Source organism: Micromonospora xinjiangensis, assembly GCF_056150165.1.
This window is the reverse complement of sequence record NZ_JAXCFO010000003.1, coordinates 301,932-358,387: the sequence shown is the minus strand read 5'-3', so window position 1 is coordinate 358,387 and position 56,456 is coordinate 301,932. Positions and strand designations below refer to the sequence as shown.

At 73.8% G+C, this 56,456-nt stretch carries 52 protein-coding genes (1 of these 52 only partly in view); 23 read left to right on the top strand and 29 right to left on the bottom strand.

Annotated elements, in window-relative coordinates; translation table 11 throughout:
* Nucleotides 1-884: the 5' portion of a sensor histidine kinase gene (locus SM573_RS13535; RefSeq protein WP_474612516.1), read on the bottom strand. It extends 298 nt beyond the left edge of the window; 884 of the gene's 1,182 nt are visible here — the first part of the coding sequence; the start codon lies at nucleotides 882-884; its stop codon lies off the left edge, out of view.
* Between the two features lie 171 nt (nucleotides 885-1,055).
* Between SM573_RS13535 and SM573_RS13530 the strand changes: the two genes are divergently transcribed.
* Entirely contained in the window at nucleotides 1,056-1,691 is a 636-nt protein-coding gene (locus SM573_RS13530) for a DedA family protein (RefSeq protein ID WP_474616204.1), read from the top strand.
* 6 nt (nucleotides 1,692-1,697) lie between these two features.
* Here SM573_RS13530 and SM573_RS13525 read toward each other — a convergent pair whose 3' ends face one another.
* A complete protein-coding gene (locus SM573_RS13525) occupies nucleotides 1,698-2,336 on the bottom strand; it encodes a TetR/AcrR family transcriptional regulator (RefSeq protein WP_474612514.1) in 639 nt (212 codons plus the stop codon).
* A 76-nt stretch (nucleotides 2,337-2,412) separates the two neighbouring features.
* Between SM573_RS13525 and SM573_RS13520 the strand changes: the two genes are divergently transcribed.
* The 3 genes from SM573_RS13520 (at nucleotide 2,413) to SM573_RS13510 (ending at nucleotide 5,899) form a co-directional block, all read left to right on the top strand.
* Nucleotides 2,413-2,865 carry an SCP2 sterol-binding domain-containing protein gene (locus SM573_RS13520; protein WP_474612513.1) on the top strand — a complete coding sequence of 151 codons (453 nt, stop codon included), beginning with the start codon at nucleotides 2,413-2,415 and terminating at the stop codon, nucleotides 2,863-2,865.
* A 2-nt stretch (nucleotides 2,866-2,867) separates the two neighbouring features.
* Nucleotides 2,868-4,082 carry an acyl-CoA dehydrogenase family protein gene (locus SM573_RS13515; RefSeq protein ID WP_474616203.1) on the top strand — a complete coding sequence of 405 codons (1,215 nt, stop codon included), beginning with the start codon at nucleotides 2,868-2,870 and terminating at the stop codon, nucleotides 4,080-4,082.
* A gap of 254 nt (nucleotides 4,083-4,336) precedes the next feature.
* Nucleotides 4,337-5,899, top strand: a complete 1,563-nt coding sequence (locus SM573_RS13510; protein WP_474612511.1) for an AMP-binding protein — start codon at nucleotides 4,337-4,339, stop codon at nucleotides 5,897-5,899.
* Nucleotides 5,900-6,051: 152 nt separating this feature from the next.
* Here the strand turns inward: SM573_RS13510 and purD are convergent, their stop codons facing one another.
* The gene (purD, locus tag SM573_RS13505; RefSeq protein WP_474616202.1) at nucleotides 6,052-7,302 is read right to left on the bottom strand and encodes a phosphoribosylamine--glycine ligase; all 1,251 of its coding nucleotides are present in this window, start codon (nucleotides 7,300-7,302) and stop codon (nucleotides 6,052-6,054) included.
* Between the two features lie 154 nt (nucleotides 7,303-7,456).
* Nucleotides 7,457-8,746, bottom strand: a complete 1,290-nt coding sequence (locus SM573_RS13500) for an adenylosuccinate synthase (RefSeq protein ID WP_474616201.1) — start codon at nucleotides 8,744-8,746, stop codon at nucleotides 7,457-7,459.
* 125 nt (nucleotides 8,747-8,871) lie between these two features.
* Here SM573_RS13500 and SM573_RS13495 point away from each other — a divergent pair, with 125 nt between their 5' ends.
* Entirely contained in the window at nucleotides 8,872-9,864 is a 993-nt protein-coding gene (locus SM573_RS13495) for a diacylglycerol kinase family protein (protein WP_474616200.1), read from the top strand.
* Nucleotides 9,865-9,941: 77 nt separating this feature from the next.
* On the top strand, nucleotides 9,942-12,140 hold the full coding sequence (locus SM573_RS13490; protein WP_474616199.1) for a MinD/ParA family ATP-binding protein: 2,199 nt from the start codon (nucleotides 9,942-9,944) through the stop codon (nucleotides 12,138-12,140).
* A gap of 52 nt (nucleotides 12,141-12,192) precedes the next feature.
* On the opposite strand, the gene SM573_RS13485 is transcribed toward SM573_RS13490, so the two are convergent.
* Nucleotides 12,193-12,621 (bottom strand): DUF3151 domain-containing protein, encoded by a 429-nt coding sequence (locus SM573_RS13485; protein WP_474612506.1) that lies wholly within the window; start codon nucleotides 12,619-12,621, stop codon nucleotides 12,193-12,195.
* A gap of 282 nt (nucleotides 12,622-12,903) precedes the next feature.
* Between SM573_RS13485 and SM573_RS13480 the strand changes: the two genes are divergently transcribed.
* Entirely contained in the window at nucleotides 12,904-14,154 is a 1,251-nt protein-coding gene (locus tag SM573_RS13480) for an LOG family protein (protein WP_474616198.1), read from the top strand.
* 82 nt (nucleotides 14,155-14,236) lie between these two features.
* On the opposite strand, the gene fbaA is transcribed toward SM573_RS13480, so the two are convergent.
* Both fbaA and SM573_RS13470 read right to left on the bottom strand, forming a co-directional pair.
* The gene (fbaA, locus tag SM573_RS13475; protein WP_474612504.1) at nucleotides 14,237-15,262 is read right to left on the bottom strand and encodes a class II fructose-bisphosphate aldolase; all 1,026 of its coding nucleotides are present in this window, start codon (nucleotides 15,260-15,262) and stop codon (nucleotides 14,237-14,239) included.
* A gap of 161 nt (nucleotides 15,263-15,423) precedes the next feature.
* Nucleotides 15,424-15,807 (bottom strand): phage holin family protein, encoded by a 384-nt coding sequence (locus tag SM573_RS13470; RefSeq protein WP_474612503.1) that lies wholly within the window; start codon nucleotides 15,805-15,807, stop codon nucleotides 15,424-15,426.
* Nucleotides 15,808-15,944: 137 nt separating this feature from the next.
* Between SM573_RS13470 and SM573_RS13465 the strand changes: the two genes are divergently transcribed.
* The 3 genes from SM573_RS13465 (at nucleotide 15,945) to SM573_RS13455 (ending at nucleotide 18,964) form a co-directional block, all read left to right on the top strand.
* Complete coding sequence (locus SM573_RS13465; protein WP_474616197.1) at nucleotides 15,945-16,157, top strand: hypothetical protein; 213 nt, start codon at nucleotides 15,945-15,947, stop codon at nucleotides 16,155-16,157.
* 197 nt (nucleotides 16,158-16,354) lie between these two features.
* Nucleotides 16,355-17,944: an LPXTG cell wall anchor domain-containing protein gene (locus SM573_RS13460; RefSeq protein ID WP_474616196.1), complete on the top strand. Its 1,590-nt coding sequence runs from the start codon at nucleotides 16,355-16,357 to the stop codon at nucleotides 17,942-17,944.
* Between the two features lie 306 nt (nucleotides 17,945-18,250).
* Entirely contained in the window at nucleotides 18,251-18,964 is a 714-nt protein-coding gene (locus SM573_RS13455; protein ID WP_474612500.1) for a DedA family protein, read from the top strand.
* Between the two features lie 58 nt (nucleotides 18,965-19,022).
* On the opposite strand, the gene SM573_RS13450 is transcribed toward SM573_RS13455, so the two are convergent.
* The 14 genes from SM573_RS13450 to SM573_RS13385 all read right to left on the bottom strand — a co-directional run bounded on the left by SM573_RS13450 (nucleotide 19,023) and on the right by SM573_RS13385 (nucleotide 30,936).
* Nucleotides 19,023-19,400, bottom strand: coding sequence for an ArsR/SmtB family transcription factor (locus SM573_RS13450; RefSeq protein WP_076468717.1), 378 nt, complete (start codon nucleotides 19,398-19,400; stop codon nucleotides 19,023-19,025).
* 57 nt (nucleotides 19,401-19,457) lie between these two features.
* Nucleotides 19,458-19,997 (bottom strand): orotate phosphoribosyltransferase, encoded by a 540-nt coding sequence (pyrE, locus tag SM573_RS13445; protein ID WP_474616195.1) that lies wholly within the window; start codon nucleotides 19,995-19,997, stop codon nucleotides 19,458-19,460.
* Nucleotides 19,998-20,163: 166 nt separating this feature from the next.
* Nucleotides 20,164-20,985, bottom strand: a complete 822-nt coding sequence (locus SM573_RS13440; RefSeq protein WP_474616194.1) for an SDR family NAD(P)-dependent oxidoreductase — start codon at nucleotides 20,983-20,985, stop codon at nucleotides 20,164-20,166.
* Nucleotides 20,982-21,581: a hypothetical protein gene (locus tag SM573_RS13435; protein WP_474612886.1), complete on the bottom strand. Its 600-nt coding sequence runs from the start codon at nucleotides 21,579-21,581 to the stop codon at nucleotides 20,982-20,984. The genes SM573_RS13440 and SM573_RS13435 overlap by 4 nt, the downstream gene beginning before the upstream one ends.
* 143 nt (nucleotides 21,582-21,724) lie before the next feature.
* Complete coding sequence (locus tag SM573_RS13430) at nucleotides 21,725-22,561, bottom strand: hypothetical protein (protein WP_474616193.1); 837 nt, start codon at nucleotides 22,559-22,561, stop codon at nucleotides 21,725-21,727.
* Between the two features lie 98 nt (nucleotides 22,562-22,659).
* Nucleotides 22,660-24,219, bottom strand: coding sequence for a polyamine aminopropyltransferase (locus SM573_RS13425; protein WP_474612885.1), 1,560 nt, complete (start codon nucleotides 24,217-24,219; stop codon nucleotides 22,660-22,662).
* A 5-nt stretch (nucleotides 24,220-24,224) separates the two neighbouring features.
* Nucleotides 24,225-25,010 carry a hypothetical protein gene (locus tag SM573_RS13420; RefSeq protein WP_474612496.1) on the bottom strand — a complete coding sequence of 262 codons (786 nt, stop codon included), beginning with the start codon at nucleotides 25,008-25,010 and terminating at the stop codon, nucleotides 24,225-24,227.
* Entirely contained in the window at nucleotides 25,010-25,432 is a 423-nt protein-coding gene (locus tag SM573_RS13415; protein ID WP_474616192.1) for a DUF350 domain-containing protein, read from the bottom strand. Before SM573_RS13415 ends, SM573_RS13420 begins: the two co-directional genes overlap by 1 nt.
* 33 nt (nucleotides 25,433-25,465) lie before the next feature.
* Nucleotides 25,466-25,891: a DUF4247 domain-containing protein gene (locus tag SM573_RS13410; RefSeq protein ID WP_474616191.1), complete on the bottom strand. Its 426-nt coding sequence runs from the start codon at nucleotides 25,889-25,891 to the stop codon at nucleotides 25,466-25,468.
* Nucleotides 25,888-26,394 carry a DUF2617 family protein gene (locus SM573_RS13405; protein WP_474616190.1) on the bottom strand — a complete coding sequence of 169 codons (507 nt, stop codon included), beginning with the start codon at nucleotides 26,392-26,394 and terminating at the stop codon, nucleotides 25,888-25,890. Before SM573_RS13405 ends, SM573_RS13410 begins: the two co-directional genes overlap by 4 nt.
* Nucleotides 26,395-27,015: a DUF4178 domain-containing protein gene (locus SM573_RS13400; RefSeq protein WP_474616189.1), complete on the bottom strand. Its 621-nt coding sequence runs from the start codon at nucleotides 27,013-27,015 to the stop codon at nucleotides 26,395-26,397. It lies immediately after the preceding gene.
* Nucleotides 27,016-27,123: 108 nt separating this feature from the next.
* The gene (locus SM573_RS13395; protein ID WP_474616188.1) at nucleotides 27,124-27,507 is read right to left on the bottom strand and encodes a hypothetical protein; all 384 of its coding nucleotides are present in this window, start codon (nucleotides 27,505-27,507) and stop codon (nucleotides 27,124-27,126) included.
* Nucleotides 27,508-27,606: 99 nt separating this feature from the next.
* Nucleotides 27,607-30,198 (bottom strand): ATP-dependent chaperone ClpB, encoded by a 2,592-nt coding sequence (clpB, locus tag SM573_RS13390; protein ID WP_474613289.1) that lies wholly within the window; start codon nucleotides 30,196-30,198, stop codon nucleotides 27,607-27,609.
* 84 nt (nucleotides 30,199-30,282) lie between these two features.
* Nucleotides 30,283-30,936: a TetR/AcrR family transcriptional regulator gene (locus SM573_RS13385; RefSeq protein ID WP_474613290.1), complete on the bottom strand. Its 654-nt coding sequence runs from the start codon at nucleotides 30,934-30,936 to the stop codon at nucleotides 30,283-30,285.
* A gap of 83 nt (nucleotides 30,937-31,019) precedes the next feature.
* On the opposite strand from SM573_RS13385, the gene SM573_RS13380 reads away from it, so the two are divergent.
* The 4 genes from SM573_RS13380 (at nucleotide 31,020) to SM573_RS13365 (ending at nucleotide 34,636) form a co-directional block, all read left to right on the top strand.
* Nucleotides 31,020-32,156, top strand: a complete 1,137-nt coding sequence (locus SM573_RS13380; protein WP_474613291.1) for an epoxide hydrolase family protein — start codon at nucleotides 31,020-31,022, stop codon at nucleotides 32,154-32,156.
* A 154-nt stretch (nucleotides 32,157-32,310) separates the two neighbouring features.
* Nucleotides 32,311-32,811 carry a cation:proton antiporter regulatory subunit gene (locus SM573_RS13375; RefSeq protein ID WP_474613292.1) on the top strand — a complete coding sequence of 167 codons (501 nt, stop codon included), beginning with the start codon at nucleotides 32,311-32,313 and terminating at the stop codon, nucleotides 32,809-32,811.
* 7 nt (nucleotides 32,812-32,818) lie between these two features.
* Nucleotides 32,819-34,024, top strand: a complete 1,206-nt coding sequence (locus SM573_RS13370) for a cation:proton antiporter (protein WP_474613560.1) — start codon at nucleotides 32,819-32,821, stop codon at nucleotides 34,022-34,024.
* Nucleotides 34,025-34,204: 180 nt separating this feature from the next.
* On the top strand, nucleotides 34,205-34,636 hold the full coding sequence (locus SM573_RS13365; protein ID WP_474613293.1) for a hypothetical protein: 432 nt from the start codon (nucleotides 34,205-34,207) through the stop codon (nucleotides 34,634-34,636).
* A gap of 131 nt (nucleotides 34,637-34,767) precedes the next feature.
* Here SM573_RS13365 and SM573_RS13360 read toward each other — a convergent pair whose 3' ends face one another.
* The 5 genes from SM573_RS13360 to dnaK all read right to left on the bottom strand — a co-directional run bounded on the left by SM573_RS13360 (nucleotide 34,768) and on the right by dnaK (nucleotide 39,506).
* A complete protein-coding gene (locus tag SM573_RS13360) occupies nucleotides 34,768-34,971 on the bottom strand; it encodes a hypothetical protein (protein WP_474613294.1) in 204 nt (67 codons plus the stop codon).
* A 135-nt stretch (nucleotides 34,972-35,106) separates the two neighbouring features.
* A complete protein-coding gene (locus tag SM573_RS13355) occupies nucleotides 35,107-35,550 on the bottom strand; it encodes a heat shock protein transcriptional repressor HspR (protein ID WP_474613295.1) in 444 nt (147 codons plus the stop codon).
* Between the two features lie 29 nt (nucleotides 35,551-35,579).
* The gene (dnaJ, locus tag SM573_RS13350) at nucleotides 35,580-36,761 is read right to left on the bottom strand and encodes a molecular chaperone DnaJ (RefSeq protein WP_474616187.1); all 1,182 of its coding nucleotides are present in this window, start codon (nucleotides 36,759-36,761) and stop codon (nucleotides 35,580-35,582) included.
* A gap of 85 nt (nucleotides 36,762-36,846) precedes the next feature.
* Nucleotides 36,847-37,602 (bottom strand): nucleotide exchange factor GrpE, encoded by a 756-nt coding sequence (gene grpE / locus SM573_RS13345; protein WP_474613297.1) that lies wholly within the window; start codon nucleotides 37,600-37,602, stop codon nucleotides 36,847-36,849.
* A 47-nt stretch (nucleotides 37,603-37,649) separates the two neighbouring features.
* A complete protein-coding gene (gene dnaK / locus SM573_RS13340) occupies nucleotides 37,650-39,506 on the bottom strand; it encodes a molecular chaperone DnaK (protein WP_474613298.1) in 1,857 nt (618 codons plus the stop codon).
* Nucleotides 39,507-39,701: 195 nt separating this feature from the next.
* Here dnaK and SM573_RS13335 point away from each other — a divergent pair, with 195 nt between their 5' ends.
* From SM573_RS13335 to SM573_RS13325, 3 genes are all read left to right on the top strand, one after another.
* A complete protein-coding gene (locus SM573_RS13335; RefSeq protein ID WP_474616186.1) occupies nucleotides 39,702-41,516 on the top strand; it encodes an ABC transporter in 1,815 nt (604 codons plus the stop codon).
* A gap of 73 nt (nucleotides 41,517-41,589) precedes the next feature.
* Nucleotides 41,590-43,257: a GTPase gene (locus SM573_RS13330; protein ID WP_474616359.1), complete on the top strand. Its 1,668-nt coding sequence runs from the start codon at nucleotides 41,590-41,592 to the stop codon at nucleotides 43,255-43,257.
* 54 nt (nucleotides 43,258-43,311) lie between these two features.
* A complete protein-coding gene (locus SM573_RS13325) occupies nucleotides 43,312-44,526 on the top strand; it encodes a hypothetical protein (protein ID WP_474613300.1) in 1,215 nt (404 codons plus the stop codon).
* 55 nt (nucleotides 44,527-44,581) lie between these two features.
* On the opposite strand, the gene SM573_RS13320 is transcribed toward SM573_RS13325, so the two are convergent.
* Together SM573_RS13320 and SM573_RS13315 are read right to left on the bottom strand one after the other, a co-directional pair.
* A complete protein-coding gene (locus SM573_RS13320) occupies nucleotides 44,582-45,490 on the bottom strand; it encodes an NAD(+)/NADH kinase (protein WP_474616185.1) in 909 nt (302 codons plus the stop codon).
* Between the two features lie 73 nt (nucleotides 45,491-45,563).
* Entirely contained in the window at nucleotides 45,564-46,625 is a 1,062-nt protein-coding gene (locus SM573_RS13315; protein WP_474616184.1) for an SPFH domain-containing protein, read from the bottom strand.
* A 74-nt stretch (nucleotides 46,626-46,699) separates the two neighbouring features.
* Between SM573_RS13315 and SM573_RS13310 the strand changes: the two genes are divergently transcribed.
* Complete coding sequence (locus SM573_RS13310; protein ID WP_474616183.1) at nucleotides 46,700-47,380, top strand: NUDIX hydrolase; 681 nt, start codon at nucleotides 46,700-46,702, stop codon at nucleotides 47,378-47,380.
* Nucleotides 47,381-47,396: 16 nt separating this feature from the next.
* On the opposite strand, the gene SM573_RS13305 is transcribed toward SM573_RS13310, so the two are convergent.
* Nucleotides 47,397-48,020, bottom strand: coding sequence for a phosphatase PAP2 family protein (locus SM573_RS13305; RefSeq protein ID WP_474613304.1), 624 nt, complete (start codon nucleotides 48,018-48,020; stop codon nucleotides 47,397-47,399).
* Between the two features lie 1,505 nt (nucleotides 48,021-49,525).
* On the opposite strand from SM573_RS13305, the gene pdhA reads away from it, so the two are divergent.
* From pdhA to SM573_RS13280, 5 genes are all read left to right on the top strand, one after another.
* Nucleotides 49,526-50,701 (top strand): pyruvate dehydrogenase (acetyl-transferring) E1 component subunit alpha, encoded by a 1,176-nt coding sequence (pdhA, locus tag SM573_RS13300; RefSeq protein WP_474613305.1) that lies wholly within the window; start codon nucleotides 49,526-49,528, stop codon nucleotides 50,699-50,701.
* A complete protein-coding gene (locus tag SM573_RS13295) occupies nucleotides 50,701-51,690 on the top strand; it encodes an alpha-ketoacid dehydrogenase subunit beta (RefSeq protein ID WP_474613306.1) in 990 nt (329 codons plus the stop codon). Before pdhA ends, SM573_RS13295 begins: the two co-directional genes overlap by 1 nt.
* A 5-nt stretch (nucleotides 51,691-51,695) precedes the next feature.
* Nucleotides 51,696-53,138, top strand: coding sequence for a dihydrolipoamide acetyltransferase family protein (locus tag SM573_RS13290; RefSeq protein WP_474613562.1), 1,443 nt, complete (start codon nucleotides 51,696-51,698; stop codon nucleotides 53,136-53,138).
* 222 nt (nucleotides 53,139-53,360) lie between these two features.
* The gene (locus tag SM573_RS13285) at nucleotides 53,361-53,498 is read left to right on the top strand and encodes a hypothetical protein (protein ID WP_165947343.1); all 138 of its coding nucleotides are present in this window, start codon (nucleotides 53,361-53,363) and stop codon (nucleotides 53,496-53,498) included.
* A gap of 344 nt (nucleotides 53,499-53,842) precedes the next feature.
* Entirely contained in the window at nucleotides 53,843-56,377 is a 2,535-nt protein-coding gene (locus tag SM573_RS13280; RefSeq protein WP_474616182.1) for an LppU/SCO3897 family protein, read from the top strand.
* The last annotated feature ends 79 nt before the right edge of the window (nucleotides 56,378-56,456 follow it).

Below are 56,456 nucleotides of genomic sequence, written 5' to 3'. Positions count from 1 at the left end.
GTCGCCGGCAGCGGCCGGGCGTCCCCCTCGTCCCGCCGGCGGACGACCAGCCCGGCCGCCCGGGACTCGTGGATCAGCTCGTCCAGCCCGCCGAGCGGGTCCTCGCCCGGGCTCGGCACGGCGAGCCGGGCCGGAGTGGGCTGCCGGAGCACGCCCAGCACCTCCCGCAGGTCGGTGAGCGCCTGCCGGCCGGTGGACCGGATCAGCGCGGCCGCCGCGACGGTCGCCGGTTCGGTGGCCGTCACCTCCAGCGCGCCGGCGTGCACCACCATCAGCGACACCCGGTGCGCCACCACGTCGTGCATCTCCCGCGCGATGCGGGCCCGCTCCTCCGCCCGCACCCGCTCGGCGCGCTCCTCCTGCTCCCGTTCCAGCCGCTCGGCGCGGTCCCGAAGCGCGGCGAGCACGTCCCGCCGGGACCGCACCAGAAGCCCGGCGACCAGCGGGAACGCGACCAACCACGCGGCCATGGCGGCGGCGTTGGCCGGGGTGGCGGTGGTGACCCGCCGCAGACCGCCGACGGCCAGCCCGATCAGCACCCCGGCCGCCAGCACCGACGCGGCACCGGCGAGGTACCAGGCCAACCGCCGCCGCTCCGCCAACCGGAGGCCCGCCTGGTACGAGGCGACCACCCCGGCCGGCCAGGCCGCCAGCACCAGCCACCCGACGGCGGCGGCCAGGAACAGCGGCCAGCGCCGGACCCGGACGACCGCCACCGCCCAGCCGGACGCCACGGCGATCAGGACGACCACGACGCCGGGCAGCGGCGAGCGGACGCCGACGGCGCCGCTGCCGGAGGCCCACACGGCCGCGGCCACGAGCACGGCGAACAGCGGTGGCGCGTACCGGCCGACGACCCGCCCGAGCACGACACCGAAGGCCACGGGAAGGAGCCTACGGCCCGTCCGCCGGCGTGGGCAGGGGCGAGCGGAGGGACCGGGGACGGCTGGGGGAAGCCCCCGACCCGCCCTCCGGGGCGACCGCTACTTAAGTGATGTCTCCGGGCTCACTCCTGGCCGATGGCGGGGACGGCCGCCGGGACCAGCATCGGGACCATGGATCTCCTCGACCTGCTGCACCAGACCATGTCGTCGCCCTGGGTCTACCTCGCGATCTTCGCGATCGCGGTCCTCGACGGGTTCTTCCCGGTCGTGCCGAGCGAGACCGCGGTGATCACCGCGGGGGTATTCGCCGCGTCCGGCGCGCCGTACCTGCCGGGGATGATCGTCGTGGCCGCGGCGGGCGCGCTCGTCGGGGACCACGTCTCGTACGCCATCGGCCGCACCGGCGGCGCGCGGCTGCTCGACCGGCTGCCGGCCGGTGGGCGCCGGCGGGCCGGCGTCGAGTGGGCCCGGCGCGGCGTCGCCGTCCGGGGTGGGCTGATCCTCACGGTCGCCCGCTACATCCCCGGTGGACGGACCGCCGTCACGCTGACCATGGGAGCGGTCGGCTTCCCCCGCCGGCGGTTCTTCGCGTTCGACGCGCTCGCGGCCGCCTCCTGGGGGCTCTACTCGGCGCTGGTCGGCTACGTGGGCGGGCTCGCCTTCGAGCAGGATCCGCTGCGCGGGCTGCTGCTCGGGCTCGGTCTGGCGCTCACCGTGACGGTGATCGTGGAGGGCGTACGCGCGCTTCGCCGCACCCGCCCGCGGCCCGCCGCGACGAGCGCGCCGGCTCTGCCACGGAAGCGGTGAGGGGAGCTACCGCTCGGGCGGGCGCCAGGTCACGCCGTGCAGCAGCTGCCCGGCGCCGAGCCAGGCCACGTTCATCATCCGGGTCGCGGTCTTCTCCGGATCGGCTTCCGGGTGGTCGGCGAGCCAGTCGGCCAACGACTCGCTCGCGCCGACCAGGGCGTACGCGACCACCTCGAGATCGACCGCGGCGACCTCCCGCCCCTCGGCGCGCAGCGCGTGGTCGAGCATGCCCGCGACGACCTCGACCAGCCGGGCGCGCATCGTGGCCAGCTCACCGGCGAACGGCTGCTCCCCCCGGGCCTGCCGGTAGAGCACGGCCCACCCGTCGCGGTGCGCCCCCACGAACCCGAAGAACGCCCGCAGGCCCCGCCAGAGCCGCTCGTCGGCGGGGAGGTCGGGCGCGGCGGCCCCGGCGATCGCCTCCATCATCCGCGTCCCCTCCCGGTGCAGGCAGGCGACGAAGAGCTCCTCCTTGGTGCCCAGGTACGCGTAGACCATGGGCTTGGAGATGCCGGCTTCGTCGGCGATCTCGTCCATGCTCGCGGCGTGGAAGCCGCGCCGGGAGAAGACGCGCACGGCCGCGTCGAGCATCTGCTGCTCGCGAACGGCGCGGGGAAGGCGCTTGAAGGTGGGTGCGCTGGACACTCTTGCGAGCATACCTACTCGTGCGTAAGGTTACGCCAGAGTAACCAAGACGGCCCGCCCGGAAGGTGTTTCCCCCATGACTGACTTCGACCCGGCCAACTTCGCCAACGTGAGCCCGAAGGAGTTCGCCCAGCTGGTCAAGTCGACCCCGGACGACAAGATCGCCGAGGTGATGTCCGGCGACATGCGCGGCAAGATCCTCGGCGAGGTGTTCGGCCGGATGCCGTCGCTCTTCCGCGCCGACCGGGCCGGCTCCACCAACGCGGTCATCCACTGGACCATCACCGGGCGCCCCGACGGTGGCAGCGACACCTACGAGGTCGTCATCGAGAACGGCGCCTGCACCGTCTCGGACGCCCCGCAGCGCGACCCGAAGCTGACCCTCACCATGGGCCCGGTCGAGTTCCTCAAGATCGTCTCCGGTGGCGCGAACCCGGTCATGATGTTCATGACCGGCAAGCTGAAGGCCAAGGGCGACCTGGGCCTCGCCGCCAACATCGCGAACCTGTTCGACATCCCGAAGGCCTGACCATGGCAGAGTTCTCGCTCGACCTGTCCGAGGAACAGCGGGATCTCCGCGACTGGGTGCACGGCTTCGCCGCCGAGGTCGTGCGCCCGGCCGCGGCCGAGTGGGACGCGCGCGAGGAGACTCCCTGGCCGGTCATCCAGGAGGCCGCGAAGGTCGGCCTCTACGGATTCGAGTTCCTCGCGACCTGCTGGGCCGACCCCACCGGGCTCTCGCTCCCGATCGCCAACGAGGAACTCTTCTGGGGTGACGCGGGCATCGGCCTGAGCATCTTCGGCACCTCGCTCGCGGTGGCCGCCATCTACGGCACCGGCACGCCCGACCAGCTCGTCGAGTGGGTGCCGCAGTGCTTCGGCTCCGTCGACGAGCCGGCCGTGGCCGCGTTCTGCACCACCGAGCCGGAGGCCGGCTCCGACGTGGGCGCGATGCGCACGCGCGCCGTCTACGACGAGGCCGCTGACGAGTGGGTGCTGACCGGGCAGAAGGCGTACGCCACCAACGGCGGCATCGCCACCGTGCACGTCGTCACCGCCTCGGTCGACCCCGAGCTGGGCTCCCGCGGCCAGGCCGCGTTCGTCGTACCGCCCGGCACGGCGGGCCTCACCGCCACCCGGAAGCTGCGCAAGCTGGGGCTGCGCGCCTCGCACACCGCCGACGTCTTCCTCGACGACGTGCGGGTGCCGGGGAGCTGCCTGCTCGGCGGCAAGGACACCCTGGACGAGCGGTTGGCCCGCGCCCGCTCCGGGCAGCGCGCGTCCGGGCAGGCCGCCATGCGCACGTTCGAGCTGTCCCGCCCCACCGTCGGCGCGCAGGCGCTCGGCGTGGCCCGGGCCGCGTACGAGTACGCCCTGGACTACGCCAAGGAGCGGGTCCAGTTCGGACGCCCGATCATCGAGAACCAGGCGGTCGCGTTCGCGCTGGCCGACATGAAGATGGAGATCGACGCGGCGCGGCTGCTCGTCTGGCGGGCGTCGTGGATGGGGCGCAACAACCGGCCGTTCACCGCCGGGGAGGGCTCCATGTCCAAGCTGAAGGCCGGCGAGGTCGCCGTCTCCGTCACCGAGAAGGCGGTGCAGCTCCTCGGTGGGGCCGGCTTCCTGCGGGACCACCCGGTCGAGCGCTGGTACCGGGACGCGAAGATCTACACCATCTTCGAAGGCACCTCCGAGATCCAACGGCTGGTCATCTCGCGCTCCATCTCCGGGATGCAGATCCGCTGACCGGTCGACGGACGACGGTGCCGGCCCGGGGCGGCTCTCCGGGCCGGCACCGTCCCCGGCCGGCAGCTCGTCCGTCCACTCCGGTGTCATCACCACCCGCGGCGCCCCGCCTTGCTCGGACCTTCCGTGCCGTCTTCGTCACCCCGCGCCGCCGCCGGGTGGGCCGGACGCGCCCACCCGGGCATGATCAGGGCAGACACCCGGGCGGTTTCCCCTCGACACCGTCCGGCCACCACCCCTAGGAGGTCTGCGGCATGGACCTGCCCTTCGTCGTCGCCACGCTGACCCGTCGCGGGCTGCTCACCCCCGGCCGGCCGATCCGGGTCGCCTCGCAGCTCAGCGCCCTGCGTCGCTGGGGCTGGAGCCTGGCCGGTGAACTGCGCCAGGCCGCGGCCCGTGACCCGGGCCGTACGGCGATCATCGACGAGCACGGCGGCGAACTGACCTACCAGGAACTGCTCGACCGGGCCGAGCGGATGGCCCGGTCACTGCGCGCCGGGCACGGCGTCCAGGTCGGCGACCGGATCGGCGTGCTCTGCCGCAACCACCACGGACTGATCGAGACGATCGTGGCCGCCACCCTGCTCGGCGTCGACGCGGTGCTCGTCAACACCGGGCTCTCCGCGGCCCAACTGGCCACCGTGGCCGAGGAGCAGCGGCTACGGGTGCTGGTGCACGACGACGAGTTCGCCGAGCGGGTCCTGAACCTCCCGGCGGACCTGCCCCGCCTCGACGAACGCGCCCGCGAGGAGCTCGTCTCCGTGGCGCTGCCCGGCGAGCTGCACCCGCCGGAGCGGGACGGGCGGATCATCGTGCTCACCTCCGGCACCACCGGCACGCCGAAGGGCGCCCGCCGGCCCACCCCGAGTGGATTCGGCCCGCTGGTGTCCATCATCGACCGGATCCCGCTGCACACCCGTGACCGCGTGATGATCGCCGCACCGATCTTCCACACCTGGGGCTTCGCCGCCCTCCAGGTCTGCTTCGCGCTGCGCGCCACCATCGTGCTGCACCGCCGCTTCGACCCGGCCGCCACCCTCGCCGCGCTCGTGGAGCACCGGTGCGACGCGCTCTTCGCCGTGCCGGTGATGGTGCAGCGCCTCATGGAGGTGCCGCCGCCGGACCCGCGGCCGCCACTGAAGATCGTGGCGGTGAGTGGCTCCGCCCTGCCCGGTGGGCTCGCCCCACGATTCATGGACGTCTACGGCGACGTCCTCTACAACCTGTACGGCTCCACCGAGGTCTCCTGGGCGTCCATCGCCAGCCCCGCCGACCTGCGGGCCGCGCCCACCACCTCCGGCCGGCCGCCGCACGGCACCCGGCTGCGGATCCTCGACGCCGCCGGGCAGCCGGTGCCGGACGGGCAGGTGGGCCGCATCTTCGTGGGCAACGAGATGCTCTTCGAGGGCTACACCTCCGGCGCGGGCCGGGAGAGCCAGGACGGGCTCCTCGACACCGGCGACCTCGGACGGCTCACCGCCGACGGCCTGCTCTTCGTCGACGGCCGGGCCGACGACATGATCGTCTCCGGCGGCGAGAACGTCTTCCCGTCCGAGGTGGAGAACCTGCTCGCCCAGCTGCCCCAGGTGCGTGAGGCGGCCGTGATCGGCGTACCCGACGCGGAGTTCGGTCAACGCCTCGCCGCGTTCCTCGCCCTGCACCCGGGCGAGACGCTCGACCCGGAGGCCGTCCGCGAGTACGTCCGGCACTACCTCGCCCGCTTCTCCGTGCCGCGGGACGTGGTGTTCGTGAAGTACCTGCCCCGCAACGCCACCGGCAAGGTGCTGACCCGGGAGCTGCGCCGCTACTACGGCTGACGCCCGCGTTCGACCGGCCCGCCGGGGGCGAGCCGTGCCTCCGAAGGCCGGCCGGGGTCGGGCCGCGCCGGGCCGGTGCGGCCGGGAATCCGGCCGAACACGGACCGGGCGGAGCCGGCGTCAGCCGTACGCCCGGAACCGGGTGTCCGCCATCAGCCGGGGATGTGGATCCGGCCGTCGACGGCGGCGGCCGCGATGTCGGTGCGGTGCTGGGAGCCGGCCAGGCCGATTCCGCGTACCAGCTCGTAGGCGGCGTCCCGCGCGGCGGCCAGGTCCGGGCCGGTGGCCGTACCGCAGACGACCCGGCCGCCGGCGGAGAGCAGCGCGCCGTCGTCGGCCCGGCGGGCGGTGCCGGCGTGGATGACGCCCGGGCGGTCCGCGCCGGTGATCACGTCGCCGGTGCGGGAGGCGGCGGGGTAGCCCTCGGACGCCACCACGACGGTCACGGCGGCGCCGGCCCGCCAGCGCAGCGGCGGGTGTGCGGCGAGCGTGCCGGTGGCCGCGGCGTGCAGCAGCCCGGCGAGCGGCGTCTCCAGCAGCGCGAGCACCACCTGCGTCTCCGGGTCGCCGAAGCGCGCGTTGAACTCGATGACGCGGGGGCCGGTCGCGGTGATCGCCAGCCCGACGTAGAGCAGGCCGGAGAACGGGGTGCCCCGGCGGCGCAGCTCCGCCAGGGTCGGGTGGACCACGTCCCGCATGACCTCGTCGACGAGGCCGGGCGGGGCCCAGGGCAGCGGCGCGTACGCCCCCATGCCACCGGTGTTCGGGCCGCTGTCGCCGTCACCGAGGCGCTTGAAGTCCTGCGCCGGCAGCAGCGGCACCGCCGCCTCGCCGTCGGTGACCACGAAGAGCGAGACCTCGGGGCCGGCCAGGTACTCCTCGATCACCACCCGGCCGCAGTCGCGCGCGTGCTCCTCGGCGCGCGCCCGGTCATCGGTGACCACGACGCCCTTGCCGGCGGCGAGCCCGTCGTTCTTCACGACGTACGGCGCGCCGAACTCGTCGAGGGCGCGGCCGACGCTCTCCGGGTCGGTGCAGGTGTACGCCCGGGCGGTCGGCACGCCGGCCGCCGTCATCACGTCCTTCGCGAACGCCTTGGAGCCCTCCAGGCGGGCCGCCTCGGCGGACGGGCCGAACACGGCGATGCCCTTCGCCCGCACGGCGTCGGCCACCCCGGCGACCAGCGGCGCCTCCGGCCCGATCACCACGAGGTCGACGCCGGTCTCGACCGCCAGCGCGGCCACCGCGGCGGGATCGTTCGCGTCGACCGTCCGCAGCTCGGCGACCTCCGCGATCCCCGGATTGCCCGGGGCCGCGATCAGCCGCTCGACCGAAGGATCGGACGCCAGTCCGAGCGCGAGGGCGTGCTCACGCCCCCCACCACCCACCAGAAGTACCCGCACAGAACGGCATCCTACTGACCCCGCCCCCCACCCCTGCCTCCCCGCTCGCCCCGAGGCGCTGATCAAGAGCTTCGCGCCACGCCCGAGCCGAATCCCGACGCGGGGCGTGTGATCACCGGGGGGAGACGCCGACGCGGGGCCGGGGTGCGCGGGGCTACGGCAGGAGGGGGTGTTGGACCACGTTCTCGTCTCGGCCGGGGCCGACGCCGATGACGCTGACCTTCGTGTGGCAGAGCTCCTCGATCCGCGCGATGTAGCGGCGGGCGTTCTCCGGCAGCTCGTCGACGCTGCGCGCCTTGGTGATGTCCTCCCACCAGCCGTCCATCTCCTCGTAGACGGGGGTGGCGTGGTGGAAGTCGGTCTGGGTCATCGGCATGTCGTCGACCCGCTCGCCGTTGATCTCGTACCCGACGCAGATCGGCACCTTCGGCAGGCCGGTGAGCACGTCCAGCTTGGTGATCACCAGGTCGGTGACGCCGTTGAGACGGCAGGCGTACCGGGCCACGACCGCGTCGAACCAGCCGCACCGGCGCTCGCGGCCGGTCGTGGTGCCGTACTCGTGGCCGATCTTGCGCAGGTGCTGCCCGTTGTCGTCGAACAGCTCGGTGGGGAACGGCCCCGAGCCGACCCTCGTGGTGTACGCCTTGCTGACCGCGATCACCTTCGTGATGGCGGTCGGCGGGATGCCCGCGCCCACGCAGGCACCGCCGGCCGTCGGGTTGGACGAGGTCACGAAGGGGTACGTGCCGTGGTCCATGTCGAGCATCGTGGCCTGGGCGCCCTCGAGCAGGACCGTGTCGCCCCGGTCCAGCGCGTCCCAGAGCAGCCCCCGGGTCTCCGCGATGTACGGCTTCAGCCGCTCCGCGTACGCCAGGTACTCCTCGACGGTCGCGTCGACGTCGATCGCCTTGCGGTTGTAGACCTTGAACAGGATCTGGTTCTTCTCGCGCAGCGCGAGTTCCAGCTTCTTGCGCAGGATGCCCGGGTCGAGCAGGTCCTGCACCCGGATGCCCATGCGGGCGACCTTGTCGCCGTACGCGGGGCCGATGCCCCGGCCGGTGGTGCCGATCCGGGACGAGCCGAGGTAGCGCTCGACCACCCGGTCCAACGCCCGGTGGTGCGGCATGATCAGGTGCGCGTCGCCGGAGATCCGCAGCCGGGAGACGTCCACACCGCGCTCGGCCAGGCCGTCGATCTCGGCGAGCAGGACCTTGGGGTCGACCACCACACCGTTGCCGATGACGATCTTCGCGTTCGGGGAGAGCGCACCGGAGGGCATCAGGTGCAGCGCGTACTTCTGGCCGTCCGGGGTGATCACCGTGTGGCCGGCGTTGTTGCCGCCTGAGTAGCGCACCACGTAGTCGACCCGCTCACCCAGCAGGTCGGTAACCTTGCCCTTGCCCTCGTCGCCCCACTGAGCGCCGATGAGCACGATCGCTGGCATCTTCTCCGCCTCCAGAAGGCTCGGGTGCCAGGTGGCGACCGGTTGGCGAGCCCGGGGTGTCAGGCTAACAAGAGGTTACGGCGGGGCCGGCAGGGGTCGCGTCGAGAGTCAGGAGGCTCCTTCCGGTGTACGACGTGGTGCTGCTCACCCTCGGCTCGGAGCGGGATGCTGCCGGGGGCTGCGGCGGTGGCGGAGCCTGCTGCGGTGGCGCGGAAGAGGCCGCCGGAGCGAGGCAGGAGCGGTGCGAGACGCCGCGGGTGCCGGTGCTGGCCTGTGCGGACGAGCTGACCGCCCGGGGCGCCCGGGTGGAGACGGTCACGGCCCGCTCCGACGCGGAGATCGACGAGGTGCTGGCCCGCCTCGACGGCCCGCCCCGCCCGGACGGGCTCACCTGGCCCGACCCGGACTCGAAGACCCGGCTCGTCGTCGCCACGGCCACCGACGCGCAGTTGCGCGCCGTGCTGCGCCGGCTCGTCCGGCGGTACGCCCCACCGCCGAGCCGCCGTCCGGAGGACCTGCCCGGCAATCGCACGGTGCCCGACCTGCCGCCGATCGGCGTACTGCCGCTCGACCCGGCCCGCAGCAGCGGGCACCGTGACCTGGCCGCGCAGCTGGGACTGCCGCGCGACCCGGCGGCGGTGGCCGCCGCCGTGCTGGACGGCACCCCCCGCCGGCTCGACCTGCTCCGCACCGACGGCGGTTCGGTGACCCTGGACGGCGCGCTGCTCGGCGCCGCCGACGACGCCGGCCGGCCGCTGCACTGGCGGGGCCGGGTCGAGGTGGACGACGCCCTCCTCTCCGACGGCGACGACCCGCTGATGGCGTGCGCGATCGGCAACGGCGGCGGGTACGCGGCGCTCGACGACGTGACCCTGCTGGGCCGGCCGGACCCGACGGACGGACTGGTCGAGGTCGCCGTGGCGGTGCCGGTGGTGACGCGTTCCGCGTTCGGCCGCAAGCGGGTACGCCTCGAGGTGCGCCGGGCCCGCGGCCGGGCCGTGTCGGTGCTGCCCCGGGACGAGAAGGTGCCGTTCCTCGATGACGGTGTCGAGGGCGAGCTGAGCCGCAAGCGGTCCTGGTGGACGGAGCCGGGCGCCTGGGCGGTCTGGGCCGCCTGACCCCGGCACCCCCGGCTCGCCGACCAGCCGCCGTCTGCCCGGGGGCCTATCCTCGGCAGGAGGAACGGGGAGGAACCGTGATGGACGAGAACGCCGACCGGGTACGCGTACCCGGCCAGCAGCCGGAGCCGGAGCGGGACATCGAGCCACTCTGGCCCCCGGACTCCGCTGACGCCGGCACGGCGGCCCCGCCGTGGGCCTCCGTGGCCGCCCCACCCGCCGTCCCCGCGACGCCCGACCCGGGCGCGCCCGCCGCGCCACCGCCCGGGCCACGCGTGCCGGGGCAGCCCACCGCCGCCGCGCCCGTCTCACCGTCGGCCGGCACCGCCGCGAGCGACTATCCCTCGCTCACCGGGGCGCTGCCGCCGCCGGGCGGCTGGGCACCTCCACCACCGGGCGCCGCCGCCTGGGCGCCACCGCCGTCCCAGGCCGGCCGGGCCCCGACGCCTGGGCATCCCGGCGTCGGCCGGGTCGACCTGAACCTGCCGTTCTCCCTCGACCAGCCACCCGGGACGCACGACGGCCGGGCCACCATCGACCAGCCGCACAGCCCGCTTCCGGTTGGGTCCGGGCCAGGCCAGCCGGCCGCGCCCGCGCAGGCGGCGGTCCCCGCCGCGCCGCCCGACACGACCGGGCCAACCGCGCCCGCACCGAACACCCCACCGACTGCCACCACCGCCCCGACCCCGCCGTCCGCTCCCGCACCGACCACGCCACCGGCCGCCCCGGACGGCGCCCCGCCGGCTTCCGCAGACACGCCACCGCCGGCCCCCTCGGCCAGCGGTTCGCCCGGGCCCGCGCGGACGGGTGAGTCTCCGTGGGCCTACCCGCCCCAGCGGGTGACCGCCGAGACGCCGCCGGCCGAGGGCCGGACCGGGCCGGAGGACAGCGGAGCGAGCGCCGACACCGGCGAGCCGGCGGCGACCCCGCCCGGCGCACCCGAGCAAGGGACGACCCACGGGCCGCCGCCCGGCGCGCACGAGCAAGGGGCGAGCGACGGGCCGCCGCCCGCCACGACCGGTGGTGGCGTACCGCCACCTCCGGCCACGCCACCCTGGCCCGGCGCGGCACCACCGCCACCGGCGACCCCGCTCACGGGTCCGCCCGTCGCGGCACCGATGCCGTCGCCGGCCGCCCCGGTCGCGCCGCCGCCCGGCCCGGTCCCCCCGCCCCCGGCGGGCGACCCGGCGCCGCCGGCCCCGCCGCCCGGTCCGTTCCCGCCCGGCTGGAACCCTCCACCCTGGCAGCAGGCCGATGCCGCAGCCCCGGCGCAGCCGTACCAGCCGCAGGTCTCCGGCGGGACACCCACCGGTTACCCGCCCGTGCCGGCCGCCGGCGTGGCAGAGCCCGGCCCCGCGCCGACGGCCGAGGACTTCGCCCGCCGCCGGCAGGTACGCCCGGCCGAACCCGTGGCCACGATGGGCGTACGGGCGGTGGTCAACAAGATCGGCCTCCGCCTGCCGCCCGGGCGGCACGAGCAGGAGCTGAAATGGGACATCGAGACGGTCCGCCGCAACTTCGGCGGGCTGCGCCAGGTGACCGTGGTCAACCCGAAGGGCGGCGCCGGCAAGACGGTGGCCATCCTGCTGCTCGCCATGACGTTCGGGCAGAAGCGCGGCGGCTACGTGCTGGCCTGGGACAACAACGAGACCCAGGGCACCCTCGGCATGCGTGCGCAGCAGGACTTCCACTCCCGCACGGTGCGGGATCTGCTGCGCGACCTCGGCCAGTTCCAGGGCGCGCACGGGCGGGTCGGCGACCTGTCGCAGTACGTCCGCTCACAGGGCGAGGGGATGTTCGACGTGCTCGCCTCGGACGAGTCGGCGACCGGTGGCGAGATGCTCACCGCGGCCGCGTTCGCCGAGCTCCGCGAGGTGGTCAGCCGCTTCTACAAGCTGATCTTCGTGGACACGGGCAACAACGTGCGGGCGCAGAACTGGCAGGCGGCGATGGACGCCACCGACCAGCTCGTGGTGACCATGTCGGCCCGGAACGACTCGGCCGAGACGGCCGCCCGGATGCTCGACCATCTGGAGCAGAGCGGCCGGCAGCGGCTCGTGCGGCAGGCGGTCACCGTGGTGTCGATGCCACCGTCGCGCAAGGACATCGACCTGCCCGCGATCCAGGAGCACTTCGCGGCCCGCACCCGGTCGGTGCTGCTGGCGCCGTACGAGAGGCTCATCGACAGCGGCGAGCCGATCCGCTACGCGGCCCTCTCCTCCGCCACTCGCGAAGCGTGGCTGAAGATCGCCGCGGCCGTGGCCGAGGGCCTCTAGGCCGACGCGCCCCCACGGCCGGCCCGGTGAACCGGGCCGGCCGTGACCTGCGTCAGTTGCTGGCGAGCGCGTCAGCGGCGGCCGGGTCGCAGTCGCGGAGGAACTGGGCACACCGGGCCGCCTCGTCCGCCTCGCCGATCTCGTCGGCGGCCCGGGACAGCACGTAGAGGCAGCGGAGGAAGCCCTGGTTCGGCTCGTGCGACCAGGGCACCGGACCGTGCCCCTTCCAGCCGTTGCGGCGCAGTTGGTCGAGCCCGCGGTGGTAGCCGGTACGGGCGTACGCGTACGCCGGAACGGCCTGGCCCGCCGCGAGCGCCCGGGCGGCAAGTGCCCCCCACGCCGCGCTGTACGTCGGGTAGCGCGCCGCGACCCCGGCGAGCGCCTCCTCGCCGCCGTCCTGTTCGGCGGCGCTCAAGGCGTCGTCGGCCTCGTCGTACGCGGGAAGCAGGGTGGCCGGTGGCTCCGGCAAGAGGTTCTGCATCGCCCCATTCAACCCGCTTCGCGCGGCGTCCCGCGAGAGGGTCGGCCAAGCTCGCTGGCTGAACGGCTGAGGAGTTGGTCACGCCTGCGGCCTATGCCAACGGAAGGTGTTTTCCGTTACAACTATTGGTCCGGAGCCTCCCCAGGACCCGGTTACGCAGGAGCCCGACGGCCGCGGCCGTCGGGCTCCTGTCGTTCCGGCGCCGGTCGGGCGCGAGGGGAGCACGCCGACAGGACACCGCCCCCGGGTGTGCGGGTGGACCGGCGGGGGCAGGATTGCCGGGTGCCCACCCCGCCTCCGGCCGACGTCATCGAGCCGCACCCCACGAACGAGATCGAGACCCGCGCCGAGTTCGACCGGCGGCTGGCCGGGGGCGATCTCACCGGCCTCACCGTGCAGGGGCTCCGTCTCGACCTCGACCCGGTGCCCGACCTCACCACCGTCACGGTGACCGGGACGCTCTTCGTCGGCTGCCGGTTCGCCTCCCGGGAGGTCGGGGCCGACCTGGTCCGCCGCGGCGCGAACGTGGTGCCGCCGTTCTCGGGGCTGCCGTACCCCACGCAACCGAGCCACCTCTACACCCCGGAGGACCTGTCGGCCGGCTTCGTCGAGGCGGGCTACGAGGGGATGTACGACACGCGGGTGTACGCGCACTTCCGGGCGCACGGCGGCGCGCTGCCCGACGTGCGGGAGGCCCTCGGCCAGCGGCTGCACGACCACGGCGTGGACAACGCGCTGGCCGACGCCACGCGCGCCTGGCTGGCCGCGTACGGGCCGCAGTCGGTCGTCGGCGTCATGGGCGGGCACGCGGTGCCGCGCGGCAGCCTGCCGTACCGGATGGCCGCGGTGCTCGGCTGGGAGCTGGCGCGCGCCGACCGGCTGGTGGTGACGGGCGGTGGGCCGGGGGTGATGGAGGCCGCCAACCTCGGTGCGTACCTGGCCGGCCGTCCGACGGAGGAGCTGACCGAAGCGATCGACCTGCTCGCGACGGCGCCCGACTTCACCGACCACGACCGTTACACGGCGGCGGCCCTGCGGGTACGCGAGCGGTACGCCCCGCCGCCGGTGCCGCCACGGCGCGGCGTCGACCTGGCCTGGGCGCGGGCGGGAGGTCTGGCCATCCCGACCTGGTTGTACGGGCACGAGCCCGCGAACCTCTTCGCCGGCCGGATCGCCAAGTACTTCTCGAACGCGATCCGCGAGGACACCATCCTGCGGCTCGCCCGGGGCGGGATCGTGTTCGCGCCGGGTCGGGCGGGCACGGTCCAGGAGGTGTTCCAGGCGGCGACGAAGACGTTCTACGGCACCGACGGCGCCAGTGGCGCGTACGTCTTCCTCGACCGCGCCTACTGGACGACGGAGTTGCCGGTCGAGGCGCTGCTGCGCCCGCTGCTGGCCGGGTCCCCGTTCGGCGACCTGTCGTCGACGATCCACCTCACCGACGACGTCCGCGAGGCCATCCGCGTGTTGACTGCGGCACACGCACCTGCCGACCGTCCGCACGCGCCGGCCCCCGCCGCACGAGCCGGCTGAGCACCCCGGACCGGGGACGACCACGGCGCGGGAACGACGACGGCCGGCTCCTGCGGGGGAGCCGGCCGTTCGCGGTGGTGTCCTACTTGCTCATCTTGGTGCCGGTCGAGCGAAGCGCCTCGCAGGCCTCGACGACGCGGGCGGCCATGCCGGCCTCGGCGGCCTTGCCCCAGACGCGCGGGTCGTACATCTTCTTGTTGCCGACCTCGCCGTCAACCTTCAGCACGCCGTCGTAGTTGCGGAACATGTGGTCCGCGACCGGGCGGGAGAAGGCGTACTGGGTGTCGGTGTCGATGTTCATCTTCACCACGCCGTAGTCGAGCGCCTCACGGATCTCGGACAGCAGCGAGCCGGAGCCACCGTGGAAGACCAGGCTGAGCGGCTTCTCCTTGTTGTACTTGGCGCCGACCGCCATCTGGATGTGGTTGAGCACCTCCGGACGGAGCTTGACGTTGCCCGGCTTGTAGACGCCGTGCACGTTGCCGAAGGTCAGCGCCGCCATGTAGCGGCCCTTCTCACCCAGGCCGAGCGCGTCGACCATGGCCAGACCGTCCTCGACGGTGGTGTAGAGCTTCTCGTTGATCGCGTTCTCGACGCCGTCCTCCTCGCCACCGACGACGCCGACCTCGATCTCGAGGACGATCTTCGCCTTGGCGGCCTCGGTGAGGAGCTGCTCCGCGATCTCCAGGTTCTCGGCCACCGGCACCGCGGAGCCGTCCCACATGTGCGACTGGAACAGCGGCTCCTCGCCGCGCTGCACCCGCTCCTGCGAGATCGTCATCAGGGGCCGGACGAACTTGTCCAGCTTGTCCTTCGGGCAGTGGTCGGTGTGCAGGGCGATGTTGACCGGGTACTTCTTCGCGACCTCACGCGCGTAGTGGGCGAACGCCACGGCGCCGGTGACCATGTCCTTCACGGACGGGCCGGAGAGGTACTCGGCGCCACCGGTGGAGACCTGGATGATGCCGTCGCTCTCCGCGTCGGCGAAGCCCTTGAGCGCCGCGTTCAGCGTCTGGGAGGAGGTCACGTTGATCGCGGGGTACGCGAACCGGCCAGCCTTGGCGCGGTCCAGCATCTCCGCGTAGGCCTCGGGGGAAGCGATGGGCATGTCAAACGCTCCTTACTTACCGCTCTCGGCCGTGCTGGCCGCTGTTGTCCATGGGTGCGCCGGACCGCGCTGTCCTCCGCCGGGCAGTATCCCGCAGTGCGGCGGGCGGGCCGCAACCGACCCGGTGTGGGTCCACCGACGGTGACCGGCGCCGCCGCCGCTCACCGTCCCTCCAGGCGGTCGGGGAGCACGACGCTGATCAGCCAGGTCACCACGGTCATCACGATGGCGCCCCAGAACGCGGCCCAGAAGCCGTCGATCTGGAACGGCAGGTCGAGCGCGTGGGCGATCCGGTCGGTCAGCAGGAACAGCAACGCGTTGACGACCAGCGCGAACAGGCCGAGTGTCAGCAGGTAGAAGATGCAGCCGACAACCTTGATGATCGGCTTGAGGACCGCGTTCACGACGCCGAAGATCAGCGCCACGACGATCAGGGTGAGCACGGTGTTGGCACCGGACCGGCCGCCGACGTCGACCCCGGGCACGACCAGCGTGGTGATCCACAGCGCCACCGCGGTGATCACCAACCGGATCAGGAAGCCCACCGCCCCATCCTGGCATCGGCGGCGCGGCGCGGTGGGCCGATTCCACCGACTCGGCTTCACCCCGCTGCCCGAGCGGGCGGCGGCGGGAGCCCGTACGGTGTGTGTGGTGACCGTCCGCCGAGATCCAGGGAGGGACGATGGGTCAGCCCGCCGAGGACTTCACGCCCAGCGACCACCTCGACCCCGAGGAGCGTGACCTGGAAGCGGAGCCGGCCGACGCGTTCGAGCAGACCGTCGCGGTGGCCCCAATCGACGGTGACACCGAGCCGCGACGCGGCCTGGAGGTCGACGACTGGGACGCGGTGGAGCAGGCGCGGGTGGTCGTCGGCGACGAGGACGACTACCGCTGACCGCGGGTCGCCCGCACACCACCCTCTCCTGGGGTCCTGCCGCCGATGAGGGGCCGGGCAGGCGAAACGTTGTGGCAGTCCCGGTCAGCCGTTCGGTCAATATCCGTCCGTGACGGCGGGCCGGGGCAGCGGCCAACCTTAACGGCTCCTTAAGCTCCGCTGGCTTCACTTTCGTCCCCCGACATGAGGGAACCCCCATGCTCAAGCACTCGACCCGGCGCTGGCTCGCCGGGCTGGGCGTCGCAGGCGCGCTCGTCGCGGCCTCCGCCAACCCCGCGTCGGCGACCACGGACGCCGACGTGACGCTCGCGGACGCGAAGGCGTCCGAGGGCTTCGCGCTGTACGCGAACCCTGTCGTGGTCGCCCCCGGCGGACCGGAGAAGGGCGTCTCGCTGTACTCCCTGGTGGACGAGGCGTTCACCGACTACACGGTGAAGGTCGACCGCAGCGCCGTCGACGGCTTCGCCGAGGTGCAGCTTCCGGAGGGCCCGGGCACCTGCACCGAGGCGGACGCCGTCATCACCTGCACGGTCAAGAACGACTCGGAGCCCGGCCTGAACCTGCTGTCCCTCCTGGTGCTGCCGCGCGCCGGCGCCAAGGCCGGGCAGGAGGGCCAGCTGGAGTTCACGGTCACCGCTCCGGGGGCCGGGACCGAGACCTACCGCTCCACCATCTCCGTGGGCGAGGGCGTGGACCTGACCGCGGAGCCGTCTCTGCAGTTGAGCGGAGCTCCCGGCAGCACCGTCAAGGCTCCCCTGTCGGTGGGCAACCAGGGCGAGGTCGACGCCCGCGGTGCCGTGCTCTTCCTCTTCGGCTCCTACGGCCTCGCGCCCGCGAAGCGTTACGAGAACTGCGAGTACTTCTCGGACAACTTCGACGAGTGGGCCTACGCCTGCACCTTCGACGGCACGGTCCCCTCCGGCGGCAGCGCCCGGCTGGACGACTCCTTCGGCTTCGCCATCCCCGGTGACTCGTGGGCGCCGAACAACGACTACGGCTTCGCCAGCTGGCTCACCCCGGCCGACTGGGCCGAGTTCCGGGCTCAGGTGCCCGACTTCGGCACGGGCGTCAAGGGCGACGACGGCGTGCTGGCGCTCGAGCAGTCGGCCAGTGCCCGCGCCCGCCGCGAGCTTCCGCAGAGCGACGTGAACCCGTTCAACAACGAGACCTACATCCAGCTCGCGGTCGAGGGCAACCAGAAGGCGGACGTGGCCGCCGACGGGGCCACCGTCGCCGGTACGGTCGGCAAGACCGTCCCCGTCACGGTCGGCTTCACCAACAACGGCCCCGCGGCGATCAACGCGGGTGGCGAGCACGGCATCTACACCCTGGCCCTGGTCACCCTTCCGAAGGGCACCACCGCGGTCAAGGCGCCGGAGGACTGTGCCGACGCCGAGGGCGAGTTCGGCGAGGATTCGGGCAAGGCCGGCGCGGCGGTCTACGCGTGCTTCGTGCCTAACGTGCTGGGCAACGGCAAGAAGGCCGAGTTCCCGTTCTCGCTCCGCATCGACCAGGCCGGCAGCCTGACCGGCCAGGTCGAGCTCTTCCACGGCGGCCCGGACGAGACCGAGGCCAAGGACGCGAACCCGGCCAACGACACCGCCGAGATCCTGGTGAACGCGACCGGCGACGGCGGCCAGGGTGGCGGCGACGAGGGTGACGGCGGCACGCTGCCGATCACGGGTTCCTCCACCGGCCTGGTCGCCGGCATCGGCGCCCTGCTGCTCGTGGCCGGCGTCGGCGGCTTCCTGGTCGCCCGCCGTCGCAAGACCCGCTTCGTGGCCTGACGGCCAGCGACGTCAGAGGTGCCCCGCCGACCGCCTGGTCGGCGGGGCACCGTCGTTTCCGGGCTCGTGCGCGCCGGCACCGGGGCGCGGTGGGCCCGCCGTGGCGTGCTGATCGGGGCGACGGGGCACGGATCGCGCTCCGCGCGAGCAGAGCGGAGCCCTTCGGGTCGCCGCCGTGGGTGGCGGCTGAGCTCGGGCGCGGGTGTGACGTCGAGCACCGGCCGTCTCGGACGGCCACCTAGACTACGGACGTGCCGTCGCCGCCGGCGACTGACCGCCCCCACTGGCAGACAACGGAGGTCGCTCGTGTCGACGCCCACCACCACTCTGGCCCTGGGCCCCGACTGGCTCGACCCGGAGTGGTTGATCTCGACGTTCGGGCTGCTCGGCATCCTGGCCATCGTCTTCGCCGAGTCCGGGCTGCTGATCGGGTTCTTCCTGCCGGGCGACTCGCTGCTGTTCACGGCGGGGCTGCTCACCGCCGACGGGCAGTACATCACCTACCCGCTCTGGCTGGTCTGTCTGCTGATCACGGTCGCGGCGATCGCCGGCGACCAGGTGGGGTACGCGTTCGGGCGCAAGGTCGGGCCGGCCCTCTTCCGCCGCCCGAACTCCCGCCTGTTCAAGCAGGAGAACGTGCTCAAGGCGCACGAGTTCTTCGAGAAGTACGGCGCGCGGTCCATCGTGCTCGCGCGGTTCGTGCCGATCGTGCGGACGTTCACGCCGATCGTGGCCGGTGTCAGCCGCATGAACTACCGCACGTTCGTCGTCTACAACGTGGTCGGCGGCGTGCTCTGGGGCACGGGCGTGACCCTGCTCGGCTACTTCCTGGGCCAGATCCAGTTCGTGAAGGACAACATCGAACTGATCCTGATCGCGATCGTCGCGATCTCGGTGGTGCCGATCGCCATCGAGCTGCTCCGGGCGCGGATCGCGGCAAAGCGCGGCACCACCGCGCAGGAGCGGGCCGCCGCCGAGGAGGCCATCCGGGAGACCCGGCAGCACTACGGCAAGCACTGACCGGCCGGCCGTCCGGCGCCGTCCCGGATCAGGGAGGGCACCGGACGATCGGTACGGGTCAGCGAGCCTTCTTGGTGGCCCGCTTCCGCGGCGGGGTCAGCAGGTCGGCGATCGTGGCGATCGCGGTCGGGACCAGCCGGTAGTAGGCCCACACACCGCGCTTCTCCCGCTCCAGCAAGCCGGCCTCGGTGAGGATGCGCAGGTGGTGGCTGACCGTCGGCTGCGAGAGACCGAGCGGCGCGGTCAGGTCACAGACGCACGCCTCGCCCTCGGGGGCCGACTGGATCAGGCTCAGCAGCCGCAGCCGGGCGGGGTCGGCGAGGGCCTTGAGGACCCCGGCGAGACGCTCGGCATCGGCACGTTCGATTGGCTCGCCGGCGAGCGGCGAGATCTGAGGCATAGTCATTTCAGCCAACGCAGTTCCCACGTTTTCCATCCTTCCACCAGCAGCATCGATCCGCCTGCATATCAGCAGATCCGAATCGGCAGACTTTTACGCCACAAGGCCGAGGTCAGCCAACGTATAGGCCGCCCGATAAGGCAATCCGGCGGCTCGCACCGCGTCGCCGGCTCCTCGATCAACAATAACCGCCACCCCAACGACCTCGGCCCCGGCCTCGCGTAGCGCCTCCACGGCGGCGAGCACACTCGACCCCGTCGTCGATGTGTCCTCGACCGCCAGTACCCGGCGACCCGCGACATCCGGCCCCTCGATCCGCCGCTGCAACCCGTGCGCCTTGCCCGCCTTGCGCACCACGAAGGCGTCCAGGGCCCGGTCGCTCGACGCGGCCGCGTGAAGCATCGAGGTCGCGACGGGATCGGCGCCCAGCGTCAGGCCGCCGACCGCGTCGTACCACCAGTCGGCCGTGAGGTCGAGCATGACCCGACCCACCAACGGCGCCGCCTGGTGATGGAGCGTGACGCGTCGCAGGTCGACGTACCAGTCGGCCTCGATGCCGGAGGAGAGCACCACCCGGCCGTGGACCACGGCCAGATCGGTGATGAATTTACGCAGGTCGTCGTGGTCCCCCATGGCGATAGAGGGTACTGCGCAAGTCTGTGGGCCGCGTGCGGGGTGCACCCTGATCCACCCGGTGGGCGACCGATGGTTGGCGATGTACCGCTACTCTGCGCGACGGCTACCGTCCAGTTCGCCACAGGCCCGTGCGCGCGGCGGACGACGGCGCCGCGCGGCCCGGTCAGGCTTCGTCGCGGCCGATCCGACCCCTGGTGTCCCGGGCGACCGCCTGGAGCAACCGCCGCGGCGCGTGCCGCAGCCCGGCGACGGCCAGCTTGTACCTCCACGCGGGAACGCTGACCAGCTTACCTTTCCGCAGGTCACGCAGGCCTTCGGCGACCACGTCGTCGGCCCGCAGCCACATCCACTCCGGAGTCTTCGACATGTTGATGCCGGCCCGCTCGTGGAACTCCGTCTTCGTGTAGCCGGGGCAGAGGGCCATCACGCGTACGCCGAACGGTCGGGCGGACTGCCCCACCGACTCGCTGAAGTTGGTCACCCACGCCTTGCTGGCCGAGTACGTCGATCCCGGCATGACGGCGCCGAACCCGGCAACGGAAGAGACATTAATCACTGCCCCGCGGCGGCGTTCGGTCATCGGACGCAGGGCGGCGAGCGTCAGGCGCATGACGGCGTGCACGTTGAGCCGCAACAGTCGGGCCTCGTCCTCGGCGGAGGACCGCAGGAACGGCTTGTTGAGACTGATCCCCGCGTTGTTGACCAACAGGTCGATCGGAGTGCCCTCGGCCAGTCGCGCCTCGACGAGGGCACAACCGTCGTCCGTGGACAGATCGGCGGAAATGGTCTCGATCTCCCGGCCGTGTCCCTTCCTCAGCTCGGCGGCCATCTCGCCGAGGCGTGCGGCGTCCCGGGCGACCAGCACCAGATGCCAGCCGTCGGCGGCGAGCCGGCGGGCGAACGCGGCGCCGATGCCCGCCGTCGCCCCGGTGACCAGGGCCCGCTGCTCGGCGGGCGTGGAGTCGGGCGTCACGGGCTTCCTCATCTGGGCGGGTACGGCGGCATGGGCGGTGCGGTCGGGTGCGGGGCGGGTGGGAACCCGGGTGGCGCGGTCGGGTACGGGGCCCGGGGTGGCGCGGCCGGCGCGGGTCGGGGGCGGAACCACGCGTTCGCCGCCGGCAGGGCCAGCAGCACGGCTACCACAAGGTAACCGAGTGCTTGGCCAATCGAAAGCCCTCCGTTGACCGGGATCCACCACGCCGGGTACGCGTCACCGGCCAGGTTGAGGAGTTCGGCGGTGGTCGCCTCGTCACCGCTGAACTGGAGGGGCGTGGTCCGCTGCCCGACGAGCAGCGCCAGCCCGCAGCAGCCGCCGAGCAGGCCGAGCCCACAGACGACCCACGTCGCCACCCGGGTGCCGGCGCGGCCGGTGAGCAGCCCGAGCGCGAGCCCGGCCAGGAGCAGGCCGGCCAGGACGCTGACCACCGTGGCGACCACGGCGGCGACGGTCAGCAGCGCGGCCGTGCCGTCGACCTGGTCGGCCGCCGCGGTGGTGCCGGACGCGGCGGCGCGGAACCGGTCGACCGTGCCGCCGACCACCAGCGGGCCGGCCACCGCGTACGCGAGCGCGGCGACCGCCATCAGCAGCAGCACGGCCACCGCGAGCGTGACCGCGGCGGGCCGACGGGCCGGCGTCGGGTGGGGGTACGACACGACGGGTCCCTCCGGTAGGCGTCGACTGCAACCTATCGGAGGGACCCGTGGACGTCGTCCGTGTCCGGTACTCAGCTCACCGGCGGCGGGGTGGAGCCGGGCCGGTCGGACGGGGGCGGCTGGTCGCCGGCCTCGCCCGACGACGGCGGCTGACCGGCAGGCGGGTAACCCGGGGTGGGCGGGTAGCCCGGCTCGCCGGAGGGCGGATAGCCGGGGGTCGGCGGGTAACCCGGCTCGCTGGAGGGCGGGTAGCCGGGCTGGCCCGGCACCTGCGGGTAGCCGGGGGCCGCCGGGTAGGCGCCACCGGGCACCGGCGGCTCCCAGGCGGGCTGCGGCTTGCGGAAGAACTCGTTCGCCTTCGGCAGCGCCAGCAGGATCAGCGCGGCGATCAGGGCGAGCACGCCGATCACGCCGAGCAGCGTGTTGACCGGAGTGAACCAGCCGGGCAGCGCCTCGTCGAGCCGGCGCTGGACCTCGTCCGGGCTCGGCATGTCCCCGCCGGTGTTACCCGTCGTGCCGGTCGCGCCACCGAGGCCACCCGCCGCACCGCTGATCAGGTTGCCGCCCGAGCAGCAGATCATGATGCCGCCGATGATCCAGGTCGTGATCCGCGAACCGTTCTTGCCGCGGTTGTTCAGCATCGCGAGGACGACCAGGCCGACCGCCAGCAGCAGCGAGAAGACCGCGGCGCCGATGCCGATCGCGAAGGTGACGCCGGCGACCGCGTCGGCGGTCTCGCCCGACGTGCCGCTGTAGGCGTCCTGCAGCACGTCACGGATCGTGCCGATGGTGGCCAGGGTGATGATCAGGCCGATCACCTGGAGGACGGCGAAGAGTATCAACAGATAGCTGGAAATCGTCACCACGCTCGGCCGTGACCGGGCCGGCGGGCTGTGGGGATCGACCACCACGATGCTCCTTCCCTAGATCGCGCCCACACCGTATCGGGATCGGGCCACCTCGGCAGGACACGACGCCCGGCGGGCCGGCGGGACCGGACGTGGCGTCAGTAGCCGCGCCACTCGGCGCGGGCGTACTCCAACACCCGTGGCGCGAGGAGGGTGGAGGCGGGCACCGTGAGCCGTCCCCGGTCCGCGGGGAAGGTGGCGGCGGCGGCGAGCGTCGCGGCGTCCAGGAAGCGCAGGCGGGGCGCGGCCGTGGGCAGCGCGAGCGCGGGCGGGACCTCGCCGGGCGCCGCGAGCAGGAAGCCCCAGTCGCCGAAGGACGGCACGTCCACGTGGTACGGCACGGTGGCGAGCCCGGCCTCACGCAGCGAGGCCTCGATCGACCAGTACGACCGGGGCGCGAAGTACGGGGAACCGGCCTGGACCACCAGCCGGCCGCCGCCACCGAGGGCGGCGCGGACCAGCGCGTAGAACTCGACGGTGTAGAGCTTCGCGGTGGCGGTCTCGTCGGGGTCGGGCAGGTCAGCGATGACCGCGTCGAAGCGCTGCGTGTTGCCGCGCAGCCACGCGAAGGCGTCCGCGTTGACCACCCGCACCCGCGCGTCGGCGAAGGCGTCCCCGTTGAGCCGGCGCAGCTGCGGCTCGGTACGGGCCAACCCCACCACGGCGGGATCCAGGTCGACCACGGTGATCCGCCGCACGTCCGGGTACCGCAGCAGTTCGCGGACGGCGAGCCCGTCGCCCGCACCGAGCACCAACACCTCGGCACGCGGGCCGTTCAGCACCGGGTGCACGAGCGCCTCGTGGTAGCGGTACTCGTCCACCGAGCTGAACTGGAGGTCGCCGTTGAGGTAGAGCCGCAGGTCGGTCTCGGAGTGACCCGCCTCCCGCACCGACCGCGTCAGCACGATCTCCTGGTAGCGGCTGCGCTCCGCGTACACCACCGGGTCGCGGTAGAGCTGCTGCCGGGCGGTCACCTCGAAGTCGCGTGCCGTCACCCAGGCGTACCCGAGAGAGAGGGCGACCACGACGGCGCCGGCGGCGAGCCCGACCCGGGCGCGGGGGCCCAGCTCGCGCCGGAAGACCGTGCCGACCAGGGCGAGCCCGGCCACGGCGTTGACCGCGCCGACCACTATCGCGCCCTTGAGCTGCCCGAAGGCCGGCAGCAGCAGGAACGGGAAGGCGAGCCCGCCGAGCAGGGCGCCGACGTAGTCGGCCGCGAACAGGTCGGCCACGGCGCTGCCCGCCGCCTGCTTCCGGATCCGTTGCAGCAGCACCATGAGCAGCGGGATCTCCGCGCCGATCAGCAGGCCGAGCACGAACGCGGTGCCCACGAGCGCCGGGCCGTAGAGGTCCAGCCAGGCGAAGGCGGCGTACAGGCCGAGCACGGAGAGCCCACCCAGCAGCGCCAGAGCCAGCTCGATCGCGGCGAACGCCGCGGCGGCGCGGGACTGCAACGGCTTGGCGGCCAGCGCGCCGACGCCCATCGCGAAGACCATCACCCCGAGCACGATGGACGCCTGACCGACGCTGTCCCCGATCAGGTAGCTGCCGAGGGCGACCAGCGCCAGCTCGTAGACCAGACCGCAGGCGGCGCAGACGAAGACCGCGGCCAGCACGCCGGCCCGAGCGACGCGCCGCCGCGGCCGTTCCCGCCCCACCGTGGTCACCGTCGCTCCGGTGTACGCGCGCGGGCCGCCGCCGAGCCCGACCGGCGGGCGTCGGACCGCCGTTCCCGCCGCCGCTGCACCAACCCGATCGTGACGAGCAGCGCGGTGAGCAGCAGCAGCCCGCCGGCCGCGAGGAGATAGCCCCGGCGGTCCCGCCACAGGTCGTTGCCGGCGTCCGGCAGCGGCGCGGGCCTGACGACCGGAGCCGCCGTGGCCACCGGGGCCGGAGCGGCCGCACCGGCCTCGGCGAGCAGCAGGGGCAGGCTCACCGCGGCCCGGGTCACCGCCCAACCCGGGTCGTCGACGAACACGTCGTCGGTGAGCCCGAACCGCTCCAGGCCGGACTCGACGGCCAGCAGGTCACCCGGGTCCACGTCGGCCGAGCCGTCGACGGTCACGTACGCGTAGTCGTCCGACTCGCTGCTCTCCGAGACGTACGTGACGTCGGCGACGACCCGCACCCAGCGTGGGCATCTCGGGTCGGCTCCGACGGCCACCCCGTCGCCGAGGTTCGAGCCGGAGCTGACGACCGTCGTGCCGTCCCGGAGGTGCCAGCCGTAGCAGATCCCCTGCGCGTCGGCCGCCCGCGCCAGGATCGGCACGGTGTCCGCGCGTTCGGTGCTGGTCGGCGGGGGCACCGAGAGGTCGTCGCCGTCGCCGCTGAGCGCCCCCGCGACGCAGAAGCCCCCGAGCACGACCACCACGGCGCCGATGACCGCGGCGGTCTTCCACCGGCTCCTCGTCGTGCCGGGCTTCGCCGGAGTCGGCCGCTTGCCGGCCATCAGCTGATCGCCGCCGCGATGATCGCGCCGGTGGCCAGGTGGACGACGGCGGAGACCCACACCGCCGGGTGCGGCTCCGGGTCGACGAGGATCTGCCCCAGCCGGCCGGGGGTGGCGGCGTCGAGCAGCAGGAACGCGGCCGCCATGATCACCAGGCCGAGGATGCCGTACGCGGCCGCGCCGACGATGCCGAGCACGAGGTCGTCGTCGCTGGCGGCGATCGCGGCCACCACGATGATGCCGACGCCGGCCAGGTTCGAGGCCAGCAGCAGGGCCGCGTTGCGGTTCCGGTCGGTCCAGATCAGCTCCTTGAGCCGACCGGGGGTGGCCACGTCGACCAGGGCGTAGCCGATGCCCATCAGCAGTACGCCGACCACGCCGTAGGCGAGGGTGACCAGGAGATCGGTGACGAGGGTCTGCACGGGTGCTCCAGGGGTGAGGGGGTGTGCCGAGAGCTACTTGCCGGAGCCGGGACCGCCGCCGCGCACCGTGCTGCCACGTCCCCATCCCCAGTAGGAACCGACCGTGGAGTGGTAGCGCGGGTAGGCGGTGGTGAGTCGCTCGAGCAGGATCACCGAGCCGGTGGCGCTCGGCAGGATGACCACCGAGTCGTCGTCGTACCGCAGGTAGACCCCGCTGGCGTCGACGTACTGGTCGGCCGGCTGCCAGGCGTCCGTGATCTCCTTCGCCACCTGGCTCGGCGTACGGGCGGAGGTGTAGGCGACCGCCTCCCGCCCGATGTCCCGACCGGGGTCACGGGTGTAGCGGTCCTCGACGTAGCCGCGCGGGGAGAAGTTGCCGTAGAAGATCGCGAAGGCGGCGACCAGCGCGCCGATCACCGCGAAGGCCGCTCCCACCACGAACCACCGTCGGTACGTCATCGCAGCGCCACCACCGTCTCGGTCAGGACCAGCTCGTTCGTCTGCGGATAGGCGTGCCAGGTCCGCCAGGCCACCGTGCCGTCCGGCGGCCGCGGCCGGACGGCGAGCGCCGTCACCGCGTCGGGGTCGCCCGGGAACACGCCCACCAGGGCGTACGGGTCGTCGGCCAGCTCCGCGCGGAGCGCGGCGACCCGCGCGCGCAGGTCGCCGCCGGACGGCCGGAGCACGGTCGCGGCGAACCGGTAGCCGCCGTCCTCGTCGAGCACCGTGGCGGGAAGCTCGGGCGGCCGGCCGGGCACACAGGCCACGGTCTCGGTGAGCGCCGCGTCACCCGCGCGCAGCACCACCTGGTGCGAGGCGCCGAGCAGCCGCAACTCCAGCCGGACCGGGCCGGGCAGGGCGAGGTCGAGCACGTGCAGCGCGGGTCGTTCGGGGTCGTCGAGGGTGAGGCTGAGGTCGGCCGCGCTCGTGTCGACGTACGGGGCGTCCAGGGTGACCAGCACTCAGTGCTCCTCCGCCTGCGGGTAGATCATCACCTCGGCGCGGTGCAGCACCTCGCCCCGGGCGACCTCCCAGCCCGCCTCGCCGTACGCCTCGAAGGAGAGCCGCGCCCCGCCGGGCGCCTGGTAGTCGTGGTACCGCATCGTGCCGGTCGGCGCGAGGCCGGTGGTGCCGGTGGCGGTGTACCGCGCCTGCCCGGACTCCTGCCAGGAGTAGCGGCGGCCCGCGAAGTCGATGGTCGGGGCGCCCGGGGTGACGGTGGCGCCCGGCTCGGCGGCCCAGAGCACCAGTTCCAGCTCGGGATCCTCCTCGACGGAGAGCCAGCGCCGGACGCCCTCCGCGTCGTCGAGCAGGTGCTCGGCCCAGCTCCAGCCGCCCTCGACCAGCCGGACCGTGCCGCGTACCAGATAGGACACCTGGCGGATCTCCACGACGTCGCCGGGTCGCAGGCGCCGGGGGTCGCCGCGCAGCGCGTCGGCGTCGCGGTCCCGCAACGGGTCGGCCGGTGCCGTGCCCGTCGGCCGCCGCCGGGACCGGCGCACGGCCAGCACGGCCACCACCACCCCGGCCACCCCGACCAGACAGCCCACCGCCGTCACCAGGTACGCCACCCACCCGTTCACCGACCACCCTCCCCGGTACGTCGGCGCAGACGGTAACAACCCCGCGCACCTGGGGATTCGCGCAGACCACCGGGTGAGCGGCCGGTCACCCGCCGCAGCGCGGACGGGTCAGGACCGGGCGAGGCGTTCGACGGCGTACTCGCCCAGCGTGGTCCGGCCCAACACGCAGCCGTGGTAGGTGGTGAACTCGCCCGGATCGCCGCGCAGCGTCGTCCACGCGGCCCGGGCGGCCGCCGGGTCGACCCGTTCCAGCAGCGTGGCCGCGTACGCCCGGCCGGCCGGCGATCCGTCGGCGAGCAGCCGGTCGAGGTGTTCGCGGACGTCCTCGGGGTGGTCGGCCAGCGCGGCCTCCACCTGCTGGTACGCCTCGGTCACCGGGAGCACCGTCCCGGCGAACCCGACCCCTCCGAAGGCGAGGGTGTCGGCCCGCGACAGCTCCTCGACCGCGCGTCGCAGACCCGCACCCGCCCGCCGCTTTCCGAACCCGACCATGCCTCTTCCTTTCCCCCTCGCGCCGGCTGTCCACCTCGTGGCCGGGAGGTTCGCGTCCGGGGACGCGAACCTCCCGGCCGAGCGGAGGAGGAGCGGCGATCAGGCCGGCGTCACCGTCAGGGCTTCCCTGGTGGGCGCCAGGTCGACCTTGACCGTCTGACCGTCGCGGATCTGGCCCGCCAGCAGGGCCCGGGCGAGCTGGTCGCCGATGGCGGACTGCACGAGCCGGCGCAGCGGGCGGGCGCCGTAGATCGGGTCGTATCCGTGCTCGGCCAGCCACTCGCGGGCCGCGTCGGTGATGTCGAGGCCCAGCCGGCGGTCGGCCAGCCGCTTCCGCATCCGGGAGAGCTGGATGTCCACGATGGCCCGCAGGTCGTTGCCGCCGAGCGCGGCGAAGACCACCACGTCGTCGAGCCGGTTGAGGAACTCCGGCTTGAAGTGCGAGCGGACCACGGCGAGCACGCCCTCCCGACGCTGCTCCTCGGTGACCGTGAGGTCGCTGATCACCGACGACCCGAGGTTCGAGGTGAGGATCAGGATGGTGTTGCGGAAGTCCACCGTCCGGCCCTGGCCGTCGGTGAGCCGCCCGTCGTCGAGCACCTGGAGCAGGATGTCGAAGACGTCGGGGTGGGCCTTCTCGACCTCGTCCAGCAGGATCACCGAGTACGGCCGGCGGCGCACCGCCTCGGTGAGTTGGCCGCCCTCCTCGTAGCCGACGTAGCCGGGCGGGGCGCCGACCAGGCGGGCGACGGAGTGCTTCTCGCCGTACTCGCTCATGTCGATGCGGACCATGGCCCGCTCGTCGTCGAAGAGGAACTCGGCGAGGGCCTTCGCCAGCTCCGTCTTGCCGACACCGGTGGGGCCGAGGAAGAGGAAGCTGCCGGTCGGCCGGTCGGGGTCGGCGACACCGGCGCGGGCCCGGCGTACGGCGTCGGAGACCGCGGCGACGGCCTCCGGCTGGCCGACGACCCGGGAGCCGAGCGACTCCTCCATCCGCAGCAGCTTGGCCGTCTCGCCCTCCAGCAGCCGGCCGGCGGGGATGCCCGTCCAGGAGGCGACCACGGCGGCGATGTCGTCCGCGCCGACCTCCTCCTTCAGCATCGCGCCGTCGGCCTGGAGGCGGGCCAGCTCCTCCTCCGCCTTCGCCAGGTCGGCCTTCAGCTCCGGGATCCGGCCGTACCGCAGCTCGGCGGCGCGTTCCAGCTCACCGTCGCGCTCGGCCCGCTCCGCCTCGCCACCGAGCCGCTCCAGCTCCTCCTTGGCGGTGGAGAGCTTGGTGATGTGGTCCTTCTCCAGCTTCCAGCGGTCGGAGAGCGCGGTGAGCTGCTCACGCTTGTCGGCCAGTTCGCGGCGCAGCCGCTCCAGCCGCTCGGCGGAGGCGTCGTCCGGCTCCTTCGCGAGCGCCATCTCCTCGATCTCCAGCCGGCGCACCGCGCGCTCGATCTCGTCCACCTCGACCGGCCTCGAGTCGATCTCCATGCGCAGCCGGGACGCGGACTCGTCGACCAGGTCGATCGCCTTGTCGGGGAGGAAGCGGTCGGTGATGTAGCGGTCGGAGAGGGTGGCGGCCGCGACCAGGGCGGCGTCGGTGATGCGGACGCCGTGGTGCACCTCGTAGCGCTCCTTGAGCCCGCGCAGGATGCCGATGGTGTCCTCGATGGTCGGCTCGCCGACCAGCACCGGCTGGAAGCGCCGCTCCAGCGCCGGGTCCTTCTCGATGTGCTCGCGGTACTCGTCCAGCGTGGTCGCGCCGACCATGCGCAGCTCACCGCGGGCGAGCATCGGCTTGAGCATGTTGCCGGCGTCCATCGAGCCCTCGCCCTTGCCGGCGCCGACCACGGTGTGCAGCTCGTCGAGGAACGTGATGACCTGCCCGTCCGAGTTCTTGATCTCCTCCAGGACGGACTTCAGCCGCTCCTCGAACTGCCCCCGGTACGACGCACCGGCCACCATGGCGCCCAGGTCGAGCGAGACGAGCTTCTTGTTCCGGAGCGACTCGGGCACGTCACCGGCGACGATCCGCTGGGCCAGGCCCTCGACGATCGCGGTCTTGCCGACGCCCGGCTCACCGATCAGGACCGGGTTGTTCTTGGTACGCCGGGACAGCACCTGGATCACCCGGCGGATCTCCGAGTCCCGCCCGATGACCGGGTCGATGCGGCCCTCCCGGGCCCGCTCGGTCAGGTCGACGCCGTACTTGGCCAGCGCCTGGTACGTCTGCTCCGGGTCGGCGGTGGTCACCCGCCGGTCGCCGCCGCGGACGGTCGGGAAGGCGGCGACCAGGTTCTCCTCGGTGGCGCCGGCGGTCTTCAGGGCGCTCGCCACCGCGCCGCCCACCCGGGCGAGGCCGGCCAGCAGGTGCTCGGTGGAGGTGTACTCGTCGCCCAGCGGGCGGGCGATCTGCTCGGCGGCGCCGATGGCGTTGACGAACTCGCGGGCCAGGGTCGGCTCGGCGATGCTGGAGCCGCGGGCGGCGGGCAGGGCGTCGACCGCGCGCTGGGCGACCCGGCGCAGCTCGGCGGGGTCGGCCCCGACGGCGCGCAGCAGGCCACCGGCGGTCGAGCCCTCGGTGTCCAGCAGTGACAGCAACAGGTGCCAGGGCTCCACGGTGGCGTGGCCGCGCTGGTTCGCCAGCGCGACGGCACCGGTGATGGTCTCGCGGCTCTTGGTGGTGAGACGTTCCGTGTTCATGACTCCCCCGGATCGACAGGTCCGCTAGGAAGGACACAACCAGAGTTGAGCCTATTCCGCTCAACCCTGGCGGTGTGACCCCGATCACCCACGCCGTCGCCAGCGCCAGTCGAACTCGCCCGGCGCGGGTGGCGGCCCGGGCAGCGGCTCGCGGCCCGGCCCGGCGGACAGGCCGGCGAGCAGCACCGCGAGCTGCCGCCGGCGCAGCTGCCGGGTGCGCTCCGGATCCGGCACGCGCACCGCGGCGCACGCCTCCAGCAGCAGCCCGACGTCCTGCACGACCAGATCGGGCCGGAGCCGCCCGTCGTCCCGGGCACGCTCGACCAGCGCGGCGGTGAGTTCGTTCGCCCGCACCGCGTCCCGGCCCATCTCCTCGGTAGGGGTGAACGTGCCGGCCAGGTGCACGGTCAGCGAGTGCACGTCGGCATCGACCACCCGCTCCAGGAAGCCGGCGAAGGCGCGCCATCCGTCCGTGTCGGCGAGCGCCGTCTCGGCCTCGGTCACGTACCGCCGCAGGCCGTCGCGGCAGAGCGTGCGGAGGAGTTCCTCCTTGCCCGCGTAGCGCCGGTAGAGGGCGCTGATGCCGACTCCGGCACGCTCGGCGACGGCCGCGATCGGCGCCTTCGGGTCGTCGAGGAAGACGGCGCGGGCCGCGTCGAGGATCACCTCGTCGTTGCGGGCCGCCTGCGCGCGGCGGCCGGCGAGGGGCGGGGTGGTCTTTCCGGTCGGGCTCGACATGGATCGACGATAACACTGGAACGGATCGTTCCGCTCTGTTACTGTCGAGCGGAACGAAGCATTCCGTTCTGAAGGAGCGAGAGATGACCGGCACCGCGATCCGTCCGTTCCGCGCCGAGGTCCCGCAGGCCGCGCTCGACGACCTCACCGACCGGCTGCGCCGCACCATCTGGCCCGCCGAGCTGCCCGACGCCGGCTCCGCGTACGGCATGCCCTCTGCCCGGGTCCGCGACCTCGCCACCCGGTGGCTGGAGACGTTCGACTGGCGGGCGGTCGAGGCCCGGCTGAACGACCACCCGCAGTTCGTCACCGAGATCGACGGCGAGCAGATCCATTTCCTGCACGTCCGATCCGCCCGGCCGGACGCCGTGCCGCTCGTGCTCACCCACGGCTGGCCCGGGTCGGTCATCGAGTACCTCGACGTGATCGAGCCGCTCACCGCGCCGGCCGACCCCGCGGCGCCCGCATTCCACCTGGTGATCCCGTCGCTGCCGGGTTTCGGGTTCTCCGGGCCGACCCGCAGCGCCGGCTGGAACCGCTGGCGCACGGCCCGGGCCTGGGCCGAGCTGATGAGCCGGCTCGGGTACGAGCGGTACGGCGCGGTCGGCAACGACGGGGGCTCGCTCGTCTCACCGGAGGTCGGCCGGATCGACCCCGAACACGTGCTCGGGGTGCACGTCACCCAGCTGTTCTCGTTCCCGTCCGGCGACCCGGCCGAGTTCGCCGGGCTGTCCGAGGCCGACCAGGCGGCACTGCGGCACCTCCAGTGGTTCTACGAGAACAAGTTCTCCTTCAACCAGGTGCACAGCCAGCAACCGCAGACCCTGGCCTACGCGCTGGCCGACTCGCCGGTCGGGCTGCTCGCGTGGAACGCGCAGCTCTTCGACGAGGGCCTCGACGCCGACTTCATCCTGGCCAACGTCGCGCTCTACTGGCTCACCGGCACGGCCGCCTCGGCGATGCGGTTCTACTGGGAGGACGCGCACGCCGGTGACACCCCGACCGGTCCGACCACCGTGCCGACCGCGCTGGCCATGTTCCCCGGCGACTTCCAGTCGATCCGCCGGTTCGCCGAGCGGGACCACGCCGCCATCGTGCGGTGGACGGCGTACGACACGGACGTCGACGGACGTGGTGACGTCGGCGGCCACTACGCGGCCCACCAGGTCCCCGAGGTGCTCGTGAAGGACATCCAGGAGTTCTTCGCCGGCCTCCGCTGATCCGCCGAGCTGTCCGGACCCGCCGCCCGGTCGCCCACCTCTCGGAAGGTGGGCGACCGGTGAGGTCGATCACCGGCACCCGCGGCGGTGTGCCGGGATAGGCCGTGGTCACGGTACGAGCATCGACGCGAGTGAACGCGGTAGCGTTGAGCGGGTGCGAGTACGAGTCGAACAGACCGCGCTGCCGGGAATCGGCGTACGTCACGACCTGGTGACGGAGTCCGGGCGCCGGGTGGGCGTGGTCTCCCACCGAAACGGTCGTCGCGACCTCGTCCTGTACGACCCGGACGACCCCGATTCCTGCCAGGCCGACATCCCGCTGACCGACGACGAGGCCGAGGCGCTGGCCGACATCCTCGGCGCGTCGCTGATGCTCGGTCAGCTCTCCGGGCTGCGGGAGCAGGCCGCCGGGCTGCTCACCGAGCAGATCGCCATTCCGGCCGGCTCGCCGTACGTCAACCGGAAGCTCGGCGACACCAAGGCCCGCACCAAGACCGGAGCGTCGATCGTGGCGGTGCTGCGCCAGGGTGAGGTGATCGTCTCGCCGGACCCGGCCTTCCGCTTCGCGGCCGGTGATGTGGTGGTCGTGGTCGGGACCCGCCAGGGTCTCGACGGGGTGACCGCCATCCTCGCCGACAGTGACCCGGACGGCTGAGGCGAGGATGCACGAGACCAACACACTGCTCATAGAGGTCGGCGCGCTGCTCTTCCTGCTGGGTCTTCTCGGCCGGTTGAGCCGCCGGATCGGCCTGTCGCCCATCCCGCTCTACCTGCTCGCCGGCCTCGCGTTCGGGCACGGCGGGCTGCTGCCCCTCAACGCCAGCGAGGAGTTCTTCGCCGTCGGCGCCGAGATCGGCGTGATCCTGCTGCTGGTGATGCTCGGTCTGGAGTACTCGGCCAACGAGCTCGTCGGCAACCTCCGGTCGGCGGCCCCGGCCGGGCTGATCGACGGACTGCTCAACGCGCTACCCGGCGCCGCCTTCGCGCTGCTGCTCGGCTGGGACTGGGTGGCCGCGCTCGTGCTCGCCGGCATCACCTGGGTCTCCTCGTCCGGAGTGATCGCCAAGGTCCTCGGCGACCTGGGCCGCCTGGGTAACCGGGAGACTCCCGTGATCCTCTCGGTCCTCGTCATCGAGGACCTGGCCATGGCCCTCTACCTGCCGCTGGTGACCGCCGTCCTGGCCGGGACCGGCCTGATGGGCGGCGGCATCGCGCTCACCGTCGCGGTCGCCACGGTCCTGGTGGTGCTGGTGGTCGCCATCCGCTACGGCGGGGCGATCTCCACCTTCATGTCCGCGAAGGACGCCGAGGCGTTGCTGCTCGGGGTGCTCGGCATGACCCTCCTGGTGGCCGGCTTCGCCGCCGAGCTCCAGGTGTCGGCCGCCGTCGGCGCGTTCCTGGTCGGCATCGCGCTCTCCGGGCCGGTCGCGCACCACGCGACCGAACTGCTGAGCCCGCTGCGGGACCTCTTCGCGGCGGTGTTCTTCGTCTTCTTCGGGTTGACGACCGATCCGCGGGAGATGCCGCCGGTGCTGCTGCCGGCGATCGCCTTGGCGATCATCACGATGGCGACGAAGACCCTCACGGGCTATCTGGCCGCGCGCCGGGTCGGCATCGCCGAGCCGGGCCGCTGGCGGGCCGGCCTCGCGCTCGTCCCACGGGGTGAGTTCTCCATCGTCATCGCCGGGCTCGCGGTCACGGCCGGCAGCGTCGAGCCACAGCTCGCCGCGCTCGCCACGGCGTACGTGCTCATCACCGTGGTGACCGGGCCGCTGCTCGCCCGCCTGCCCGACACCGCGTGGTTCAAGCGCTGGTTGCGCCGCCGCGCGAGCGTCCAACGGCGGGAGCCCGCGCCGGTCGCGGATTGACGCTGGCCATCGCCCTTGCGGGCCGGGTCGGCCGTATGGTCGACCCGGCCCGGCCAACGGTCGGGCAATTGCTCCCTGGAGGGTCTACCGCTACTCGCCGGTACCGCGTTACCGTGTCGCCCCAGCAGCCAGGTCCGCGGGTGGCCGAGCCAACTGTGGGCGCGATCGGAAGGTTGGCCGGTGAGCGTGCAGCAGTCGACGTTCCACGGCTTCGCCAACCCCGTCGACCCGTCGCCGGCGGAGTTGCGCGCGTGGGCCTACCACCCCGACTCGGTGCCGTTGGCCTCGATGCCGCCCGACTGGGATCTGCTGGTCTCGGGTGACCGGCTGGTGATGACGCTCTTCGACCTGGCGATGGACCCGTCCTGCCCGGCGCGCCGGTTCGCCCTGCACTGCCTCTACATCTACGCCGCCGACGGCATCCGGACTAACTTCCGCGCCCACCCCAAGCGCCGCTTCCGCAAGCTCGTCGAGCAGGCCGAGAAGAACGGCGACGAGCTGATGCGCGTCTGGGCGCACAACAGCCGGGTGCTGCTGGCCCGGCCGGAGCTCTTCGTCTACCGGGACTGGTGCGAGGGCGGCCTGGTGCGGGAGAACCGCCGCATCGCCTGAGCACGGTCGCGCCGGGGATCGCCACCGCACCGGCCGCGCCGCGCGGGACGAGCCCGGCGCCGCCGACCGGCGCGAACGGCGAACGAGCCGGGACCCCCCGTGGGTCCCGGCCCGCACGTCGGCGCACGGTCTCAGCCCCGTCCGCCCGGCTCCCGCTGTCGAATCTCCGCCCGCTCGCCGTCCGTTCCCTGGTCCGGGCCGGCGAAGCGACCCGCCGTCACGATGTCGCCGAACGTTCTCCTGGTGACGTCCTCGAACCGGGTCCGCACCGTCTCGGCGACGGCGTCGAGCCGGCCCTCCACCTGTTGAGCAACCTGCCGCGCCGCCTCCGTCATCGCTCCCCCTGCCATGCCGGTAGGTCCGGATTGAGCGGAAAGGACCTCATTCGCAGGTTAACGTGAACGGCCCGGCCCCCGCCGGGAAACCCAGCGAGCGGGCCGGGCCGTGAAGCTCCGGACGGGAGGGTCGGGTCAGCGGTCGGGGCCGCGGCGCGGCCGCCACACCACCAGCGCCGTCGAGGTGCGGTTGGTGGGCACCAGGTCGCGGCCCGGGAAGCGGACGATCGCCTCCAGCTCCGCGATCCGGCGGTACGCGGCGTCCAGCTCCGCCTCCAGCCGGGCGACCCGTTGCTGGGCCTCCTCGAGGAGGCGTTCCAGACCGATGATGCGCTTCACCCCGGCGAGGTTGATGCCGTCGTCCTGGCTGAGCCGCTGCACCTCGCGCAGCAGCACCACGTCCCGGACGCTGTAGCGGCGACCACCCCCCGCCGCACGCCCGGCCTGCACCAGGCCGAGCCGGTCGTACTGGCGCAGCGTCTGCGGGTGCATGCCCGCCATCCGCGCCGCGACCGAGATCATCAGGACCTTGGCCTCGTAGGCAGGGTCATCCGGCGAAGCGGCGTACCCGTCCGACATCCTGCTCACCTCCGCGTCCATTCACCGCGTCAACCGACTCGACGCACCCGTGCGTCGAGATGTTCCCGAGCCGCCGGCGGCGTCTGCTCGGCGAACGTCTCCAGCGCCGCCCGCGCCTCGTCCGACAGCCGCGCGGGCACCACCACGTCCAGTGTCACCAGCAGGTCGCCCGCCTGCCCGTCCCGGCGGACCACACCCTTGCCGCGAGCCCGCAGGATCCGCCCGCTCGGCGTGCCCGGCGGGACGCGCAGCGTCACCGCGCCGTCGAGCGTGGGCACCCGCAGGTCCGTGCCGAGCACGGCCTCCGCGAAGGTGATCGGCACGGTCAGCGTCAGGTCGTCACCGCTGCGGCCGAACAGCTCGTCGGGCCGGACCTTCACGTGGACGAAGAGGTCGCCGGCCGGGCCGCCCCGCTCACCCGGCTCGCCCCTCCCGGCCAGCCGGATCCGCTGGCCGTCGGCCACCCCGGCGGGGAACCGGACGTTGAGGGTCCGGGTCTTGGTGACCCCACCGGTGCCGTGGCACTCCGGGCACTTCTCCTCGACGATCGTCCCGACGCCCTGGCAGTTACGGCACGGCTCGGAGAAGCTGAACGAACCCTGGTTGCGCGTGGTCACCCCGGCGCCGTGGCAGACCGGGCAGGTGCGCGGCTGCGTGCCGGGCTTCGCCCCGTTGCCGTGGCAGGTGTCGCAGACACCCGGCGCACGCAGGGTGAGCGGCAGGGTGACGCCCCGCACTGCGTCGCCGAAGTCGAGCGCGACCTCGGTCTCCACGTCCCGCCCGCGGGCCGGACCGCGCGGCGCCGTGGCGCCGGCCGCCCCGCCGTTGAAGATCGAACTGAACAGGTCGGAGAAGCCGGCGCCACCGAAGCGCCGGTCTCCACCACCGGCCGCGCCCCCGAACAGGTCGGAGACGTCGAACGGCATGCCCCCCGGCTGGCCCGCGCCCCGGGCGCCGCGCCGGAACGCCCCCGAGCCGAAGAGCGAGCGCATCTCGTCGTACTCCCGGCGGCGGCCGGGGTCCGACAGCACGTTGTACGCCTCGGACGCGGCCTTGAACCGCTCCTCGGCCTTCGGATCACCCGGGTTGTGGTCCGGGTGCGACTCCCGGGCCAGCTTGCGGTACGCCTTCTTGATCTCGTCCGCGGAGGCGGTCTTGTCGACGCCGAGCACGGCGTAGAAGTCCTTCTCGATCCAGTCCTTGGAACTCACCGGTCCACCCCCTCCCGACCGTCCCGTCCGGGTCGCCCCGCCCGCCGCGATGCGGCGGGCGGGGCGACCGGATCACTGCTTGGCACTACTCCGGGTCCGCGACCGCGACCAGCGCCGGCCGCAGCAGGCGCTCACCGAGCTGGTAACCGCGCCGCATGACCTGCACGCAGGTCGGCTCGGTCACCTCGGCCGAGGTCTGGTGGGCCACCGCCTCGTGCCGGGTCGGGTCGAACGGGTCGCCCTGTTCGCCGAACGGGGTCAACCCGAACTTTCCGAGCGCCGTGGTGAGCTGCTCCGCCACCGATCCGAACGGCCCGACCAGGTCCCCGTGTTCCCGGGCCCGGTCCAGGTCGTCCAGGATCGGCAGCAGCGCGGCGAGCACCGTGCCGGTCGCCTGCTCGGCGACCGTGGCCCGGTCCCGCTCGACCCGCTTGCGGTAGTTGGCGTACTCCGCCGTCACCCGCTGCAGGTCCCGGGTCCGCTCGTCCAGGTCGGAGCGCAGCGCCTCCAGCTCGGCACCGAGGGTGGAGCTGGTGGCGGCGTCCACCGGTTCGGCGGGCGCGTCCACCACCGGCGGGCCGTCGGGGAGGGCCCCGTCGACCGTGCCGGCCTCGACCTCGATCTCGTCCACCACGACCTCGGCGTCCTCGACGAGGCCCTCCGCCGGAACGTCCGCCCCGGCGTCGGCGGCGGTCCCCTCCGGCTCGGCGGGCTGGTTGATCTTGCGGTTGTTGCGGATGACGACCCGCGGCGCGTCACCGGTGGCCGGCTCGGCGGGCGCGGAGCCACCCGGCGCCGAACCGGTGTCGCCCGGGTCGGCGGCTCGTGGCTTCTCCGTCATGCGGCTACCTCATCCCTTCGCCGTGAGTCCGTGTCGGGGGCGGAACGTCACTTCTTGTCCTCGTCCACGATCTCGGCGTCGACGACGTCGTCGGGACCGCCGGCCTGGGTGCCGCCGGTCGCCCCGGCGCCCGGGCCGGCCTGGCCGCCCGCCGGGCCCTGCTCGGACTGCTGCTGCGAGTAGAGCAGCGAACCGGCCTGCTGGGAGACCTGCGCCAGCCGCTCGTGCGCCGACTTGATCTTCTCGATGTCCTGGCCGCCGAGTGCGCTGCGCAGCTCGCCGAGCGCCTCGTTGAGCTGGTCGCGGTTCTCCGCGGGCAGCTTGTCGCCGCTCTCGGCGAGGAACTTCTCGGTCTGCCACTGGAGCGCCTCGGCCAGGTTGCGGGTCTCGGCCTCGTCGCGGCGGCGCTTGTCCTCCTCCGCGTGCTCCTCGGCGTCCCGGCGCATGCGCTCGATGTCATCCTTCGGCAGCGAGGAGCCGCCGGTGATGGTCATCTTCTGCTCCTTGCCGGTGCCGAGGTCCTTCGCGTGGACGTTCACGATGCCGTTCGCGTCGATGTCGAAGGTGACCTCGATCTGCGGCACGCCGCGCGGCGCCGGCGGGAGGCCGGTCAGCTCGAAGGTGCCGAGCTTCTTGTTGTAGGCCGCGATCTCCCGCTCGCCCTGGAAGACCTGGATCAGCACCGACGGCTGGTTGTCGTCGGCCGTGGTGAAGACCTCGGAGCGCTTCGTCGGGATGGTGGTGTTGCGCTCGATCAGCTTGGTGAAGATGCCGCCCTTGGTCTCGATGCCCAGGCTCAGCGGGGTCACGTCGAGCAGCAGGACGTCCTTGACCTCACCCTTGAGCACACCCGCCTGCAGGGCGGCACCGACGGCGACGACCTCGTCGGGGTTCACGCCCTTGTTGGGCTCCTTGCCGGTGAGCTGCTTGACCAGGTCGGTCACGGCCGGCATACGGGTCGAGCCGCCGACGAGGATCACGTGGTCGATGTCCGAGATCTTGATCCCGGCGTCCTTCACGGCCTGCTCGAACGGACCCTTGCAGCGGTCCAGCAGGTCCTGCGTCATCCGCTGGAACTCGGCGCGGCTCAGCGTCACGTCCAGGTGCAGCGGGCCGGAGGCACCAGCCGTGATGTACGGCAGGTTGATGTTGGTGGTGGTGGCGGCGGACAGCTCGATCTTGGCCTTCTCGGCGGCCTCCTTGAGCCGCTGCATGGCCATCTTGTCCTGCGCGAGGTCGATGCCGTGCTCACCGCGGAACGTCTTGACCAGGTGGTCGATGATCCGCTGGTCCCAGTCGTCACCACCGAGGTTGTTGTCACCGCTGGTCGACTTGACCTCGATGACGCCCTCGGCCAGCTCCAGCAGGGAGACGTCGAAGGTGCCACCGCCGAGGTCGAACACCAGGACGGTCTGCTCCTTGGAGCCCTTGTCCAGCCCGTACGCGAGGGCGGCCGCGGTCGGCTCGTTGACGATCCGCAGCACGTTGAAGCCGGCGATCTCACCGGCCTCCTTGGTCGCCTGCCGCTGGCCGTCGTTGAAGTAGGCCGGAACGGTGATCACCGCGTCGGTGATCTGCTCACCCAGGTACGCCTCGGCGTCCCGCTTGAGCTTCATCAGGGTCCGAGCGGAGATCTCCTGGGGGGTGTACTTCTTGCCGTCGATGTCCACCGACCAGTTGGTGCCGATCTCCCGCTTGACCGACCGGATCGTCCGGTCCGGGTTCGTCACCGCCTGACGCTTGGCGACCTCACCGACGAGCACCTCGCCGTTGCGGGCGAACGCGACGATCGACGGGGTCGTCCGCGAGCCCTCAGCGTTGGCGATGACGGTGGGCTCACCGCCCTCGAGAACGCTGACGCAGGAGTTCGTCGTGCCGAGGTCGATACCGACCGCACGTGCCATCTTCGCTTCCTCGCTTCGTAAAGGTTGAGCAGGTGACGGGCACCGCCCGCAGCGCACCCACCACAAGTTGAGTGGACTTGACTCAATAGTGCCACGGACCCGCAGATCGTCAAGTCGGGTTGAGCCGACCCGACGCAACCCCCCAATGCTACTGATCGGTTGTCTTCCCTTGCGTCGGTCGGGCACGCTTTAGCGGTGACGACGCACGGCGATCCCGCCACCCAGCCCGGCGCGCCCGCCGTCGCAGCCCGCACCGGCTCGCCGGACGCCGCGGAAGACCCGCCCGCCGCCAGTGGGGACGAGGGGCTCCCCGCCGCGCTGGACGCCCTGCGGGCCGCGATCGGGGCGGCCCGGTTCCCGCTGGCCCTGCCCTCGGCCGAGCCCGCCCGGCGGGCCGCCACCGCGCTCACCGACCAACTCGACGACTACGTGCTCCCCCGGCTCGCCCGGCTCGACGCACCCCTGCTGGTGGTGGTCGGCGGGTCCACCGGCGCGGGCAAGTCGACCCTCGTCAACAGCCTCGTCCAGGCCCGGGTGAGCGCCGCCGGCGTGCTCCGCCCGACCACCCGCTCACCGGTCCTGGTGTGCAGCCCGACCGACACCTCCTGGTTCCGGCAGGGGGAGCTGCTGCCCGGCCTCACCCGCACCAGCGAGCCGAGCGAGGACCCGCGCACCCTCCAGGTCGTCACCGCCCCGGCGCTCACCCCCGGGCTGGCCCTCCTCGACGCGCCGGACATCGACTCGGTGGTCGACGCCAACCGGGCGCTCGCCGGCCAGTTGCTCGCCGCGGCCGACCTCTGGCTGTTCGTCACGACCGCCGCCCGGTACGCCGACGCCGTCCCCTGGGAGCTGCTCCGCGGCGCCCGAGCCCGGGGCACCGTGATCGCCATGGTGCTCGACCGGGTGCCACCGGAGGCCGCCGAGGAGATCACCGCCCACCTCACCGAGATGCTCGCCGAACAGGGGCTCGACCAGGCGCCGCTCTTCGTGCTCCCGGAGACCTGGGTCGACGGGCAGGGGCTCCTGCCCGAGCGGGTCACCGCCCCGCTGGCCGGCTGGCTCAACCGGCTGGCCGCCGACGCCAACGCCCGCGCCGCCGTCGTCCGGCGGACCCTGGACGGGGCGCTGGCCGCGCTGCACCCGGCCGTCGCGGGGCTCGCCGACGCCGCCGAGGAGCAGACCGCGGCGGCCGACGCGCTCGACGAGCGCGTGCGGGCCGCGTACCGGGGGGCGCACCGGACGGTCGAGCAGGGGCTCAGCGACGGCCGCCTGCTCCGCGGCGAGGTGCTCGCCCGTTGGCAGGAGTTCGTCGGCACGGGCGAGTTCTTCCGCACCCTGGAGGCCCGGATCGGGCGGCTGCGCGACCGGGTGGTCGCCGCGCTCACCGGCCGCGTGGCCCCCGCCACCGAGCTGCGCACCGCGATCGAGTCCCAGCTGGTCACGCTGCTGCGCGGGGTGGCCGCGGAGGCGGCCGAGCTGGCCTACACCGGGTGGAAGGCGCACCCCGCCGGCGCGGCGCTGCTCGATCCCGCGCTCGCCCGCCCGGCCGACGACCTTCCCGAGCGGGCCGAGCGGCTGGTGCGCGACTGGCAGCGCGGCGTGCTGGAGCTGGTGCGCGCGGAGGGCGGCGACAAGCGGTTCGTGGCCCGCACGGCCGCGTACGCGGTGAACGCCACCGGCCTGGCCGTGATGATCGCCGTGTTCGCCTCGACCGCGTTCATCCCCACCGGGCTGGAGGTGGCCACCGGGGCGGGCACCACCGTCGCCGCGCAGGCCGTGCTTCAGGCGATCTTCGGTGACCAGGCGGTGCGTACCCTCGCCACCAAGGCCCGCGCCGACCTCCTGGACCGGGTGCGGGGCCTGCTGGACGAGGAGGCCGACCGCTACCTGACCCGCACGGCGCAGGCCCGGCCCGGCCCGGAGAGCGCCGACGCGCTGCGCCGCGCCGCCGACCGGGTGGAGGTCGCCCGGCGCGAGAGCGATCTGGCGACCGGCGGGGCCGAGCGGTGAGCGTGCTGGGCGCACAGGGTGGGCCGGCGGTCGCGGACGAGGGGCGGGTGCGGTGAGCAACGTGGTCGGCCGGATGCGTGAGGCGCTCCGGGGCGGCGACCAGCGGGTCGATCCGGACGCGCTGCTCGCCCGCCTGGACGCCGTGCGCCGATTCCTGGCCGCGGCGGACGGTCACCTGCCGGACGCGCAGCTCGTTCCGGCGCACACCCTGGTCGAGCGGGCCGGCACCCGGCTCGCCCTCTCCCGGGACCACACCGTGGTCGCCCTGGCGGGCGCCACCGGCAGCGGCAAGTCGAGCCTCTTCAACGCGCTGGCCCGGCTGGAGCTCTCCCCGGTCGGGGTCCGCCGCCCGACGACCGGGGTCGCCCACGCCTGCGTCTGGGGCCCGCAGGAGGCCGCGGCCCGGCTGCTCGACTGGATCGGCGTGCTGCCCCGGCACCGGTTCGTCCGGGAGAGCGCGCTGGACGCGGACGACGAGGCGTCCCTGCACGGCCTGGTCCTGCTGGACCTGCCGGACTTCGACTCGGTGCAGCGGTCCCACCGGCTGGAGGTCGACCGGCTGCTCGGCCTGGTCGACCTGGTGGTCTGGGTCGTCGACCCGCAGAAGTACGCCGACCGGGTCATCCACACCAGCTACCTGCGCGAGTTCCACCGCCACCGCGACGTGACGCTGGTCGTGCTCAACCAGGCCGACCGCCTCCCCCCGGCCGAGCTGCCCCGGGTCCTGGCCGACCTGCGCCGGCTGCTCGACGCCGACGGGCTCGACGGCGTGCCGCTGCTCGCCACCACCGCCACCGACCCGACGGGCATCGTCGACCTGCGCGGCGCGCTGGAGCGGACCGTCGCCGAGCGCCAGGCGGCCCTGCGCCGCCTCGCCGGGGACGTGGACACGGTGGTGACGGAGCTGGGCGAGCTGGTGGGCGCCGACCGCCCGGCCACCGGCCCGGACGACGCCACGGTCCGCGAGCTGACCCGGGCCCTCGCGGGCACGGCGGGGGTGCCGGCGGTCGCCGAGGCGACGCAGCAGGCGTACCGGCACCGGGCGGTGGCGAGCACCGGGTGGCCGCTGGTGCGGGGATGGCGACGGCTGCGGCCCGACCCGCTGCGCCGGCTGCACCTGCCGGGCACTCCCGGCGAGGCCACCGACCCCGCGGAGACGCTGGTCGCCGCGACCAGCGTGCCGGATCCGACCGCCGCCCAGCGTTCCGCGCTCGGGTTGGCCATCCGCGCGGTGGCCGACCGCGCCGCCGCCGAACTGCCCGCCGGCTGGCCGGCCGCCGTGACCGAGGCGGCCCGGTCACGCCTCGCCGACCTGCCGGACGCCCTGGACCGGGCGGTGGCCGCCACCGATCTCGGCCTGGGCCGCCGGCCGCTCTGGTGGCGGTTCGTCGGCGCCGGCCAGTGGCTGGTGACCCTGGCCGCGGTGGCCGGGCTGGGTTGGCTGGTGCTCGGGTACGCGCTGCGCGCCCTCGGCCTGCCCGAGCTGGACAACCCGACCGTGGGTGTGGTGCCGCTGCCCACCCTGCTGCTCCTCGGCGGTCTCCTCGCCGGGCTGCTGCTCGCCGTGCTGACCCGTCCCGTCGTCCGCTGGGCGGCCGTCCGGGCCCGGCGCCGCGCCGAGCAGCGGCTCCACGCGGCGGTGGCCGTCGTGGGTGAGGAGTACGTGCTCGCCCCGGTCCGGGTCGTTCTGGCGCGGTACGCCGAGGCGGGCGACGCGCTGCGGGACGCCGCCCGCCGCTGACCGCCCGGTTCGCTACCGCTGTCCGCCGCGCCCCGCCCGGCGTAGGGTCGACGCATGGCCGCTCCCCGGACCCCGTACGACGCAGTGCTCGAGGCCGCCCGAGACGTGACCCGGCTGGACTGCGCCCTGGACGCCGAGATGCTCGGCGCCGCGCTGCTCGGCAGCGTCTACGCGATCGCGGAGACCGACCGCAACACCGCGGTCCGGGAGTTCGTCACCGGCTTCCTGGCGGCCACCTCGCGCCGGCGCACCGCCGCGGCCACCACCATCCGGTCGGTCTTCGCCACCCTCGTCCCGGACGCCGAGGGCGCCGAACGGGTCCGGCCGGGCAGCCAGGCGCCGTCGTGGTCCGACCAGCTCGGCCGGGTGCACGTCACCGGCACCTGGGCGTACGGCGACGTGTACGGCGACCAGACCTCCTACCTGGCCACGTTCGCCTACGACGACGAGACCGGCGGCCCGGAGCACGCCCTGGTGGCGCTCGTCGACCACAACATCGGCATCACCAAGGACATCTTCGTGGGCGGGCCGGCCGCACAGATCCTCGAACAGGTCCGCCAGGTCTGCGCGGCCGACGAGATGACCTGGTTCCGCGAGGAGGACCCGGCGCGGATGCGGGGCGAGGTGTCCCGTCACCTCAGCATCACCGACGACCTGGGCGAGCTGCCCAGCTCGGGCGCCCTCGCCACCGACCGGGCGCTGGCCGGGGCCCGGCTCGCCCTGCTGCCCGCCGCACCGGCGACCGCGGCGCACGGTGCCGAGCCGCTCTCCGGCACCGAGCGGTCGGACCTGGTCCGCCGCTTCCTCGCCTCGCCCGAGGCCGCCCGCGCCGGGCTGGACGCGGTCGACGGCCCGGAACTGGCCTCGCTGCACTTCTGCCTGAGCCTGCTGCTGGACCACGCGGCCACCTTCCCGGACGCGGACCCGCTGCGCTGGAGCCCGGCGGTCGCCGGGTTGTTCCTGCTCGACTGGGTGCACCGGCGGGCTGTGCTGGACATGGACGACGCCGCGATGCTGCCCCGGGTGCTGCGGGCCTGGGCCGCGTACGCCGGCCGGCAGCGGGGGCTCCCGGAGGGTGCGGCGGCGCAGACGGACGCGGCGATCGAGGAGATGGTGCCCGAGTTCGCCCGGCTCTACAGCACGGGCGAGCGGCGCAGCCCGGCGACCGCCGCGGTGGCCGCCCTGATGGCCGACGGGGTCGACCCGGACGACCCGGCGGCGCTGAACGCCTGGATCGAGGCCAACCGCCACCGCCTGGCCGACGACTGACCCGCGCCCCAGCCGGCCGGGGACGGTCGGCTTCGGGGCGGGCCCGGGCGCGGGGTCAGGGTTCCACCAGGTGCAGGCGGGTCCGGGCCACGGAGACCGTGAGCCGCTGACCCCAGTCGAGGCCGAGACGGTCGGTCTCCAGGCCGTCGGCGAAGACCACCAGCCCCTCGGACTCGGCCACCAGTTCGAGCCGCTCGTCGCCGTCCAGCCGCCCGGCCGTCAGGTCGACCCCGGTGACCGGGGACGGCCACGCCTCCCGGACGAACCAGCAGAGCGAGGCCTCCTCGGGAGCGGGCGGCCGTGGCGCACCCGGACGGTCGCGCGCGATCGACGCGCACCAGCCGGTCGCCCCCGTACCGCTGCCGACCACGACCCCCGAGGAGGAGTGGCGTTCCCGCCGGCGCCGGTCGCGCTCGCCCACCGAGAGGAGGTAGCGCGCCGACTGGTGGGAGGAGTGCCCGACGTACACCTCGTTGAGGCCGACCAGCTCCTGGCCGTCGTCGAGGGCAGCCCGGACCATCGTCCGGGGCCGGGTCGCCGCCTCGCCCGCGACGATCGCCGGCAGGAGCGCGGACAGCGCCCCGGCCCGGTGGCGGACCAGCACCCCGGCGTTGCGGCCGGGCTCGGGGTCCACCCCGATCACCGGCTGCCCGGTCAGGTACTTGGCGACGTTGGCCACCAGCCCGTCCTGACCGACGGCGACCACCACGTCCTCGGGGCCGAAGAGGAACCGGGGCAGGTCCTCCCGGTCGACGGCGCCGCGCCGCCAGTCGGCGGGGACGGCCGCGCCGACGGTGGTGAGCGCGGCCTGGAGCGCCTCGTGCCGGTCGATCACCTCGGCCAGGTCCCGGCCGCGTTCCCTCAGGTACCAGGCCGCCGCCGCCCGCGTACCGTGCCGGGCCACCAGCTCGTCCAGCTCGCTGCGCCGGCTCACCACCACGATCCTCGGCGCGAGGGTGCTCACCGGCCGCACCTCGCGGGCGTCGGTCGCTGCCCCGGGCCCGGACCGATCACCAGACACTGCCGGCTCCCGCCGCTCATCGGTTCGGCCCCAGCCGGGTCAGCAGGTCGGTGAGCACGTCGGGCGTGACGGTGAGCTGCCCGATCTGCGGCAGCTGACCGGCGAGTTCCCGCACGGTCAGCGCCTGGAGGACCGCCGGCGGCAGCTCGGCGTACGCGGCCAGCTTGGCCGCCTCCGCCTCGGCCTCGGCGCGCCCGACCACGCGTACGCCCTCGGCGCGGGCGACGGCGAGCGTCCGTTCCTTCTCCGCCTCGACCTCGGCGAGCAGCCGGGCCCGTTCGGCGGCCGCCACGTCGGCGACCTTCTGCCGCTCGGCCTTGCCCTGTGCGGCAACCAGCTCGGCGGCGGCGTCCAGCTCGATCCTCCGCCGGGAGTTCGCGCCGTGCTGCTCGACCAGCTGCTGCTCCCGCCGAGCCAGCTCGATTTTGTTCTGGAGCTCGTTCTCGGCGATGGAGCGCTCCTGCTCGACCGCCTGGGCCCGGCGGGCGTAGGTGGCCCGGTCGGCCTCGACCTGCACCGCCTCCCGGGTGGGTGTCTGCAGGGCCCGCTCCAGCTCGGGCTCCGGGCGGATGGCGACCACCCGGGCACTGACCACGGTCACGCCGACGTCGGCGAGCCTCGGCTCGGTCGCCAGGGTCGCCGAGACCGCCTCCCGCACCGGCGCGACGGCGGCGAGCGCCTCGGCCAGCGGCACCCGGGCGAGCAGGTCGAGCGCGGGCTGCTGGGCCAGCTCGGCCAGGAGCGTGGCCACCTGGTCGAGTGGGCGGGACCGGGCCCGGCCGGTACGGGGGTCGATCGAGAAGTCGAGCCGGCGGGCGGCCAGCGCCGGGTCGGCCACCCGGTAGGTCACGGTGGCCTGCACGGTGATGTCGGCGAAGTCCCCGGTGCGGGCGTGGAAGAGCAGCGGTAGCTCCCGGTCCTCCACCGGCACCTCGCTCAGGACGGCCTGGAGCGGCCGGTACCAGAACGACAGGCCGGTCCCCTCCCGGCGCACCCGCCCGCCCACCTGCAGGCGGGTCCAGCTCGTCGGCGTCCCGCGCAGGTGGCGCAGGAAAAGTCTCCTCGTCACGTCGGCCATCGCCCGTACCTCCATTTCTCGTCATCACGACGATAAACACTCTGCTAGATTATCGTCAAGGTGGTGATAAAGAAATGGCCGAGCACCCGCCCTTCGCGGTGACCGTCGACCTGGTGGTGCTCACGGTCCGGTCCGACGCGCTCAACGTGCTGCTGGTCCGCCGCGGCATCGAGCCCTACCAGGGGCGCTGGGCGCTGCCGGGCGGCTTCGTCCACATCGACGAGGACCTGCCCGCCGCCGCCGTCCGCGAGCTGACCGAGGAGACCGGCCTCGCCGAGCCGGCCGGGCACCTGGAACAGCTCGGCACGTACGGGCGGCCCGACCGGGACCCGCGCGGGCGCGTGGTGACCGTGGCCTGGCTGGCCCTCCTACCCGACCTCGGCAGTCCGGTCGCCGGCACCGACGCGGCCTCGGCGGAGTGGCTGCCGGTCAGCCGCCTCGCTCCGGGGCAACTGGCCTTCGACCACGACCGGATCCTCGCCGACGGGGTGGAGCGGGCCCGGTCGAAACTCGAGTACACCTCGCTGGCGGCGGCGTTCTGCCCCCCGGAGTTCACCGTGGCGCAGCTACGGGCGGTCTACGAGACGGTCTGGGGCACCCGGCTGGACCCGCGCAACTTCCACCGCAAGGTCACCGGCACTCCCGGCTTCGTCGAGCCGGTGGGCCGGTCCACCGAGGGTGACCGGGGACGACCGGCACAGCTCTTCCGCCGGGGCCCCGCCACGCTGCTGCACCCGCCGATGCTCCGCCCCTGACGCTGACGCCGCGGCGTCAGCGCAGCGCGGCGAAGACCAGCCCGGCCACCAGGCCGCCGACCAGCCCACCCACGACCACCTGCGGCACGGTGTGGTCGCGCAACCGCACGCGGGACCAGCCGACCAGGAGCAGCAGCGGCGCGGTGAGCAGCAGCCTGCCCCCGAACGTGAGGGCCAGGATCACCACGGTGCCGGCGGCCACGGCGGTGTGTATCGACATCTTCCAGCGGTGGCTCACCGTCACCGCCACGACCAGGCCGACGACACCGGCCGCCGCCAGCGCCAGCACCGGACGCGGCGCGCCGAGCCCGGCGAGCAGGGCCAGCCCGGCCACGACCGAGCAGAGACCGACGAGCAGGGGGACGCGGCGCTGCTCCCGCAGCCCGACGTGGTGGTCGGTGAGCCGGCCCCGGCGTACGCCACCGACGATGTACGCGAACGGGATGCCGCTGACGAAGAGGGCGGCGAGCAACCCCCACCCGAGCCCGTGCACGCCCCGGGTGCTGTGCCAGCCGACCGCCACCATCAGCACCGAGACCAGCACCGCGGGCGCGGTCGTCTCGGTGACCACCCGGGCCAGCCGCAGTGTCGGACCGGGCCGGGGTGCCGGGGACGGGCGAGATCGCGTACCGCCGCCCACGCCGTCTCCTCCACGTGCACACGTCGGCCGGATCGGCCGGCGGCTCAGCCGCTCCCGATCGTCACAGTCGTCCCGGACCGGCCGCCCGGTCCGGCCGGGCTGCGGCGCTGCCGGCTGATCTCACCGTACCGGCAGCGACGTGCGCCGGTGGTCGTCCGCGGGCTCCCGGGACGACGGCACCCCGCGACCCGCCGTCGGCGGCGCGCTCCCGGCGGGAGAGCGCCCGGAGGCGGGGGTCACGGACGGACGCGCACCCGTGGTCGGGCCGGAGGGATCGGCGGTCGGACGAGGGTGAGCGGTGACGGTCGGTGGCGAGCCTTCCACGTCCGGCGGGCCGCTCGGCGGCGCCGAGTCGGTGGGATCGGCCGTCGGCGGCGGGGTCGGTTCGGTGGTCGTGGCGGACGGCGAGGGCGTGGCGGTGGGCTCGTCGGTCGGCGAGGCGCTGGGCGTCGGGGTCACGGTCGGGGACGCACTCGGCGTCGGCGTGCGCGATGGCGGCGGGACGCTCGGCGCGGGGCGCGGCGGCGGGGGCACCGGTCGCCGGGGACCCGGAGGCACCCCGCCCGAACCCGTCCCGGCGCGGTCCACGCCACCGCGCTCTCGCTCGGACTCGCGGGCCGGCAGTCCAGGTGACCAGCCACTCACCGCCGAAGGGCTGGTCACGGGGCGGGCGGGTGGCGGCGCCGGCTGACTGAACGCCGGCAGCGGGACGACCACCGGCCCGACGGACGGCGTCGGGATGAACGGAGTGCTGCTGTCGGGCAGCGCCGTGCTGCCCACCGTGGCCGAACCGGTGCTGATCGCCGCCAGGATCGGCATCGAGGCGGTGCCGGCCAGCAGCGCGACGGTGAAGAGGTAGCCGCGGGACGGACCGGCCGAGCCCGGAGCGCGATGCGCGCCCACCACCCGCCGGTAGCCGCCGTTTGCCGCGCGGTGTCGACCGAGCAGCGGCGTACCGGGATCGTCGGCCGGCTCGGACACCGGGGCCTCCCTCGTCGTCGATCGTGGACGGTCCCGGACGTGGGCCGGGCCAGCAGATGTGGCAAACCGCCCGATCAAGGCGATCCTGCCGGGAACCAGCCTGGCCCAGTAACGCTCCGTCCGCCAGACCCCTACAGCGTGTCGCCACGGGCAACTACCCGAACGGTGACGAACCATCACCGGATCGTCGCCGGGCGCGCCACGCGCCGATATTGACAAAGGCCGCGAAGCGCTCGGGGGAGATAGACCAGGCCGGGCGTACTGTGGGCCCGCTCACCACCTCTGCGAATATGGAGCACGACGGCAACGCAGCCGCGGCCTCCGCGCATCCTCGCGGCAGGCGCGGCGGATGCCGGCGCTCCCCGAACCGGGTTCGGCCAACTGAATCCGGCTCACGCCGCGCGGCAACCCCCACCGGGGCTAGGCGCGGCCGCCAGAACCGGTCCGGCACCGCCGGGCCGGCGCAGGATTTGCGCGGTCGGGTGACCCCCCGGTGCCGGCGCAGACACGACAGGGAGAGACGGATGGCAAAGGGCGACCCCGGGGCCGGGACCCGCAGCAGGCGGGCCGCACCCCGTTCCAGGAAGGGCGCGGGCGGCGACCCCGAGCTCGTACAGCTGCTCACCCCCGAGGGTGAGCGCATCGAGAGCGTCACCGGGCCGGACGGCACCGAGTACCGCGTCGACTTCACCGACGAGGAGTACCGGGGCCTCTACCGCGACCTGGTGCTGGTACGGAAGCTCGACGCCGAGGCCACCGCGCTGCAGCGCCAGGGCGAGCTGGGCATCTGGGCCAGCCTGCTCGGCCAGGAGGCGGCGCAGGTCGGCTCCGGTCGCGCCCTGCGTACGCAGGACATGGCCTTCCCGACCTACCGGGAGCACGGCGTCCTCTACTGCCGGGGCATCGACCCGATCATGCCGCTCGGCCTCTTCCGGGGCGTCGACCAGGGCGGCTGGGACCCGAACGAGTTCAAGTTCAACATGTACACGATCGTGATCGGGGCCCAGACCCTGCACGCGACCGGGTACGCCATGGGCGTCTCCATGGACGGCAAGACCGGCACCGACGACGGCGAGGCGGTGATCGCGTACTTCGGTGACGGCGCCAGCAGCCAGGGTGACGTCAACGAGGCATTCGTCTGGGCCGGCGTCTTCAACGCGCCGCTGGTGTTCTTCTGCCAGAACAACCAGTACGCGATCTCGGAGCCGCTGGAGCGCCAGACCCGGATCCCGCTCTACCAGCGCGCGGCCGGGTTCGGCTTCCCGGGCGTGCGGGTCGACGGCAACGACGTGCTGGCCACGTACGCGGTGACCCGGACGGCGCTGGACAACGCCCGGCACGGGCAGGGCCCGAGCCTCATCGAGGCGTACACCTACCGGATGGGCGCCCACACCACCTCCGACGACCCGACGCGCTACCGCATCGCGAGCGAGGTCGAGGCGTGGCAGGCCAAGGACCCGATCGCCCGGATGAAGGCCTTCCTGGAGAAGCAGCAGATCGCCGACGCCGACTTCTTCGCCGAGGTCGACGAGCAGGCCAAGCGCGAGTCCGTGCACCTGCGCGAGCGGGTACTCGCGATGCCCGACCCGGAGCCGATCACCCTCTTCGACCACGTCTATCCCCACGGATCGCCCCTGCTGGATCAGCAGCGCGAGGAGTTCAGCCGGTACCTGGAGTCGTTCGAGGGGAGCGCCCACTGATGGCCACGGAGACGCTCAGCATCGGCAAGGCCCTCAACGTCGGCCTGCGTCGCGCCCTGGAGACCGACCCGAAGGTCGTCGTCATGGGCGAGGACGTCGGCAAGCTCGGCGGTGTCTTCCGGATCACCGACGGTCTGCAGAAGGACTTCGGCGACCAGCGCGTGATCGACACCCCGCTCGCCGAGTCCGGCATCATCGGCACCGCGGTCGGCCTGGCCATCCGCGGCTACCGGCCGGTCTGCGAGATCCAGTTCGACGGCTTCGTCTACCCGGCGTACGACCAGATCGTGTCCCAGGTGGCGAAGATGCACTACCGCTCCCGGGGCAAGCTGCGGATCCCCATGGTGATCCGCATTCCATTCGGCGGGGGCATCGGCGCCGTCGAGCACCACTCCGAGTCGCCCGAGGCGTACTTCTCGCACACCGCCGGGCTGAAGGTCGTGTCCTGCGCCAACCCGCAGGACGCGTACGTAATGATCCAGCAGGCGATCGCGTCGGACGACCCGATCATCTTCCTGGAGCCGAAGCGGCGCTACTGGGAGAAGGGGCCGGTCGAGCTGGACGCCCCGCTGGCCGACGCGTACCCGTTGCACGCCTCCCGGGTCGCCCGCCCCGGTAGCGACCTCACGCTGCTGGCGTACGGCCCGATGGTCCGCACCTGCCTCGACGCGGCGACCGCCGCCGCCGAGGACGGCCGCGACCTGGAGGTCATCGACCTGCGCACGCTCTCCCCGCTGGACCTCGGCGTGGTGTACGAGTCGGTGCGGCGCACCGGCCGGGCCGTGGTCGTGCACGAGGCACCCTCCAATGTCGGTCTCGGCGCGGAGATCGCGGCCCGGATCACCGAGGAGTGCTTCTACTCCCTGGAGGCCCCGGTGCTGCGCGTGGCCGGCTTCGACACCCCCTACCCGGCGGCCCGGGTGGAGGAGGAGTACCTGCCCGACCTCGACCGGGTGCTCGACGCCGTCGACCGCACCTTCGGCTGGTGAGCGACATGTCCCGGATCAAGGAGTTCAACCTGCCCGACCTGGGCGAGGGTCTGACCGAGGGTGAAATCCTCAGCTGGCTCGTCAAGGTCGGCGACGTCGTCGAGCTGAACCAGCCGATCGTCGAGGTGGAGACGGCCAAGGCGGCCGTCGAGATCCCGGCGAAGTGGGCCGGTCGGATCCAGACGATCTTCCACCCCGAGGGCACGACGGTCGAGGTCGGCACGCCGATCATCGCGATCGACACCGACCCGGACGCCGGCCCGCTGGACACCCCGCCGCCGAGCGGTGACGGCCCCGTCCCGTCGGCGGCCTCGCTGGCGGCGGTCGAGGTGGCGCCGGCCGAGGGCATGGTCGAGCCAGGCCTCATCGGCGGCCCCGCCCCGGGTGGGCGGACGGCGGTGCTGGTCGGTTACGGCCCGCGTACGACCGCGGCGAAGCGCCGGCCCCGCAAGGGGGACATCCCGACGCAGGCCACCCCGGCCGCGGCTCCGGCCGTTCCGGCGCCCGCGCCGGTCGCGCCGGCACCGGCCCCGGGCGGTTCCCACGGGCAGAACGGGCGGGCGACGGGCGTGCTGGCCAAGCCGCCGGTGCGCAAGCTCGCGAAGGACCTGGGTGTCGACCTCCGTACGGTGACCGGGTCCGGCCCGCTGGGCTCGATCACCCGGGAGGACGTGCAACGAGCCGCCGCGGGCACGGTCGAGCCGGCCACCGCCGTCGCGACCGCCACGGCGGCGGCGAGCTTCGGCGCCGACCGGGAGCAGCGCATCCCGGTCAAGGGGGTGCGGAAGCTCACCGCGGAGAACATGTCGCGCTCGGCGTTCACCGCCCCGCACGTGACGGAGTTCCTTACCGTCGACGTCACCCGGGCCATGAAGGCGCTCGACCGGCTCCGCGGCCGTCGCGAGTGGCGTGACGTCCGGGTCTCGCCGCTGCTGCTGGTGGCGAAGGCGGTGCTGCTCGCCGTGCGGCGGCACCCGATGATCAATTCGTCCTGGGCGGGCGACGAGATCGTCGTCAAGGAGTACGTCAACCTGGGGATCGCGGCCGCGACCGACCGGGGCCTGATCGTGCCGAACGTCAAGGACGCCGGCCGGCTCACGCTCCGCGAGCTGGCCGACGCGCTGACCGACCTGGTGCAGACGGCCAAGGCCGGCCGGACCACCCCGGCGGACATGTCCGGCGGCACCCTGACCATCACGAACGTCGGTGTGTTCGGAGTGGACACCGGCACGCCGATCCTGCCGCCGGGCGAGTCGGCGATCCTGGCCTTCGGCGCGATCCGGGAGATGCCGTGGGTGCACAAGGGCAAGGTGCGCCCACGTCAGGTCACCACGCTCGGCCTCTCCTTCGACCACCGGATCATCGACGGTGAGCTCGGGTCGAAGTTCCTTCGGGACGTCGGCGACTTCCTCACCGATCCGGAGGCGGCCCTGCTCGCCTGGACCTGACCGGTCCACCGCACCAGCCACGGCCGGTGTGCCCGGGGTTAACACCCGGCACACCGGCCGTGTCCGTTGGGAGACAGAAACTTCGGAGAAGCTCGCCTCTGGCCTTCGATTGTTCGGCTCGTGTCGCAGCTCACCTAATAATCGATGGAAGTCGGCGTCCGGATGGGGTTCAATAGAGACATCAAGGGGCTGACAACCGAATAGCCGGAGGAGAGACCGACCATGAGCATGATCGAGCGAATCAAGACCCGCCGCGACGCCAACCGCCGCGCCCGTGCCATCGAGCACGCGCTGCGCTCCGCGAACTCGCCGGCCGTCCGCGAGGAGCTTCTCGCGATCGCCCAGCGTCACATGAGCTGACGCACCACGACATTCCTCACCTCCTCCAGATCGATGACCCGCCCGGACGCCCCGGGCGGGTCATCGGCGTTTCACAGCCCTCGGCACCGGGATTCCACCTAGGCGCAGCGCCCGGTACGGTGGGCTTCGGTCGTCGTCCGCCGACCCGCGACAGGTCGAGCCGACAGAGACAGTTCGACATGGAGTGACCACGCGGAGTGACGACCGGTGCTCCCCGGATGCCGTGCACGGCCACCGGATACGGTGCGGGGAGCCCGGCACGGCCGGTACGCCGGCGACGCCGGCAGCCACGCCGACGAGACCAACCGGCACCGGCAGCCGACATGTGATGAGGAGGCGCACCGATGACGTCCGAGGGCCCGCACCACCCCGGCCAGGAGCCGGACGAGGTGTCGCCGGGCGCCGGCGGACCGGCGCCGTACGGCGAACGCCCGGCGCAGCCGGGGACCTACGGCAACGGCGGCCCGGATTTGGGTTGGGCGCCCCCGCCACCGGCAGGATCCCACCCCGCAACTCCGGCCTGGGCGGCACAGAACGAGCAGCCGCCCGCCCCCTGGAACGCCGGTCAGACACCGCCGCCCGCCGACCCGGGGCAGCCCGCCCCGTGGGACGCGACCGGTGCCCCGCAGCCCGCCTGGGGCGGGCAGGGCGAGCCGGCCGGGCAGGCCTGGGCCGACGCCTCCGAGCAGCCCGCCTGGGCGCAGGCGCAGGCGCAGCCCGTGCGCGGTGCCGCCCAGGTCCCGGTGCCGCAGGCCTGGCCGCAGGACGACGCGCCCCGCTCCGGCGGGTGGACGCCGCAGCAGCAGCCCGGTGCGGTGCCGCCGCAGGGCGACCAGCCCGCACCCGGCGGCTGGGGCACCCCGGCGCAGGGGCAGGCGAACGGCGGCTGGCCCGATGCCGGCGCCCGCCCGGACGAGTCCGCACCCGGCAACGGCTGGGCCGGTGGTCCCGCACAGGACCACGCCGCCGGCACGGGCGGTTGGACCCCGGGCCAGCAGCAGGCCGACCAGCCGGCCTGGGCGCAGGGCGAGCAGCCGGCACCGGCGTGGACGCCGGCCGAGCCGGCCGCGCGCGGCGCCGCCCAGGTGCCCACCGCGGACGACTCGGCCGCTTCCGGCGGGTGGCCCCCGCAGCAGGACGTGAACGGCTCCGGCGGCTGGCAGGCCGCGGCCGCGGCCCAGTCCAGCCCGGCCGCGCAGCCCGAGAACTCCGGCGGTTGGCGGGCCGGCACCGCGACCCAGCAGGACGAGGGCGGGCAGCCCTGGGGGGCCGGCCAGGACGACCGGCCCCGGCAACCCGATTGGTTGATCAACCAGGCCCAGGACCATCCGCAGGACCCCCGGGCCTCGGGTGGTTGGGGCGAGCCGGCCTCCGACCAGGCCGGCGCCGGCGGCTGGCCGGCCGACGCGGGCAGCGCGCCCGCGCGGGCCAGCGCCAGCGTGCCGGGTGCCGGTGCTCTGCCGCAGCGCACCCCGTCCGACCGTGCGGTGCCCGACGTGGAGCCGTGGGCGCCGGGCGAGGCGTGGGGCAACGCCGACGCCGACTCCGGGAACCGGCCGGCCGAGGAGGCCCCGATCTACCAGCCCGGTCCCGCACCGGGAATCTCGCCGGCGAACGCCGTGCCGCTGCCGCCGCAGGAGGCGCGGGTGCCGGGCGCGAGCCTGGCCGCCGCCCCGCCGGCCGACTACGTGCCGCCCGCCGAGTTCCCGCCGCCGGCCCCGTTCGGCGCGGCCGCCGCCCAGCCGACCTCGGGCGAGCGGGGCGACTGGCCGTCCGCCGAGCCGGCGTACGAGCCGGAGCAGCCCGCCTGGGGTGCGGAGGCCCGCACCGACGAGCCCGCCTCGCCGGCCGGCCCGGTGGTGCCCGCGCCGCGCACCTCTCCCGAGTCCGGCGCGGCGGCCGGTCGTGCCACGGCGAGCGCCGCGGTGCCACTGGCCAGCCGGGTGATGCCGCCGACCGACCAGCCCGCACGGCCGGAGGGCACGTCGACCCCGCAGCCCCGGGTGTACGGGCGTCCCGCCCGGCCCGAGCCGGCTGACGAGCCGGAGCAGGCCGCTCCGGAGGCGTACGGGGCGAACGCGCGCCCCGAGGTGCAGCCCCGCTTCGACGAGCGGGAGCTGGCGCCCCCGTCCCCCGGTGGCTACGCCGACTCCGGCCCGCAGCAACCGGGCCCGCCGGCACCGCCGTCGTTCCCGCCGGGCGTGCCGACCTTCGCGGAGCCGCCGAACAACACCCGCCCGGTCAACGGGACGCGTCCGCACCCGGGCGAGCGGCCGGCCGACCCGTTCGGGTCGCCCGCACCCCACGATCCCGGTGTGCCCCCGGCGGCGGGCTACGGCCCCCCGTCGCTTCCCGACCACCAGCCGGCGCCCACCAGCGCCTTCCCACCGGCGTTCCCGCCGCCGCCGCAGCAGCCGGTCCCGTCGTGGGCACAGAACGGGCCCGACCAGCAGCAGCCGGCTCCGTGGGCGCAGAGCCCGTCCGCGCCGGAGCAGAACCGGTTCGACGCGTTCAGCCCGGACGAGCAGCCGAAGATTGAGACGCCGGCCGCGCCGCCGCCGAAGGTCCGCAACGGGCGGGTCCTGGCCGCGGTGCTGACCGCCGCGGTGCTGATCCTGGCCGTGCCGCTCGGCCTGCTCTTCCTGCTCGGGAAGATCGGGGGGGACCAGGCGCCGGCCTTCGACCCGGCGGTGGGCACCTGCGTGAAGCAGGCCGGCGAGGGTGCCGCCCCCGCCGAGTGTGGCGAGGCGGGCGCGTTCACCGTGGTCTCGAAGGTGGACAACAAGGACAAGTGCGCCGACCCGGCCCAGCCGCACGTGGTGCTGCCGGGCGACGGGGCCAACCGGGTGCTCTGCCTGAAGCCGGCCGCCACCCAGTAACCGACGATCACGGCGGCGGGGGCGCGGGACTGCCGGGGCCCCCCGCCCGGTGGGGGGGCCCCGAGGGGGGCGAGCCCCC

Bases quoted from the DNA above. Each gene is read 5' to 3' on its own strand.
- SM573_RS13310 (WP_474616183.1), top strand. From the start codon at position 46,700: ATGGCCGAGCACCCGCCCTTCGCGGTGACCGTCGACCTGGTGGTGCTC.
- SM573_RS13355 (WP_474613295.1), bottom strand. From the start codon at position 35,550: ATGTCGGACGGGTACGCCGCTTCGCCGGATGACCCTGCCTACGAGGCC.
- fbaA (WP_474612504.1), bottom strand. From the start codon at position 15,262: ATGCCCATCGCTTCCCCCGAGGCCTACGCGGAGATGCTGGACCGCGCC.
- pyrE (WP_474616195.1), bottom strand. From the start codon at position 19,997: ATGGGGGACCACGACGACCTGCGTAAATTCATCACCGATCTGGCCGTG.
- SM573_RS13295 (WP_474613306.1), top strand. From the start codon at position 50,701: ATGGCCACGGAGACGCTCAGCATCGGCAAGGCCCTCAACGTCGGCCTG.
- grpE (WP_474613297.1), bottom strand. From the start codon at position 37,602: ATGACGGAGAAGCCACGAGCCGCCGACCCGGGCGACACCGGTTCGGCG.
- SM573_RS13290 (WP_474613562.1), top strand. From the start codon at position 51,696: ATGTCCCGGATCAAGGAGTTCAACCTGCCCGACCTGGGCGAGGGTCTG.
- SM573_RS13485 (WP_474612506.1), bottom strand. From the start codon at position 12,621: ATGCAGAACCTCTTGCCGGAGCCACCGGCCACCCTGCTTCCCGCGTAC.
- pdhA (WP_474613305.1), top strand. From the start codon at position 49,526: ATGGCAAAGGGCGACCCCGGGGCCGGGACCCGCAGCAGGCGGGCCGCA.
- SM573_RS13360 (WP_474613294.1), bottom strand. From the start codon at position 34,971: ATGACGGAGGCGGCGCGGCAGGTTGCTCAACAGGTGGAGGGCCGGCTC.
- SM573_RS13435 (WP_474612886.1), bottom strand. From the start codon at position 21,581: ATGGCGGTCGCCGCGCTCGCGTACGCGGTGGCCGGCCCGCTGGTGGTC.
- SM573_RS13530 (WP_474616204.1), top strand. From the start codon at position 1,056: ATGGATCTCCTCGACCTGCTGCACCAGACCATGTCGTCGCCCTGGGTC.
- SM573_RS13515 (WP_474616203.1), top strand. From the start codon at position 2,868: ATGGCAGAGTTCTCGCTCGACCTGTCCGAGGAACAGCGGGATCTCCGC.
- SM573_RS13500 (WP_474616201.1), bottom strand. From the start codon at position 8,746: ATGCCAGCGATCGTGCTCATCGGCGCTCAGTGGGGCGACGAGGGCAAG.
- SM573_RS13410 (WP_474616191.1), bottom strand. From the start codon at position 25,891: ATGACGTACCGACGGTGGTTCGTGGTGGGAGCGGCCTTCGCGGTGATC.
- SM573_RS13460 (WP_474616196.1), top strand. From the start codon at position 16,355: ATGCTCAAGCACTCGACCCGGCGCTGGCTCGCCGGGCTGGGCGTCGCA.
- SM573_RS13380 (WP_474613291.1), top strand. From the start codon at position 31,020: ATGACCGGCACCGCGATCCGTCCGTTCCGCGCCGAGGTCCCGCAGGCC.
- SM573_RS13395 (WP_474616188.1), bottom strand. From the start codon at position 27,507: ATGGTCGGGTTCGGAAAGCGGCGGGCGGGTGCGGGTCTGCGACGCGCG.
- SM573_RS13285 (WP_165947343.1), top strand. From the start codon at position 53,361: ATGAGCATGATCGAGCGAATCAAGACCCGCCGCGACGCCAACCGCCGC.
- SM573_RS13520 (WP_474612513.1), top strand. From the start codon at position 2,413: ATGACTGACTTCGACCCGGCCAACTTCGCCAACGTGAGCCCGAAGGAG.
- SM573_RS13440 (WP_474616194.1), bottom strand. From the start codon at position 20,985: ATGAGGAAGCCCGTGACGCCCGACTCCACGCCCGCCGAGCAGCGGGCC.
- SM573_RS13510 (WP_474612511.1), top strand. From the start codon at position 4,337: ATGGACCTGCCCTTCGTCGTCGCCACGCTGACCCGTCGCGGGCTGCTC.
- dnaK (WP_474613298.1), bottom strand. From the start codon at position 39,506: ATGGCACGTGCGGTCGGTATCGACCTCGGCACGACGAACTCCTGCGTC.
- SM573_RS13420 (WP_474612496.1), bottom strand. From the start codon at position 25,010: ATGGCCGGCAAGCGGCCGACTCCGGCGAAGCCCGGCACGACGAGGAGC.
- SM573_RS13325 (WP_474613300.1), top strand. From the start codon at position 43,312: ATGGCCGCTCCCCGGACCCCGTACGACGCAGTGCTCGAGGCCGCCCGA.
- clpB (WP_474613289.1), bottom strand. From the start codon at position 30,198: ATGAACACGGAACGTCTCACCACCAAGAGCCGCGAGACCATCACCGGT.
- SM573_RS13315 (WP_474616184.1), bottom strand. From the start codon at position 46,625: ATGGCCGACGTGACGAGGAGACTTTTCCTGCGCCACCTGCGCGGGACG.
- SM573_RS13385 (WP_474613290.1), bottom strand. From the start codon at position 30,936: ATGTCGAGCCCGACCGGAAAGACCACCCCGCCCCTCGCCGGCCGCCGC.
- SM573_RS13465 (WP_474616197.1), top strand. From the start codon at position 15,945: ATGGGTCAGCCCGCCGAGGACTTCACGCCCAGCGACCACCTCGACCCC.
- SM573_RS13450 (WP_076468717.1), bottom strand. From the start codon at position 19,400: ATGGAAAACGTGGGAACTGCGTTGGCTGAAATGACTATGCCTCAGATC.
- SM573_RS13370 (WP_474613560.1), top strand. From the start codon at position 32,819: ATGCACGAGACCAACACACTGCTCATAGAGGTCGGCGCGCTGCTCTTC.
- SM573_RS13280 (WP_474616182.1), top strand. From the start codon at position 53,843: ATGACGTCCGAGGGCCCGCACCACCCCGGCCAGGAGCCGGACGAGGTG.
- SM573_RS13330 (WP_474616359.1), top strand. From the start codon at position 41,590: ATGCGTGAGGCGCTCCGGGGCGGCGACCAGCGGGTCGATCCGGACGCG.